This is a genomic window from Succinivibrio dextrinosolvens DSM 3072 (assembly GCF_900167015.1).
Taxonomy (GTDB): Bacteria; Pseudomonadota; Gammaproteobacteria; order Enterobacterales; family Succinivibrionaceae; genus Succinivibrio; species Succinivibrio dextrinosolvens.
Window position 1 is genome coordinate 1 of record NZ_FUXX01000019.1, and the last position, 47,996, is coordinate 47,996.

Consider the following 47,996-nt stretch of genomic DNA (forward strand, 5'->3'; position numbering starts at 1 on the left):
ATGATAACTGGTAGTGCCACCACCTTTGTAATCTTTAAGAATATTGGAGATATCAAGTTTATCAACAATTGTACTTACGAGTCTGACGGGATCTGAAGGGGAGATAAAATCACCAATACAAGGAGGAAGTAAGGCTAAATCATCTTGAATATAGGGTTTGAAAAGATCTTCTTTATCCATAACGATATTACCAATAATATAACTCTTTATATTATTAAGTATAGTATATTAACTTTGTATATCAAGGAAATAGATAAAGTTTTAATATAAAAATATTATCAATAATGTTAATAAAACCACAAAATTTAGGTAAAAATAGAGGGCGACCTTTTTAGTCACCCTCTTTTCTATGTTAAAATTGTCATAAATAAAGAAGTAATAATCAGCATCTATTTATGGCAGAAAAAGAAGTAAGTTTTATAACAGATCTTCATGGCAAAAAAACACACGCTATTTTGCCAATCAACGTATATAACCAGCTGATTGCCTTACGTGAGCTTATAAAAAATACCGCTCCTTTAGGTGCTCACGAGATTTATACATTCAGTATCAGAAACATAAGTGCAAAAGGTTATCCCGAAGGAACTCGAAGCAAGCCTCATTTTGTAGTTTTAAAAGGTTCTCAGGCTGTTCTTCAGCCAGTCGATTCAGTACCACAAAACATCAGCAATATTAGAGAAGATTTGCTTTCTGACGGGACTTTAGAATTAGATCCGATAAATAACTGTTTTGTTTTCGCAAAAGATCTTAAGTTTCAAAGTGCAAGTGCTGCAGCTGCAATAGTAGCAGGCAATGTACGGAACGGACTTGATGTTTGGATAAACAGAGAAGGTTTTACGCTAAAGGAATCAGGTTACGGACTAAAAAAAACAAAGCGTGCTAAATAATTGAGAGGTCATTATGACATTTGAAAAGAAAGATAGCAGAAAACAGTCTGCACATTATAAAAATAAGAATAAACCAGTAGCACACTCAAATAACCAAAAGGATAATCAGACCGAATTTAAAAAAGACAGAAAATTCTCTGGTAAAAAAGATTTTTCAAGAAACAGCGATAACAAAAGAACAGCTTTCAAACCAAGAAATTCAGATAAATTCAAATTCAGAGAAGAAAGCAGACTGGCTGACACTCAGGCTCATACAGAACACGTAAAACGCAAAGGTTTTTCTGAGTTCCAGCTAAGACTTGTAACCTCAATTCTTGAGGATGTTCTTGTAATGCACAACTCTCTGGACAGAGCATATGCATTCTGGTTCAACAAAGTAAAAATTGATCCTGTAGAACAGGGATTCCTGATTAAACAGATAAACTTCATGTTCTCAAGATTATCTCTGTTTGCATTCGTTTCTAACTTAAAGCGTCCTTCTGATTTTGAACGTCATGTTGGCAGATTAACATTCGCATACTGCGCGTACAAAGACTGGCCTCTTCCAGAACTTGAAGGTGAAGAGGGATTTGATCGCAGAGGCCTGAAAAAGCGCATCGCAGAAGCAAAAGACGATCCTCTATACAATGATGGATGTCCTCTATGGCTACAGGAACTTGGATACTCTGAACTGAAATCTAAATGGGACGAGGAACGTAAAGCATTAGGAGGAGAGTCACACAGATTCATCAGAACAAACACCATTAAGGGTACACGTGATGAACTAGCTCATAAACTATCTGATGAAGGTGTTGTTACCAAATCAGTCGGAGGCGTACCATTAGCATTGGAAGTAACCTCCAATTCTGCTTTATTCAGAACAAAAGCCTTTAAGGAAGGTTTATTCGAACAGCAGGATGCAGGTTCTCAGCTTATCGGTCAGTTTGTTGATGCAAAGAGCGGAGAAAGGGTTATCGATGCATGTGCCGGTTCAGGCGGCAAGACACTTCAGTTAGCAGCTTCAATGGAAGGCAAAGGCGTAATTATCGCAATGGATACTGAAGCCTGGAAGCTTGAAGATCTGAAAAAGAGAGCTAAGAGAGCAGGAGCATTTAATATTGAGCCTAGACTTATCGATTCAACAAAGGTTATCAAGAGAATGGTTGAATCTGCAGATAAGGTTCTAATCGATGCACCTTGTTCTGGAACCGGTGTAATCAGAAGAATGCCAGATTCAAAGTGGAGAGATGGAAGAGAGCATCTAAAAGAGCTTAGAGATGTTCAGGCAGACATTCTTGAAAGATACAGCAAGATGGCAAAGGTTGGTGGTTATGTTATTTACTCAACATGCTCAATCATGCCATCTGAAAATGAAAAGCAAATCGAGAAATTCCTTGAGAACAATCAGGGGAAATTTGAACTTGTCGAAGACAAGCATATTATGCCATCATCAGGCTTTGATGGTTTCTACATGGCAAAACTAAAGAGAATCGGCTAATAAAAAAGGCCTTACGGCCTTTTCTTAAGAATTCATAAATCCCACTTACGTGGGATTTTTTATTGCTTTAGAAACCTTCTCTTCTACCAGAGAATGAAGATCTAAAGCCTGACTTAGAGCCTTTATCGCCACGCTTTAAACGGCCTCTATCAGAACCGAAATCCAAGCGTTCTCTTCTATCAGAACGAGAGCCTCTTGAGCCACCTTCAAATTTTCTAAAATCCTTTCCTGAATGACGGCCCTGACGATCAAACTTGTCATCACCAAAACGATCATTCTTTCTGTTTCTATCTCTGTTACCACGAGAACGAGGTGGTTCTGCAGTATATAAACGGAGATCTAAAGGTCTGCCGCAAACTCTTGCCTGAGCAAGAATATGCATTGTATCTTTTGGCATTCCATCAGGAAGATCAACAGTAGTAAAGGTGTCGAAAATTGAGATTTCACCGATAAACTTAGACTCGATGTTACCCTCATTAGCAATTGCACCAACAATCTGACCAGGTTTTACACCATCCTTTCTACCAACAGCAACTCTAAAACGAACCATTGCCATATCAGGATACTCACGTAATGGAGCAGCTTCAGCTGATGGAAGACCTCTTCTCTGACCTCTTTCAGAATAATTATCATCATCAAAGGTTCTCATGCGAGGTTCTGGCTTTGAATCATCTAATAACAGGGTTCCATCTTTCTGAACCATCTTGGCAAGTGCAGCACATAGAGTTTCAACTTCGATAGAATCATCAGACAGAAGTTCAGAGATAACCTCTTCGTACATCTCAAGATTACCCTCTGCAATTGTCTCCATAACCTGATTTTTGAAGTTCTCAAGACGAGCCTTATTAACATCTGCAACAGAAGGCATCTGCATTGGCTCAATCTTCTGACCGGTTACGCGTTCAATTAGACGTAGAGCTCTTCTCTCACGGGGTGAAACGAACAGAATTGCTTCACCAGTTCTGCCGGCACGACCTGTTCTACCGATACGATGAACATATGACTCTGCATCATAAGGAATATCATAGTTGAATACGTGGGTAATTCTATCAACATCAAGACCACGTGCAGCAACGTCTGTTGCAATAATGATATCTAGATGACCTGCCTTCAATCTGTCAATAATCTTCTCACGCTGACGCTGAGGAATATCTCCATGAAGAGCTGCACAGGCAAGACCACGAGCCATAAGCTTGTTAGAAACATCTTCTGCATCAGTCTTGGTTCTTACGAAAACAATAACTGCATCGTAATTCTCAACCTCAAGAATACGAGTCATTGCATCAATCTTATGTGCACCTGATGCAATCCAGTATCTCTGGTGAACTGTAGTAGCAGTAGTTGTCTTTGACTCAATTCTTACGTCAACAGGCTCTGTTAAGTGATTCTTTGCAATCTTCGCAATAACAGGAGGCATTGTTGCTGAAAAAAGAACGGTCTGTCTTGAATCAGGAGTATTGCTCAAAATCCAGTCAACATCGTCAATAAAGCCCATTCTTAACATTTCGTCAGCTTCATCGATAACCATGAATGAAAGGCTAGATAAATCAACCTTACCTCTCTCAATCAGATCGATAAGTCTACCAGGGGTAGCAACAACAACCTGAGCACCGTGTCTTAGTGTTCTGATCTGGTTTTCATATGAAGCTCCACCGTAGATAGGTGCAACTCTAAAATCTTTAATATACTTTGAAAAACTCTGACAAGCTTCTGCTGACTGAATTGCAAGCTCACGGGTTGGCTCTAAAATTAAAGCCTGAATACAGCTTTTCTTGCAGTCGATTCTTGAAAGAATAGGTAATGAGAATGCAGCTGTCTTACCAGTACCAGTCTGTGCCTGTCCAATCATATCCTTACCGGATAAAACAACTGGAATTGATCTTTCCTGAATAGGAGTAGGAGATTCAAATCCTAAATCATGTACAGCACGAAGAACTTCTTTGCTTAAACCTAAATCATCGAAAGTAACGATAGATTCTTCTGACTGTGAAACCAATAAACTCTCGTCGCCGCCAACAGTGGTAGCGATATTTTTTTCAATTAACTCTGACATTTTTGCTCCGATAAAAGAGGAGCGTCCCTTCTTAACGATATGATCTATATGACCTATAGATTAACAAATCTGAAAATACTATACAGATACACGCAAATGAGCCAAAAACCCGCGGCTCAAGAAAAGAAAAATAGACACGCCTCAAAACTAATCGTGCAATTATACTTAAAATGTGAGCTGTGTTGCAATATTTTATTCATTTAATTATACGCAAAAATCTAACATATTGATTAATAGATTTATTATTTATCCATTCGGTTTCAATTGCAAAATCATCATATTTTGTAAAAGAATAAAATATACATTTTCCTTATTGAAGTTTTACAAAAAACATATATTTTGCAAACATAACCATGCACTAAAATATTACATAATAAATCAATATTGCAATTCTTTTTCGTTATATTTCAGTATATTAATATTTTTAATAATTAAATTTTGTGAAAACTTATTGAATTGCAATATTACGGTGTTATGATGTCAAAAATACGATACAGCGTTTAATCTAATTTTTTTCAAAATTATCAAGTTTTGCAAAATAAGGAACGGTAATATGGGAATATCAGACAAAAACCGAGTCATTATTTTTGACACCACACTAAGAGATGGAGAGCAGGCACTTCAGCAATCACTGACAGCGAAACAGAAACTCCAGATAGCACTCTGTCTTGAGCAGCTTGGTGTAGACGTTATTGAAGCAGGATTCCCAATTTCATCCCCAGGTGATCTTCAGTCTGTAAGAGAAATCGGAAGAACTATCAAGAATTCAACAATCTGTGGTCTTTCACGAGCTTTAGATAAGGACATTGATGCCTGTCGAGATGCTCTGCACGAAACAGATCATTATAGAATCCATACCTTTATCGCAACTTCAGATGTCCATGTAAAAGACAAACTGAAAAAAGGATTTGATGATGTCGTTGAAATGGCTGTAAGAGCTGTTAAACGCGCAAGAAACTATACAGATGATGTTGAATTCTCATGTGAAGATGCCGGTAGAACTCCGATAGATCATCTATGCAGAATGGTTGAAAATGCTATCAAGGCAGGAGCAACAACTATTAATATTCCTGATACTGTGGGCTACACCCTTCCATATGAATTTGGTTCAATCATAAAAACACTGTTCAACAGAGTTCCAAACATTGATCAGGCTGTGATATCAGTACACTGCCACAACGATTTGGGCATGGCTACTGCAAATTCTCTTTCTGCCGTAATGGAAGGTGCAAGACAGATTGAATGTACTGTTAACGGTTTAGGTGAAAGAGCTGGTAATACCTCTTTAGAAGAAGTTGTAATGGCAATGAAACTGCGCGAGCAGTATATGCATGGGGTATACACCAATATTGTTACAGAAAATATCGCCAGAGCATCTCAGGTTGTATCTGGAATTACTAATGAACCAGTTCCTAGTCACAAGGCAATCGTGGGTTCAAATGCATTTGCCCACAGTTCAGGAATCCATCAGGACGGTGTACTGAAGAACAAGAGCACCTATGAAATCTTAACTCCTCAGAGCGTAGGCTTTAAAGAAAACAACATGCATATGACTGCAAGATCTGGCAGACATATGATCAAGGCTGTATTAGAAAAACTTGGTTACAGAGAAAACTCATACAATCTTGATGATGTCTATTCAAGATTCTTAAAGCTGGCAGACAGAAAAGGCCAGGTATTTGACTACGATCTTGAAGCTCTACTGTTCCTTTCTCACGAACAGGAAGAGGAATCACAGTTTGAACTGGATAATCTGACAGTGCTATCTGGCGGAAAAAATATTATTCCTACAGCAACTGTAAGATTGAAAATCGGTAAAAGAACCAGAACAGATTCTGGAACAGGTAACGGACCTATTGATGCAGTGTTCAACTGTATTGCAAGACTGACAGGAATCAAACTTCAGCTTGATAATTTTGTAATCTCAGCAAAAGGCTCAGGAATGAATGCTCAGGGTCAGGTTGACGTCGATGTTATTTACGATGGATGTCACTATCATGGAAAGGGACTATCAACCGACGTAATTGAATCCTCAGCATTGGCATTGATTTCAGCATGTAACAGTATTTACAGAGCTCAGCTGGTAAAAGAAGAGAAGAACGAAAAGGAGAACGTATAAAAATGGCTAACAATTATAAGATTGCAGTTTTAGCAGGAGATGGAATTGGCCCGGAGGTCATGGCAGAAGCACTGAAAGTTCTTGATGCAGTTCAGAAGAAGTATGGATTCACTCTTGAGTACAAAAAAGAACTAGTTGGTGGCTGCGCTATTGACGAATGCGGAACTCCTCTTCCTGAACAAACAATGGCAGCATGTAAATGGGCAGACGCAATCTTATTCGGTTCAGTTGGTGGTCCTAAGTGGAATCACCTTCCAAATTCACAGAGACCAGAGGCAGGAGCACTACTTCCTTTAAGAAAGGAATTCTCTTTATTCTGTAATTTCAGACCAGCAAAGATTTATCAGGGCTTAGGTTCTCTTTCTCCATTAAGAGCAGATATTGCAATGCGTGGTTTTGACATGCTCTGCGTAAGAGAGCTAACTGGCGGCATCTATTTTGGTCAGCCTAAAGGCCGCGAAGGAACAGGTCCTCAGGAAAAAGCGTTTGATACTGAGATCTATCACCGTTTCGAGATTGAAAGAATTGCAAAAATTGCATTTGAAGCAGCTCGTTTAAGAAGAAAGAAAGTTACCTCTGTAGATAAGTCAAATGTACTTCAGAGTTCAGTTCTATGGAGAGAGATTGTAAACGAGATTGCAAAGGACTACCCTGATGTTGAGCTTGAGCATATCTATGTTGATAACGCAACAATGCAGCTTGTCAAAGCTCCATCCCAGTTTGACGTAATGCTATGCTCAAATATGTTTGGCGATATTCTATCAGATGAATGCGCAATGATTACCGGTTCAATGGGAATGCTGCCATCAGCATCCTTAGGCGAAGGCGGATTTGGTCTATATGAACCAGCCGGCGGCTCTGCTCCTGATATCGCAGGAAAAAATATTGCCAACCCTGTTGCCCAGATTCTTTCTGCAGCACTGATGCTTCGTTACTCATTAAAGGAATATGATGCTGCACAGTGTATCGAAGATGCTGTAGCAAAGGTTCTTAAGAACGGCTATCTAACATCTGATCTAATGGAAAGTGGAGCATCTCCTTTCCCAGCACAGTCAACATCAGATATGGGTAGCAGAATCGCCGAAGAGATAAACAAATAATATCTGACTACAGTTATTAGAACACATAGGTTTCATAAAATGGGAAAAACACTTTATCAGAAGGTTTACGACAGCCACATAGTCTTTGAACAGGAAGGAGAGCTGCCAACCTTATATATAGACAGACAGCTTGTCCATGAAGTAACTTCACCTCAGGCATTCTCAGGAATAGAAAACTCCGGAAGAAAGCTTCACAGACCAGATCTGCATCTTGCAACCATGGATCATGATATCTCCACAAAAGAGCAGACTATAGAGGCCTGTTCTCCAATGGCTCAGGAACAGATCCGAGCTCTTATGAGAAACACAGAGAAATTCGGAGTTAAATTCTTCGGTTTTGGAGATGATAATCAGGGGGTGGTTCATATTATTGGGCCTCAGACTGGATTTACCCTTCCAGGAACAACCTTAGTTTGCGGTGACTCTCACACAGCAACCCACGGAGCATTTGGTGCACTTGCATTTGGTATAGGAACATCAGAAGTTGAGCATGTTATGGCAACTCAGACTCTAAAGCAGGGGCGCCTGAAAACCATGAAGATCAACTGCACCGGTACACTGAAAAAAGGTGTTTATGCAAAGGATCTGATTCTGGCTATTATTGCAAAGCTTACTACTGCAGGAGGAACCGGTTATGCAGTTGAATTCTGCGGTGAAGCTGTAAGAGCTCTGTCCATGGAAGGTAGAATGACTCTGTCTAATATGGCAATTGAATTCGGAGCTAAAGCAGGAATGATTGCTCCGGATGAAACAACCTTTGAATACCTTAAGGGCAGAATGTTTTCTCCTAAGGGAGAGGAATTTGATAAAGCAGTTGAGTACTGGAAGACCTTAAAGTCAGATGATGATGCTATCTTTGATAAAGAAGTTACTCTGGATGCATCGGCACTAGAACCATTTGTTACCTGGGGAACCAATCCTGGTCAGGGTGCTGCAATTACATCAACTGTACCATCACCTTCAGATTACTCTGATCCTGTTGTAGCTAAATCATGCAGCAGTGCTCTTGAGTATATCGGACTTAAGAGTGGAGATAAGCTGATTGGTACACCTGTTGACTACGTCTTCATCGGTTCATGTACAAATGGAAGACTTGAAGACTTCAGAGAAGCTGCCAAGATTCTGAAAGGCCACAAGATCGCTCCAAACATCCAGCTTGCTATTGCGGTTCCAGGCTCAGGATGGGTAAAGAGACAGGCAGAAGCAGAAGGTCTTGATAAAATCTTTATTGAGGCTGGTTTCGAATGGAGACAGCCTGGCTGCTCAATGTGTCTTGCTATGAATGATGATAAGGCTCCTTCTGGAATTAGAGTTGCTTCAACTTCAAACAGAAACTTTGTAGGCAGACAGGGAAAAGGATCAAGAACACACCTTATGAGTCCGGCAACAGCTGCAGCTTGTGCTATCAAAGGTGCATTAGCTGACGTAAGAGAGTTCATCTAGGAGACAGTAAGAATGCAGAAATTTACGGTTCACACAGGTGTTGCAGTTCCATTAGACTCAGCAAACATCGATACAGATCAGATTATCCCTAAACAGTTTCTTCTTGCTGTGGACAGAAATGGCTTCGGAGCACATCTTTTCCATGACTGGAGATATCTGGATGATGCAGAAAAACAGCCAAATCCAGACTTTAATTTGAATAAGCCTGAATTTAAAGGAGCAAGTATTCTTGTTGCCCGTGACAATTTTGGAAATGGCTCCTCAAGAGAGCATGCTCCTTGGGCATTGATGGGTTATGGTTTCAGAGCTGTAATAGCACCATCTTTTGCAGATATTTTCTACAATAATTCCTTGGGAAACGGACTACTTCCAGTTAAGCTTACAGCTGATGAAGTAGATGAAATCTTTAAGGTTCTGGATAAGAAACCAGGAACAGAGATTACAATTTCACTTGAAGATATGACAGTAACCTGTGATAACTTGAACTTTACATTCGATTTGGATCCGTTCCGCAGACACTGTATGCTTGAAGGTCTGGATGCAATTTCCCTGACTTTACAGCATCAGAAGGAAATCAGTGAATATGAGTCAAAGATGCCGGCATGGATGGCTCACGGAACTGAATAGTTGAAATCTGAATCAGCACCATTTTACGGTGCTGATTTTATTTATTTACGAGATAAAATCCCAGCAAAGCTTAGCTTCAAATAGAACTATCACCAGTAACATTATCAGCTTAGTTCCTTTCATTCCTTTTCTAACAAAGAATGAACAGCCTACATAGTTTCCTGCAATATTAAATAATCCAGCAATAAATCCCATATAGATAATTACTGAACCATGACTCAGAAACACAGATAGTGCAGCTATATTTGTGGTCAGATTAATGGCCTTTGTTAAACCATTTGCGTTCTGAACAGAGTATTTAGCAAAAACACAGAACCCAAGTAACAGGAACGTTCCGGTTCCCGGACCATAAAGACCATCATATATTCCCACAGAAAAGGCAATCAAGGCACAGGTTGAAAGAACATATAACCTGCTGTACTTTGTCTGATCAGGTTCACCGACTTTTCTGTATTTGAGAAGATAAATTGCGGTTAAAGGAAGAACAATCATAATTGTTATTTTCAGCTGAGTATCAGGGATCCATAGAGCTAACTTTGCCCCCAGATATGAACCTGAAACCGCGAAAATAACAGCAACAGCTGCGTCTTTATAACGAATATAACCTAGTTTTGCATATCTTAACGTTGCAAGGAAGGTTCCCATTGTACTTGACAGCTTATTCGTACCCAAAGCTGTATGAGGAGGGAGTCCAGATAAAAGATACGCAGGAAGAGAAATAAATCCGCCACCACCGCCCACAGCATCAATAAAACCTGCAAGAAAAACAAGTGGACAGACGATTATGAAGAAATATATGTCCAAAACCATTTTTTTTACCTCTGATTTGGACACACATTTTACAGGATCCTTTGGTTGAAATGGATCCTGTATTGATATTTATTAGTTAAATTTATAAACAATTGTTTTAACCAGAGGCTTTTCTGGTGTAACAATTGGGTTTAAGTCAGCAAACTGTGGTAAATGAGGGCAATCTGGATAGAATTCAGGCTCAATACATACAGCACACTGATCCTTATAGATTTCACCATTATCTCTTGCAGGAATAGCACTATCTCCCTGATTTACATAGTTTCCAGTGTACATCTGGAATGCAGGATAATCAGTATACATCTCCATTGAAAGCTTTCTGTCATCTGAAGTCAGCTTAATGAAAGGCTTTGTGATATCTCCCTTGATTAGGAATGGGTGATCATATCCTAAAGCAGCAGTCATCTGATCATCCTTTCTAAAATCGCGAGCTAATGTTTTCTCTGAAGTAAAATCAAAAGCACCACCAGCAACCTTTCTCACCTCTCCTGTAGGAATAGAGGTATCATCTAAAGGAAGGAATTCTGTTGAATCCATCTTTACAGTATGGTTCATAACAGAACTGTTAAAACCGTTCAGATTAAAGTATGAATGATTGGTGATACATGCATAACACTTAGCATCACACTTACCAACGTACTCTATCTTTAACTCATTTTCCTCTGATACAGTGTAAACGACAGTTAAATCAAAGTTTCCTGGGAAGCCCATATCTCCATCAGGAGAATGTAAAGTGTAGGTTAAAGAATTAGCTGATTTTGACTGTAAGGTGAAACGTCTCTTGTCAAAACCGTCAACACCGCCATGAAGACAGTGTTTAGCGCCAGAATTTAACTTGTATTTCTTTCCATCAATTTCAAATTCTGAATTTGCAATTCTATTTGCAAATCTGCCAATAGTTGCATTGAAAAAGCAGCTCTGCTTTGACCAGTCTGCAGGATCCTTTAAGCCTAAAACAACTTCACGGGAAGTTTCATTCTTAACAGGTACCTTGCAGGAAATAACTGTTGCGCCCCAGTCCATAATAGTTACAGACATGCCCTTAGTATTTGATATTGTTTCCAGTTTTGGATTAACTGAATACTGCTCGCTCATTTTGTATTCCTTATATTATTTTTCTCGTACACTATATTTTTTTACTTATTACATACAAAGCAGAGTCATTATAAACAGAATCAGATCAATTTATGAAAACGTTTACAGTAAATAGTGATATTCCTCAAAAAAACTAATAATTTGTGTCATTGCATTCTAAAAATTCTGAATAAATTTGTAATAAAATATCAAAAATTATTGCTATTATTTTCACCAAATATTGGAGATTAAAATGGATTTTCTTGATATATCAAAGCAACGCTACACAACAAAACACTATAATCCAACAAGAAAAATTTCAGATAGAGATATAAATGAATTACTGGAAGTAGTTAGACTAGCCCCTTCAGCCGTAAATATTCAGCCTTGGCACTTCTATGTAGGCTCTTCACAAAGCGCAAAGGAAAAAATTCTAAAGGCAATTCCTGATTTCAATATTCCTAGAATTCAGGATTGCTCTCACTTTGTTGTTCTTTGTTCAAAAACAAAAATGACTGACCAGGAGCTAAGTGCAATTACACAAAAAGAAGATGCAGATGGAAGATATCCTAAAGCAGAAATCAGAGATGCTGTTGATTCACACAGAAAAATCTTTGCTCGTATGCACGAGGATCTAGGAGATTTCACTCAGTGGACAGCAAAGCAGACTTACATTGCAATGACTGCCCTACTATATGCTGCAGCATCAAAAGGAATTGATAGCACTCCTATTGAAGGAATGGACTTCGATAAAACAGATGAAATTCTAAATCTAAAGAATAAGAATTTAAAATCTGTTATGATCGTTGCCCTTGGTTATCGTGCAGAAAATGATTCTAATGCCGATAGACCTAAATCTCGATTAAATTATGAAGAAGTCATTACATCAATTGACTAGGAAACTAAATGTTTGAATATATAACTCACGGCACCTGCTGTAAGAAAATCTTCGTTCAGCTAAAGGAAAATACCATTGAAGATGTGAATTTCCTTGGAGGTTGCGACGGTAATCTTAAAGCAATCCGCAAACTTGTTCTTGGAAAGGATGCGAAAGAAATCATTGAATTATTAAGAGGCAATGAATGCAGAAACAAGGGGACCTCATGTGCAGATCAGCTGACATATGCCCTTGAAGAAGCTCTTAGAGCGAACAAAATCTAATTCAAAAGAAAAAAAGCTGAATTATGGACGATGTGGACAAAAGCACCTATCGTCCTACATCCCGCAAAGAAAACATTTAACTTATTGATTTTAAATAAGATTCTGGTGCCGAAGATGGGACTCGAACCCATACGCTTTTAAGGGCGGCGGATTTTGAATCCGCTGCGTCTACCAATTCCGCCACTTCGGCTTGAAAGAAATGAGAATTGTGTTTGGTAGTAAAACAACTCGTTAATATTACATGAAAAGATCAGCCTTTTCAATATGATTTTACTAAGAAAAAAAGCAGAAAAGGCTGCCAGTATATTTAATTTGTAGTTACGACTTTCTTTTTAGCAGATAAATAGCTAATCCAAGAAAAACAACTGTAGCAAAAGTTGCTCCTAAAATTGGAGGAACACCATATACAATTGAAAAAGGAGCAACAATCTGATTTAAAACATAATATCCAAAACCCAATGCAATACCAGACAGTATTCTGGTACCCATATTCATGGATCTCAGAGGGCCAAAGATTGTAGATAAAGCCAGTAAAAGCATTACAAGCATAATAATAGGAGAAAGAAGCTTGTTATAGAAAGAAAGTCTGTATCTTGAGGAATCAACGCCGTTCTGTTCTATATAGTTTATATAGTCATGAAGCTGAACCACAGAAAGCTTATCAGAGATTTCATTAAGAATTTCAATACGCTCCAGATTAACACTTAAAGGCCATACCTGAGTCTTATATTTATTATAAGTAACGCCATCTTCGTTGATAACCTGCTCAACAACATCATTCATAACCCACTGGTTATCAATATAGTTACCTGTAGCGGCACGAGAAAAAGACTTAAGCTTTGTTCCTTCATATTCATACTTGGCAACACCTGCAATTGTCTTTCTGTTAATCATGGCACAGATACCGATAAACATATTTCCTTCTTTTATCCAGGCGCCACTTGAAGTTACGGAAACACCTGTTGAAGCAGAGGCACGTCGATAGTATTCATCCTCCGCATGTTTATCCAGTTTTGGAACAGCCATCTCTGAGACAGCTATTACAACCATAATTACGGGAATCAGACTTTTAACACATGAAATACCAATATTAAGTTTTGAAAGACCTATCGACTGGAGAATGATAATTTCAGAATTTCGAGCCATCATTCCAAGACCGATAACACCGCCGATCAGAATTGATACAGGGAAAAACTGAACAAAAACAATAGGAAGTCTGTAACAGACATAAATTAGAACAAAACCAAAATCAATGTCACCTCGACCTATATATCTAAGGGCATCAATCAGATTAATCAGACCTGCAAAAAGAGTAAGACAGACTGAAACCAAGATTACAGATAAAACAATATTTTTTCCGACGTATCTATCTAATATTCCGTACATAAATCATTTCCAGTAAAAATCTGCTGTAATTTTATCATATTAGGCTGATCATGTAGTTGAACAAATTTGATTAAATATAATTTTACAATATTCACTTTTATATAAATGAGTGTAATTTTTTTATAAAATAACCATACAAAAAATGTTATTTTGTACAATAAAAATATAAAAAAAGTAAGACAAAATCAGAGAGGCTTTCAGATTTGATATTTATATCATAGAAATATATAGCCTAAAAAATGCCATTTAATAATGGATTACCAATATAATATACAAAAAATGCGACAAAATTCATAATAATGAATATAAAAAAACACCTTTTGTAAAAAATTCTAAAAAACTAACTTTCATTGTTTTATAATTTCTCACATTATTAGACAAATATTATTAAGAATATAAAAATGACACTAAAATTACCTATTGCAGTAAAAGAACGCACAATTGATACACCATTTACATATTTCAAATATGACAGTGATGAAGATGATTTTGTTGTTCCATTTCACTACCATGAAGGTCAACAGTTATTCCGTGTTATAGAAGGAAGTGTAAGTATTTCCATAAACTCAAATCCTTTTGTGCTAAAAAAAGGTGATTGCTCAATTGTTCCAGAAAACTGTGTTCATGCTCTTTATCCTCTTGAAAAAGGAACAAAATTCGAATCCGTAGCTTTTAGTCTTCGCGAACTGTTTGATTTAAGTCAGAGTCATTATTCCCTTATAAAAAAGATTATGACTCATCAGATCGAAATCAGCCTTTACTACAACAACAAAGACAACAAATCTATAACCGAAGTTGCAGAACAGCTGACCAGAGTCGTTAACTCAAATGATATGTGCGCAAGCATAATGGCAACAGCAAAAGTACTCGAGTTATTCGGTGAAGCAACAAAATTAGATAACTGTAAAATCTACGACCGAGATCAGGTTAACAGATACTACAAGTACTATATTAAATCTACAGTCATCTATAAATATATCTGCGATAACTACCGCAGAGAAGTCACTTTAGAGGAACTGGCAAATGCAGTTGAGCTTTCAGAAAAGTATTTCTGCAAGTTCTTCAAAGAACTTACAGATCTGAGACCAATGGAATTTGTAAATATGTTCAGAATTGAAGCTGCAGCCATTGAACTGGCAATATCAACAGACAGTATCAACGAAGTTGCTTCAAGATGTGGTTTTAAGGATCCTTGTTACTTTACCAAGCTATTCCGCAGATTCAAGGGGGCTTCACCAAGAGACTTCAGAGAAAGCATCCCTAATCATTTCACAAAATAAGATAATAAATAACGTTAACTTTTTGAACGGCAACTATGTTGCCGTTCTTTTTATTTTTTCTTAAATGATTTCAGAAAATTCTTATCTACATTCAAAGGGATCAACACAAAAATAAGGAAAATCACGGGAACTATATACATTCCAGGGAATAATGGTATTTTTCCAGAATTGAGAAGATTTCTGATTGATAGAATAGCCAAGTAATAACAAACAAACAGAATAATAGCAGGTCCTAGACGAGCAAACTTACCCTGTCTTGGGTTAATCATGGATAGCGGAACTGCCATAATGGCAAAAATGAAGCAGGCAAAAACCGGAGCAACTCTCCACTGAAGCTCTATTTGTGCTGCTAGATTATTGGATTTATACAAATCTGCAGATGAGATACTCTGTAAGGAATTATCCTTAGAATCCTCTTCATCAGAATAAGGAACAGGGATTGACAATGTATTAAAATCAACCTTCTCAAGTTCAGGAGAAACACCATCGGACTTGTACAGAGAGCCATTCTCAAGAACCACCCACTGAGTTCCGGTTTTATCTTTTGACATATGACCTGATAAAGCAGTCAGGAACTCATACTCTGTAGAGTTAATGGCTCTAGCCTTTACAGTTTTGATTACAAAAACCTGACCTAGTTGTTTGTTACCTTTCTCATCATTAACTTCTTGAATATACAGTGAATAATCACCAAAATCAGTGAATTTTCCACTCTCAATAGGTAAATATTTAGGATTGTTTTGAGAAGAATCTGTAAGAGCATTCTTCGCCTGATTTGCTGTAGGCATAAAATACAAACAGTTCAAACAGGTAGCAATTGCAGTAATCAAAGCCAGAATCAGACAGATTTTCATGAATGAAACACCTGACAATCCGGATGAACGCATAACAACCATCTCAGAATCGGATGACATTCTAGAAAGAGAAACAATAATACCTACATAAAGACTCATTGGAAGAAGAATAAAGCCAATAGAAGGTAGAGAGTACACGATTAACTCTGACACAACATCAATAGGAATATTTCCAACAGAAGCCTTACCAAGGATCTTAATGATTGTCTGGCATAAAAAGACAGAAAGCAGTACAACCAATGTAACAATCTGGACTTTAAAGATATCTTTAAATATGTATTTATTTAAAATCAAAGTATATTCCTATATCTTTCTTAACGAATTTATCCATGCACTAATCAATGAAACTGGAGCTCTACTATTCAACATAGGAGAATCTGCCTTTATATACTTCATTTCATTATACGCATCAAGTAAATGAGATGCTGGAATTTTTACAAGTTTATCTAAGGAAATCCCCTTTAATAAAGGAAGACTGTCCTTATCAATTCTAGCCTTGCATTTTAACAGCTCTAAAATAAACTCCTGCAGAATAAGATGTCTGTGTTCATTTGACAGCTCCATAAGAAGAGATACTGTTTTTGTAGATGCCGATGAGGAAACATCCTCGGTTAAAGCCTGTATAAGTTCAACGGCTCTAATATCTAGCTCTTCCCTGTAATATTTAATTGCACCACGAGGCGAATTAAAGGACAAGGCCAAAGCAATCTTTGCCCTATCCACTGAAAAATCATTTCCCAAACGAGATTTAAGATAATCTAAACCAGTTTCCACTGAAACTCTTGGGATCTGAATCTTAAATGCACGAGAAAGAATTGTTGCTGGAAGAAGTTCCAGACTCTTTGTAAGAAGAATAATAAGAGTATTTGCAGTTGGCTCTTCAAAAGTCTTTAATAAAGCATTTGCCGCACCTTCTCCCATAAGATGAGCATTTGAAATTACAGCAACCTTGCCTTTTCCCAGGACAGAGCCCTGTGCAATCCACTCGTTTAAACTTCTGATACCATCGATTCTTACAGATTTAGTTCCTTTAGAAGTATTCTCTGACTCAATAAACTCATCGTTAAGAGGAGTCCCCATATCATTGAGTAATTTGGAAAAACTGTGGGTGAGATCCTCCTGACGATCAGATTCATCCTGAGTTGATGATAATAGGGAAATAAAATCCGGATGAGAGCCTGACTCAAGATCATCAAATAAATGACAAGACTTGCATGTACCGCAAGATTCCTTCGGCTTTCTATCTGCGCATAAGTAAAGCTTAGCAAATTCTAAAGCAAGAAATGCTCCTCCAAGATCAGGAGCCCCCGCAAGAATCACAGATGAAGGAACTCTTCCACTTTCAATGGAATTTCTAAAAGTCTCAAGAGGTGGAATCAACCAGGGATCAAACATCTAATTTTTCCAGGCATGCAATAACATTAGCGCTAACTTTATCTAAGGGTAATGAACCATCAATAAGAACAATATGTTCAGGATCTTCCTTTGCACACTCAATATAGGTGTTTCTAACTCGAATGAAGAAATCAATTTTTGACTGTTCAAATCGATCAAGTTTCCCTCTCTGTCTTGCCCTTTTCATTCCTTCTTCAGGATCAATATCAAGCAAAAAGGTTAAATCAGGACGAAAATTCCCTAACACGATTTGTCTTACAGCATTTATATGATTCATATCCATGCCTCGACCGCCACCCTGATAGGCAACAGTAGAAAGATCATGTCTATCACAGATAATATCAAATCCTTCCTGAAGCTTTGGCTTAATAAAACTGTTTACAAGCTGAGCTCTTGCAGCGTACATAAGGAGTAACTCTGTTGTATCACACATTGAATCGTCTTCTCTAGGATTCTTTAACAATGCGCGAATATCCTCAGCAATAGGAGTCCCTCCAGGTTCTCTAACACAGATTACCTTTCTTCCTTTTCCTTTAAGGTAATTGCTTATAACCTCAATCTGAGTTGATTTACCTGCGCCTTCAGAGCCTTCAAGAGTAATAAATAAGCCTTTTGACATTTTCACTATTAAATAATTATAAAAAACAAAACTGACGGTAATTATACCATCAGCTCTTACTCGAAATGGTAATGAAATTAAAGATGTTGAATTTTACTTCACTTGTTATTTGACGATTTTGTGGAAGGTGTCTTTTTGCTTTCTTTAGGACTATCTGCTTTAGCAGCTTTACTCTCTGATTCAGGAATTTCAGCTTTTGATGACTCAACAGAAGAAGAGTTATCATCTTTTAACTCAGGGGTAGTCTTATTATTGCTGGTTATCTTTTCAGATTCTGAATCAGATTCAGCTGCTGATTCAGAAACAGTATCATCACCATTAGAGTCAGCCACGGAGCTCTCTGAATTATCGCTACCCTTTTCGTCAAACAGCTTATAGTTTTTAACTTTTTTTCTGTATTCAAATACAGCTTTATTATGGTCATTTAAATTATTGGTAAAAACATGACCTTCTGTTGGAGAAATTCCCTTTGCAACAAAATATAATGCCTTAGTATTTTCAGGATGTAAGGCTGCACGAATCGATTTTGCCTGAGGCATACATATTGGAGTTGGAGGAAGACCGTCTCTTGTATACGTATTATATGGGCTATCTGCTTTAAGCTGAGACTTCTTCAGAGTTCCAGAAAAATCACGACTTACTCCATACATAACCGCAGGATCAGTCTGGAGACGCATCCCCTTTGAAAGTCTATTTTCAAAAACTGCAGCGATAAGAGTTCGTTCCTCATCTAAAAAGGTTTCCTTCTCAATAAGAGAGGCAAGAATCAGTGCTTCATATGGAGTTTTGATGTTATTACTTTCATCTCTGTTTTCCCACTCAGACTTTAAAAGCTTCAGCTGAGAAATAATCCCCTGCCTGAAAATTGAGTAAAAAGGATCCTTCTCGTACAGAGGATAGGTCGCAGGTGAAATAAGCCCCTCAAGAGAAGCAATGTCTTCGCCGATAAACTCAAGCAGGTTAGGATTGTCTTTCAAAATCTCCCTGATAAAAGACGCTTCCATGGAAACAGATGAAAAGAACTTGTCATCAGTAAGCTTATTCTTAAATCTTTCAGCCTTTTTAATAATTTTTGAAAGATTAGTTCCCTCAACAATAGTAAAAGTAGGATATGTTTTAACAATAACATTTCCTTCAGACATGTCCTTTAGAACAGAAATAAAGCTTTTATTTGGTCCGACCAGATACTCGCCCTTCTGAATTGATGAAACAGGATTTGAAAAGCGAAGATAAACTCTTGCCACAAGACGATCCCATGGATTATCCAGAAGATCATTGATAACAGTCTTGGTGGTAGCTCCTTTTTTTAGTTCATATACCTGAGTTTTACCTGTAATTTCACTATTTCTCAGCTTCTCTATAGACTCATAGGCAAAATAGGAAGCTGTTAGCACTGAAACCAGAATAATAATAAAAAATGCAAGATAAAATTTTTTTGATTTAGTCATGCAGAAATCACTTATTTAAGTTCAAAAGGATATCCATCGATTATAGTTGAAAAATTTTTGTTAATGAAACAATAATCGGAAAATCGATCGTTAGCGACCAAAATACATGACATTATTTAGTAGAAAAATAGGAACAGAAATTTAATAACAAAAAACGATCTTAACTAATGGTTCAGATCTGATTCTCTTGAGTAGAACTTCATAGATCTCTTAGTTTCAAGAATTGACTCAGAAATCTCATTCATAATCTCATAATAATCTCTTCCTTTTGAAATAGTACTTGAAGAACCGATGACCACTTTGAGATTAATACAAACATTAGCTACATTGAAGGCTTTTTCCATTTCATCATACAGTTCAGCCTGGACTCTATCAACATCTATATTTGAACGAATATTCTTCATAAAGATAATAAATTCAGAGCCAATACGACAAACCACATCATTGTAGCTGATAACGGATTTTATCCTTTTGGTTACCTCACACAGCAAAGCATCTCCGACTTTAAAATCATAACAGGAGTTGATCTGATTAAAATGAATCAGTTCCAGAACAACTATACCGTGATCAGAGGAACCTCTGATACGCGACTTAACATAGGCTAAAAATTTGTCGTGACCTATGGTTGCTGTTATAGGATCGATTTCCTGGGCCTTTTTCAAATCGGAATGAACCTTAACAAGGTAATAGGATAAAGCCAGTGTAAACAGGTAAAGAATAAACAGCACAAAGTAAATCTTATTTCCCAGAAGAGCTGGCTTTCCTACATTTTTTTCCTTTAGGGCGAAATCCCAGTGCTGTTTGCCAAACACAATTGTTCTCTGGCGATAGACAACATTCTTATGATTGAACAAGGAACTATCGCCCCATATAAAATCTCGATCTGCCTTATATATTGGGGACTTTATAGAATATATAAACATGCTGTCTTCTGCGTTTAGTTTCATGCAGTCAAGTAATTTATAAAAGTCAACAACTACGCCTATATAGCCCCAGTATTTGCCATCAACATATATAGCTTTTCTGTTGTAAACGTTTATTTCATGAGTTCTTGGAGAAATAATTGGCCCCTGAACTACGACCTCACCAGGATTTCTTTTTGTAAGATCCAGATAGTATTCAGTACTTTTATCAAGATCATTTAATTGAAAAGAGGTTTGAGTATCATCTTTGGATATGACAAGAGGAGAGTCCCCCAGTGCAATGATATATCCGTTTATAAAGTCATTGTTTACGGCATTAAAGAAAGAAGACAGATCTTTTGGAAGAAGATTCAGTTCGACAAAAGACTTTAATTCCGACTGCTTTGATTCAGGATTATTTTCAATAAAAAAACTTAATTTTTCGGCATGATCTCTGACCATATTGAAGTTAGACAGAAGATCATTTTCAACATTCTCCATTCTCTCAGAAGCAAGTTCGCTATTCTGCTGCTCTAAAGCTTCATTCAGACTCACATCAAGATATATCCCTGCAATAAAAAACAGGAATGTTATAACGAAGAAAGCGAAAGTATATATGTAAATACGAAAAGCATTAAATAACACGTATACACCTTAAGTTCATTGAAATTACTCTTGATCTTATCATCAGGCAAAGAAGCATCAAAAGAAGATAGGATGATAGTAGTATCCAGTTCAAATTTTTTCTTAGAGATCTGCAGCTAGAATGTATTTTATCCAATATTGAAGATGCAGATTTTTGTGTGAGTTTGGTCAAAAAGTGGTAGAATAACGCATATTTTTTTTGCGCAAAAATAATTAACAATTAAGGCTGTTAATAATATGGATATGGAAAAAACCTATACCCCGGAAAATTTTGAAAGCGATACCTACCAAAAATGGGAAAAAGAAGGTTATTTTAAACCAAATTACGATGAGTCAAAGGAATCCTTCTCTATCGCTTTACCTCCACCAAATGTAACAGGTTCTCTTCACATGGGTCATGCTTTCCAGCAGACTATCATGGATACACTGATCCGCTACCACAGAATGAAAGGTGACAACACACTATGGCAGTGCGGAACCGACCATGCTGGTATTGCAACTCAGATGGTTGTAGAAAGAAAACTTGCAAAAGAAGAAAACCTGACAAGACACGATCTTGGTAGAGAAAAATTCATTCAGAGAATCTGGGACTGGAAAGAGCAGTCTGGTGGTACCATTACCCGTCAGATGCGCAGACTAGGCACATCTGTAGACTGGTCACGTGAAAGATTCACCATGGACGAAGGTCTATCTAAAGCAGTTCTTGAAGTTTTTGTTCGTCTATATGATGAAGACCTGATTTACAGAGGAAAGAGACTTGTAAACTGGGATCCAAAACTGCGTACTGCAATTTCTGACCTTGAGGTTGAGAACAAGGATGTTAAGGGCTTCATGTGGTACGTTAAGTACAAGCTGGCCGATGGTGTAACAACTTCTGACGGCAAGGATTATGTACTTATTGCTACTACTCGTCCTGAGACTCTTTTAGGTGATACTGCAGTTGCTGTTAACCCTGCTGATGAAAGATTCAAGTCAATTGTTGGTAAATTCCTAGAATTACCTCTGGTTGGAAGAAAGATTCCTGTTGTAGCAGATATTCATGCAGATATGGAAACAGGTACCGGATGCGTGAAGATTACCCCTGCTCATGACTTTAATGACTATGCAGTTGGTAAGCGCAACAAACTTCCAATGATCAACGTTCTTACCGAAGATGCTCACATCAGAGATGAGGGTGAGGTATTTGATACCAACGGTGAAGCTTCAACAGAAGTAAGCGGCTACATTCCTGAAGCATATCGCGGATTAGACAGATTTGAAGCAAGAGACAGAATTGTTGAAGATCTGAAGTCACAGGGGCTTCTGGTTAAGATTGAAGACCACTCTCTATCTCAGCCTTTTGGCGATCGTGGCGGTGTACCAATCGAGCCAATGCTGACCGATCAATGGTATGTTCGTGCAAGTGTTCTAGGCAAACCAGCTGTAGAGGCTGTTAAAGACGGCAGAATCAAGTTTGTTCCAGCTCAGTACACCAATATGTACTATTCATGGATGAACGACCTTCAGGACTGGTGTATTTCACGTCAGCTATGGTGGGGTCACAGAATTCCTGCATGGTATGACCAGAATGGCAAGGTTTACGTTGCAAGAAACGAAGAAGAAGTTAGAGAAAAGTATAAGCTTGGTTCAGACATTGAGCTTACCCGTGATCCAGACGTTCTAGACACATGGTTCTCTTCAGCTCTTTGGACTTTCTCAACCTTAGGCTGGCCAGATAATACCAAAGAACTAAAGATGTTCCACCCAACATCTGCTCTTGTAACCGGATTCGACATTATCTTCTTCTGGGTTGCACGTATGATCATGATGACCATGCACTTTATGAAGAATGAAGATGGTACTCCTCAGGTTCCATTTAAGACTGTATACGTAACAGGTCTTATCCGTGATGAGGAAGGCAACAAGATGTCAAAATCTAAGGGAAATGTTCTAGATCCTTTAGATATGATCGATGGTATCGACAAAGACAGCCTGATCACCAAGCGTACTGCTAACATGATGCAGCCTCAGATGGCAGAGAAGATTGCAAAGCGTACTGCAAAACAGTTCCCAGAAGGAATTGCTGCTCACGGTACCGATGCATTGAGATTCACTCTTTGTGCACTTGCATCTAACGGTAGAGATATCAACTGGGATATGAAGCGTCTTGACGGTTACAGAAACTTCTGTAACAAGATCTGGAATGCATCAAGATTCGTACTTATGAACGTAAGTGAAATGAATCTGACTAAGCCAAATCCTGAAGATCTATCTGTTGCTGACAAGTGGATCAGATCAAAGATGCGTAAGGCAATTGAGAATGTAACTTCTTCAATCAACGCATTCAGATTCGATCAGGTAGCAAACAATATCTACGAGTTTATCTGGAATGAGTACTGCGACTGGTATCTGGAGTTTACTAAGGCAATTCTAAAGTCTCCAGAAGCATCCGATTCACAGAAGAATGCTACTGCATACACTCTTGTAGAAATTCTTGAAGCTGTAATGAGATTAGCTCACCCTGTAATGCCATTCCTGACTGAGACAATCTGGCAGCAGACCGCTCCTATGATTGGCAAGTTAAACTCAGACAAGACCATTATCACTGCAAAATTCCCTGTTGCAGAGGATTTTGATAATGATGATAAGGCAGAAGCTGATATTTCATTCATTCAGGAAGTTTCAACAATTATCCGTAACCTAAGAGCGGAAATGAAGGTTGCTCCTTCAGTAACTCTTGCTCCTATGATGCGCGGTGCAAATGAGACAGAGAAGAAGTGTGCTATAGATAACTTCATCTTCATGCAGAACCTTGCAAACATCGAAATGATTAAGTTTGTTGAGGCTAATGAAGAAATTCAGCCTTGTACTTCTAAGCCAATCGGTAATGCTGAAATTCTGATTGCAATGAAAGATCTGATTAACAAGGATGAAGAGATAAAACGTCTGAAAGGCATGATCCAGAAGCTTGAAGCAAATATCAAGTCAGGCGAAAGCAAGATTTCAAATGAAGCATTCGTTTCAAAGGCTCCTGCAAAGATTATCGAAGGTGCTAAAGCTCAGTTAGAGCTGAACAAGACTCAGCTTGAAAAAGTTGTTGCTCAGCTTCACGAGATCGAGAATCTATAACTGTAAAAAGCACAGAGAATAATCAAAAACTCTCCGCTATGATTTATACTCACATAGACGGAGAGTTTTTTTATGTTTATACACTGTTTTATATGAAAAGAATAATATTGTTCATCTCCATACTACTATTTTCGGTAAATGTTTTTGCCTACACCGATCCATATCTATGTTCTAAGTACTATAAACTTAGAATCAGAAATGTTGAAAAGGTCTTAGCTGTAGGTATCAGAAAAGTTAACAATACCTCAGTGGAAACATATGTACTAGGTTTTGGCACACCTATTCATGCCACTATTAACGGTGCAAAACTAACCGATGCATACATATCAAAAAGAAGGACTCTACAGTGTAGTGGTGTAACCATTGGCCACGTAAGAATCTATGAGATGGCAGGATTGGGTATTAAAACAGGAGAGTTTGTAATCACAAGTGGAGACAAGAGAGCCTCCACTTATCTTGAAATAGATTAGATCTTATCTAATGCCTGCTGAATATCGGCAATGATATCCTCAACGTCCTCAAGACCAACAGAAAGTCTTACAAGACCAGGAGTAATACCACATTCCTTTAGCTGCTCATCTGAAAGCTGACGATGAGTAGCTGTTGCAGGATGAAGCAGACATGTCTTGATATCTGCAACATGAACCTCTGGAGAGGCAAGCTTCACATTATCAATGAACTTAGCGCCTGCTTCTCTTCCGCCCTTTAATTCAATAGACATGACTCCTGAACATAGACCATCAGTCATATACTTCTGACCAAGAGCATAGTATGGATCGGATTTTAGACCAGGATAGATAACTCTAGAGATCTTCTCATTCTTTGAAAGGTATTCTGCTACCTTTAAAGCATTCTCTGAATGTTTGCGAATACGTAATGGCAGAGTTTCAATACCAAGATTGATATAGAACGCAGCCTGAGCTGTCTGACACACACCTAAATCACGCATAATCTGAGCTCTGGCTTTTACAATGAAAGCTGCTTTTCCAAATGCCTGAGTATATATCAGTCCGTGATAAGACTCGTCTGGTGTAGTGAACTCAGGGAATTTTGAAGATTTTGCCCAATCAAAATTACCGCTATCAACGACAGCACCACCAACCTGTATAGCGTGACCATCAAGGTACTTGGTTGTTGAATGTACAACAATATCTGCACCAAATTTAAATGGCTTACAAAGAATTGGGGTTGCAAAGGTATTATCAATAATCAGCGGAATTTCATGTTTATGTGCAATAGCAGCATAACGTTCAATATCGAACACGGCAAGAGCTGGATTTGCAAGTGTCTCGCCAAAAATAGCCTTGGTCTGAGGCTTAATCTTAGCTTCAACCTGCTCATCTGTTTCTTCAGGCTCGAAGAATGTTACATCAATTCCCATTCTCTTGAAGGTAACAGCCATAAGATTGAAAGTACCGCCATATACGGTAGAAGAGCACAGAATATGATCACCTGCTTTTGCAATTGTCAGAACAGCAGTTAGTGTTGCCGCCTGACCAGAAGAAGTCAGCATTGCGCCAACACCGCCTTCAAGTTTAGCTAAACGCTCTTCAACAAAGCCACAGGTAGGATTTGCCAGACGAGAATAGAAATATCCATTACTCTTTAAATCAAACAGATCTGCAATTGCTTGTGTACTCTCGTATCTGAAGGTTGTACTCTGAACAATTGGCATTGCGCTTGGTTCACCATTTTTAGGAGAATAGCCAGCATGAATACACAAAGTTGAATCTTTCATTTAAACTCCAAAAACAAAATTTAGCCATAAAATACGACTAACTGTTTTATCTTGCCTGTTATAAATGAACTTCCTTAGGTAATGGAAAACTTTTCTCTTTTAAATCACTACCTACTTCTTCAACAGAGGAAGCTCCATTTTGTTTTAAATAATCAACGATCTCATCTACAACATACTGAGGAGCAGATGCGCCAGCACTTAGGCCAACAGTCGTTACATTATTAAACCATGAAATTTCAATTTGTGAACTATCATCGATTAAATAGGCTAAAGCTCCCTCATTTAGGGCAACTTCCTTTAATCGATTAGAATTTGAAGAGTTTGCAGAGCCTGCAATCAGAACTAAATCACAGGAACGAGCCAATTCTTTTACAGCATTCTGTCTTACCTGAGTTGCCCTACAGGTATCATCTGCTTTTGGTCCCTGAATATTTGGGTACTTCTTCTTTAAAGCTTCAACAGTAAGTCTTGTTTCATCAATACTTAAAGTAGTCTGGGTTGCAAACATTGCATTATCACCATCAATATTAAGTAATGAAACATCATCTGCACTGATGATTATATGAACCTTTGAGGCATCTCCCGTATACTGGCCAATTGTACCGACAACCTCCTGATGACCTTTATGTCCTATCACAACAGCATCCATACCTTTTAAACCAGCCTTATTCATCTTTTTATGAATAACGCTGACAACAGGACAGGTAGCATCAACAATTGTAAGGTCTCTTGCCTTAGCAGCTTCGAAAGTGCTGATACCAACACCATGGGCAGAGAAGATCAGAACAGAATTATCAGGAACTTCTTCCAAAGAATCAACGAAGTGAGCACCTTCAGAACGTAAGTCATCCACAACATGTTTATTGTGGACAACTTCATGAAGAACGTAAACGTTCTTTTGAGGAAATTTCAGAATAGCATTCTTAACAGTTTGAATTGCTCTCTCAACGCCCGCACACATGCCACGGGATTTAGCAATTTTTACAGAAAAAGACATATTTAGTTCCTATTTTTTTATAGGATCTTCTTTTCCTAAAAATCCTATAATGACGAGCAATCCTGCGCCACAGCATACAGCAATATCGGCCACATTGAATGCTGGATATGCGTAGAAAAATGAATCAGTTTTTATATAAAACAGTAAGAAATCAATAACATGTGACCATAGAATTCTATCTATAAGATTTCCAAGAGCACCACCAATAACAAGAGAAATCGCAAGACAGGTCCACTTTTTCTCTTTGGAGGTTCTTAAAAGACAGAATAAAAGTACAGCACAGATTACTACCGCTATTCCCATAAAGAAATAACGCTGCCAACCGCCCATAGATGCAAGAAAACTAAATGCAGCGCCTTCATTCCAGACATGAACAATGCTGAAAAAAGAAGCTACTCTGTATCCAACTGTATCTACAGGGATTGATGAACTGATCCAGTACTTGGTTAGCTGATCAAGAACAATAACAAGCAAGCTCCATAAAAGGAACTTGCTTCCGTTTTCTTTAGAAAATAATGAAGTCATACTTTATGCGAAACGTCTTACTTCACCATTTGACTTGATGTTCTCGATACATCTTGGGCATAAGCCAGGATACTCAGGATCAGCGTCCACAGCATCCTCATAGTGCCAGCATCTCTCACACTTCTTAGCAGTAGACTTGGTAACTGTAAATGCACAGTCAAGAACCTCAGACTTGAAAGCCTCTGAAGGAGCCTCTTCGTCAGAGATTACAGCCTTTGAAGTAATCAGAACGAAACATAGTTCTTTTTCTAGTTTCTTCAGATCCTCGTATAACTGTCCCTTTGTGAAGATCTTAACATCAGCTTCAAGAGAACCACCAATTACGCCATTGTTTCTAGCTGTTTCAATAGCCTTATTAGCTTCATTTCTGAAGTTCAGCATTCTGTTCCAGTACTCAGAATTAAACTCTGAGGACTCATCTAACTCTTCTAGCTTATCAAACCAGGTTGATGTGAATACGAATTCATCTCTCTTACCAGGCATTGCTTCCCAGGCTTCCTGAGCTGTAAATGACAGGATAGGAGCAATCCAGCGAATCAGTGATTCAGCAATCAGATACAGAGCAGTCTGACATGAACGACGAGCAGCACTGTTGGCTTTAGCTGTATACTGACGATCCTTAATGATATCCAGATAGAATGAACCTAACTCAATAGAGCAGAAATTCATCAGAATCTGAACAACCTTATGGAAGTCGTACTCATCATAGCAGGCAACAACCTCTTTCTGAGTCTTAGATGCTAATGATACAGCCCACTTATCTAGCTCAACCATTGAGTTAAATGGAACCATATCAGTCTCTGGGTTAAATCCGTTCAGGTTTGCAAGTAAGAAACGAACAGTATTTCTTACACGACGATATGCATCAGAAGATCTCTTGAAGATTTCATGAGAAACAGCCATATCACCGGTGTAATCATTAGATGCGATCCATAAACGAAGAACGTCAGCACCTAGTTTGTCGATAACTTCCTGAGGTGCAATTACGTTACCTAATGACTTTGACATCTTTCTGCCCTGACCATCAACTGTGAAGCCATGAGTCAGAACTTCCTTGTATGGAGCCTTATCCTTGGTTGCAACTGAAAGCATCAGAGAAGACATGAACCAGCCACGATGCTGATCTGAACCTTCTAGATATAAATCTGCACTGTGTCCCTTGAATTCTTCACGCTGGTCAACAACGCTGAACTGAGTTGAACCAGAGTCAAACCATACGTCCAGAGTATTAGGATCTTTATGATAAAGTTTGGCCTCTTCTGGACCGATCAAATCTTCAACCTTCAGATCCCACCATGCCTGAATACCGTCCTTTTCAACAGCCTTGGCAACCTTTTCAATAATAGCAGGTGTATCTGGATGAATTTCGTTAGTCTCATTATTAATTAGAACTGCACATGGCATACCCCATGTTCTCTGGCGTGAAATACACCAGTCAGTACGCTGTTTAACCATTGCCTCGATACGGTTCTGGCCCCATGCAGGGATCCACTTGGTCTTAGCAATCTCTTCTAAAGCTCTGCTTCTCAGGCCCTTTCCATCCATTGAAATGAACCACTGAGGAGTTGCACGGAAGATTACTGGAGTCTTATGACGCCAGCAGTGAGGATAGCTATGAGTAATAGAAATAGCCTTTACTAAAGCGCCCTTTTCCTTTAGAACCTCGATAACCTTAGGATTTGCCTTTAATACATTTAAACCGGCAAAGAACTCTACATCCTCTTTAAAGCAGCCATCAGGGCCAACAGGGTTGTAAATTTCGATTCCATATTTTGTACTTACATTGTAATCGTCAAGACCATGACCACCAGCAGTGTGAACACATCCGGTACCAGCATCTAAGGTAACATGAGCACCTAAAATAACAGTTGATTCAATGTTTAGGAATGGATGCTTAAACTTCATAAGCTCAAGAGCCTTTCCTGAAACCTCATCACCGATCTGCTCATACTTTTCAATACCGCAACTGTTCATCACGGTTTCAACAAGATCTGATGCCATGATAAAACGCTCTGCACCACGATCTGTTTCTACCTGAACCAGGCTATACTTTAACTGCTCATTTAGACAGATTGCTCTGTTAGCAGGAAGAGTCCATGGAGTTGTGGTCCAGATTACACAGTAGATTGGTCCCTGACCTTTACCCTGAGCATTAAAGGTATTCAGAATCTTGTCATCATCTGTTGAAGCAAAACGTACATAGATTGAATCTGACTTAACATCAGCGTACTCAACTTCAGCCTCAGCCAATGCTGACTGACAATCCATACACCAGTAAACAGGCTTTAAACCTCTTACAAAGTGACCATTGGCAATAACCTTACCTAAAGCTCTTAGAGTGTCAGCTTCGGTTTTGTAATTCATTGTCAGATAAGGATTATCCCAGTCACCTAATACACCAAGACGCTTAAAGTCTTTTTTCTGACCTTCAACCTGACTTGCAGCATATTTTCTGCACTCTTTTCTGAAGGTTGCGGCATCAACCTTTGCGCCTGGCTTTCCGATTAGGCTTTCAACCTTTACTTCAATTGGCAAACCGTGACAGTCCCAACCAGGAATATAAGGAGAATCAAATCCTGATAAGGTCTTTGACTTGATAATAATGTCCTTTAAAACCTTATTAATTGAGTGTCCAATATGAATATTGCCGTTAGCGTATGGAGGACCATCATGAAGAATGAACATGTTGGCGCCAGCACGTGCTGTGCGAATTTTCTTATAAAGACAACGCTTTTCCCAATCCATAAGCATTCCAGGCTCTCTCTGAGCAAGATTGCCTCGCATAGGAAAGTCTGTATTTGGAAGGTTTAAAGTATTTTTATAATCAGCCATTTTCCTGTCTACCAAAAACAAAAATTAAAATTCGTTAACATTGTGATTTAAGAGAAATTCCTGAGCAAAAGTTTTATCTTTCTTAAGCTGCTCTTTTAGAATCTCTATATCATCAAATTTCATCTCATCTCTGATTTTCTTTATGAAAAAAACCCTGATACTCTGACCATACAGGTCCTTATCGAAATCAAAGATATTTACTTCCAGAATTGCCTTAGTCTGATTTGGCACAACAGTAGGACGAACACCTACATTAGCCATTCCATCTTTTAAACCAAATCTGGTTGAAACTTTCACCGCATAAACACCTTTTAAAGGGCTTATTCTGCGGTTTACATTCATATTTGCAGTTGGAAATCCTAAATTTCTGCCTATACGATTTCCATGAACCACAATCCCTGACATTGAATAATATCTGCCAAGGGCTTCTTTTGCCTGATCCAGCTGACCTTTAAACAAATACTCTCTGATTTTAGTACTTGAAATGCGTTCCCCATTCAGGTCCACACCGTCTATTGCACTTGCTTCCATTCCAATTGATGCTCCAATTTTTTTTAAATCATCAATTGTGGATTTTCCACCTTGACCAAAATTGAACAAGGTGCCTACGGTTACGCTTTTAACTCCAAGTTTTTTTCCTAGAAGTTCAATAACATAATCATGGGCGCTCATAGCAGCGAAATCAGCATTGAATTTCATACAAAAAACAAGTTGTACACCTGCAGATTTGAGTGCAAGAAGTTTATCCCTAAGTGATGAGATTCTAGCTGGAGATTTGTCCTTGGAAAAATATTCCAAAGGCTGAGGTTCAAAAATCATGACAGCAGGCACGAGGTTCATTCTCTCTGCCTTTTCTTTCATACACTCAATTACAGCCTGATGCCCCTTATGAAAACCGTCAAAATTTCCAATTGCAATAGCAACACCGTTAGGAGTTCCTTTAAAATCAGAAAGACAACGAATAAGACGCATCAAAAAAACCGTTAATTGTAGTTATAATAAAAATGTTACAAAACACTTATAAAGTGTTAATTATATATTAAAACTGAGTGTACATCACGGTTTTTTCGTTATTACAAAAATATATTATTTTTCATTCAGTTATAAAATTGTCCATATATATGTTGGATCTGTACAGAAAAAGTATTGTAGAATATGGGACAATTTTTGGTGTTCTACTTTAAATTTGAAAAAAAAATTGATAGAATACTGCGATTATTCACCACTATAAAGATTTGGTGGTAATTTTTTAAGATTTCAGGAGCTATCTGTGCCAAATATTAAATCTGCAAAGAAGCGCGTTTTAATTTCTGAGAAGGCTCGTCAGCACAATGTTGCTGCACGTTCTAAGATGCGCACTTTAGTAAAGAACGTACTTAAGGCTGTTATGGCTGGTAACAAGGACGAGGCTAAGGCTGCATTTGCATTAGCTGAGCCTGTTCTAGACCGTGCTGCAGGCAAGGGTCTTATTCACAAGAATAAGGCAGCTCGTCATAAGAGCAAGTTAGCAGCTAAGATTAAGGCAATGAACTAATATACAGTTTTACTGTTAATAGTTTATGAAAAGAAGGGAGATTTAAAAATCTCCCTTTTGTTTTGTCTGAAACTTTTAATTAACCTTAAATGCCGCAGGTGTAACTCCAAAATAACGTTTAAATTCACGGCTAAACTGAGACACACTCTCGTATCCCACCTCAAAAGCTGCAACATAAGCTTTTACATTCTTTGAGACAATTAAGTCTTTTGCCCTGTTCAAACGAAGCTTCTTAATATACTGGATAGGTGTATCTGAAGTAATCTGTCTAAAGATACGATAGAATGAAGACACACTTAAATGAGCATCTTCAGCGAGCTTGTTAATATCCAGATCCTTATTGTAGTTATTCTGGATAATTCCAATAATATTGGAAACTAAAGCCAATGGACCTGAGTTCAAAGCTATCTTATATAAAAGCTCTGATTGTTCGCCAGTTAATGCTCTATATAAAACCTCTCTCTTGAGAGTTTCACCTAATATGCGAGCATCCTGCTCATTTCTCAGACACTCTAAAAATCTAAGAATAGCTCCCCTGAATGAATCTGACATAACAGAAGGTCCAAATGGCTGAGGAACAACCTTTAGATCCATTTTCTGGAATGAATCGATAAGGCCCATTTCTTCAACTAAATCTCGAATCTCTGAAATTGTAAAACCAATGAATATACCTTTTACTGGTTCTTCATCATTTGCGCAGATTTCACAGTTAAGAGGCATTGTCATAGAACAGACAACATATTCACCACCAGTATATTGGAATGAAATATCATCCATTGACAAAATCTTTGCACCACTGAACATTATGCATAATCCTGCAGGATAAACGCTTGGTTCAGCATTTCTGTGGAATGACTCCTGAAAATAATGTACGCCTTTAACAGGACAGTAAGTTATTCCGTCTGGAATGTCTGGAAAATATTTTAAAGCTTCCTCAAAAACAGCCATTTATTTCACCAATTATCACACTTTATTAAAAAAATTTTGCACATTATACTATAAGTGTAGGATCATGAATGATGATTTTAGGCAATATTTTTACAAAAAAATGCAATTTTTTATTATTAAGAATTAATTGCATTAAAAAAGAAAAGGTTACATTTATCCCGTCAAATAGAAATTTCTGATAGTTTATTAAAAATTAGACTTGAGTACTGATTTGCAGCTGAATACGACTAGCCTGGATTTCATCTAGAACGTCAAAGCCATCGCCTGTCTCATGAATTTCTTCATAAGATAAAGCCTTGCCTTCATATTCCTTTCTCAGTTTTTCCTGTTTTAAAGGAGGAAGTTCACCGAATACTTCCGGAGCTAACTCTCTCTGGAACGGAGTTAAAGGTTCTCTTCTGATGCACTGAGCCAGAAATACCTGAGTAATGCCTTCTGATGAGAAAGACTCTGTCAAAAACTGAGCTCTGTCAAAATCATCAGATTGAGCGTATTTCTTCTGCTCAGGTAAAAGATGAAATTTCTTTCTTAAATTAACATCTTTTTCTTCAGTAACTTTAGGATTGTATAAAGGATGATCTGTTAAATCATGTGAAAGCATAGCTAGCATAAGAGAAAAATCTGCATGATTGCCCGCGTGAACATCTTTGTTAAGACGCTCACCAAGCTGCATTTCATCTACAAGATACTGATTTCTTATATTAGAAGTTAACACGACTATATTCCCAGCATTGCCCTTATATATATGTTTACGGCAGAAATGGGATTTTATTAAGAAGAAAATAAACAAGTCGTTTCTATTAGTTATTATCCAGATATTCCTTTATAGAAAGCCAATCTTCCTCCATTAATTCCAATCCTGTATTTTGAGTACCTCTATTGCGATTTAAAACACCAAAACTACCAGCATGATACACAGGGAAAATGGCGATATTTTTATTTTCCGTATGGTAAATTATTGAGGGATTTCTATTGTCTTCGACAATTTTTCTGAACTTTCCCTTAATCCTTGGCAAATCAAAGGATTTTAATACAAGTTCAAAAGTAATACGTCCCAAACAAATAATGACAGTTGGTTTGAGTATATGCACCAGCTCTTTAAAGGCATGAAGATCTTCTTCATTACAATCAGACTTTTTAAATCCACCAGATTCATTTCCTTTCCTGTACATTAGGCATATATTTGTAAAGAAGAGATCTGCGTATCTGTTTTTGCGTATATCCTCATAATCTATTGATTTAAAAAGATGGCGAAGATTATCGTCAGTTTTAGAAATATCGTTTCCATAAAATCTGAAAAAATAGTCTACATCTGTATTATTTTTATCGAATTCCGCATAAGGATCTGGATTTTCATTCTCAAATTCATCACAAGACTTATCGTAATAACCAAATTTGGAGGAAGGAATATTTCAAAAATCCTGTCCCACCAGAAGTATTTTGGGATTATAACAGCCTCTACCCTGCCAATATGTCCACAGTTTTATCTGATCGCAATAATCACACCATTCAAAAGAAGAGTTCTCTTCATTTTTTTTGTTATTATTTTTTTTTTCTAATCCGTTTTACTAGTGATTCATACATTTTTTTCTTTTCTATTGTTTCTATCACTTCTATATAGCTCCTTTTTTTCACTTTTAAATAATTGAAAAATAGCGGGATCAACCCCGAGAATATCTCCAAGTTATTCGTAGCGTTTATCAAAATATTGCAGAAGCACATCTTGTCTTGTTAGTTTTAGGTAAAAGTTTCTGTATGTATCAATGGAGCCTCACAGTGAGGCATGTCTCTTCCAATCTTGTCACCATTAAAATGCTTACGGTGGTCCCCCAAAACATAATCAGGCAAGTGAATAAACAATTCATCACATTCCTTTACAAAATCAATTGAAAGATAAACTATCAATCTATACACAGGCAAACAGTCAGAAAAATTCTTTTTTAACACTGAAGCATTAAATATTTCTATAAGCATTGTTTGTAATGAAGATTCAATCATTTCCTTGCAAAACTTTTCATCTGGATTTGAACTTGCATTCAAGAATTGTGAAAGTTCACTAATTCTTGTATATAGCTCTTGTCTTGCTTCAATAGGTAGTAATTGCTCTAGTTTCGTTATTACAATACTGCATATATTAGAGAACTCCTCATATGAAATAATTTTTTTGATTCTCTCTCTAGGAAAATTTATAGGCCTGCTCTTTTTTTCAAAAAGAAAATCCCTGATTTTTTTCTTATCTAGGACCATTTTGTTCTGAAAAAGGTTATCAAGATCTCTAGAATATATAGGGTTCGTGTTCTCTATCAATGAACCATCCGAACAATTCACAACCTGAATACGCATGTCCTCATTATTAAATTGCTTGATTATGTTAGTGATGCTCTCCATAGACATTCTATAGTAGGAATTTGTTAAACACTCCCCCCCGAAATTTCCTGGCACAATATCAGACAGTTTATATGAATCTCTTTTTTCTATAGACTCATTATTCTTAAAAAAAGAAGCATACTTAGAATGAATTGGATCCGTTCCGCACTTTTTACCGTTATCAAATCCAAAAAGATAAAGATTTTTAAATCCAAGAAATAAAGATGCAGCCACGCCCATATTTCCAACAAGAGGATTCATGTAGTTAATAGGCTGAACATCTTTGAATTCCTCCTCAATTATCCTTAAGTAATTAAAGAAAGGCTCGTTAATTTTTCCAAAAAATAAAGTTTTGCTAAAAATGTCCTGAACAATTGGGTGACACACGTCAGAACAAAGCAGAATAACATCATCAAGATAATTCTTATCAGGTAATGATTTTAGTAAAGTCGCGATTTCTGAAATTCGTTCAGTATTTGCAAAAAAATCGGGTTTAATACCAGTATGATACAGAGAGTCAATAGAAGTTCCACAAGCAATTACAAGAGCTTTATTTTCATGCTGTTTTATAAATTGAATATCTTTATCGAGTGAAGGACCTGAACCGATTAAAAAAACAGGATATTCAGCATACTCTTCTATACTGGACGACGAAATTACAAAATGTTTTCCCGTGCCAAGAGCATAACAACAGTGGCTTACTCCAAATAAATAATCATCATAAAACCCCAATAGATTGGGAATGAACTCATACTTAGTTTGTGACAGTTTAGAAAATTCGTTAATAAACTCATTTTTATAATGAATAATTGAAAGAAGAGAACAAGACAAATAACAACCTTTCTTTCTGATTATTTCGGAGAGTATATTAAAACAGTTGATAGGAGAGGAATCTATAACAATATCTATAGATAAATGTTCTGAAAAAATGTAATTCAGAAAATGAGCCCAGTCAAAGGTATGAAGACTTGCAAAAAACACGTCCGGATCGTGCTCAACTATAACTAATGTTGATACAGAAATCCTTTCATATAATTCTCCAAGAATATAACCTAGCCCAATACCGGTCACTACACACAAAGGAATAGTATCTAGCTCTGAAAATGTTATCTTGTCCCTTGCAGAACTATCGATATGTTTTAGACATTCATTTAAGTACTTATCAGAAATCTGACCTATACTATCGACCAAAGGATTATAATTTGAAACTTTAAATGGTAATTTTAAATAATTATTAACAAAATCTTTACAGTAAAGGATCGGATCCTGTGTGTTATAGAAAAACTCATTTGTATCTGAAAAGAAAAGGTTAGGAATGCCGTTTTGTCCACAGACAAATTCCATTTTTTTTGAAGGAGTGTAAGTTTCAAAAAAAGAAAATATCTCAGGAAAAAAGTCTTTAAAGAAACTTAAATTCTTTTTAAAACGAGCCTCTAAGAAGGATTTCATTTCACATTGTAAGGTTGCAAATCTATCAACCTCTTCATCTGATATATTACTATTATTAAAAACTGTCATAAAAGAATCCACTAACCACAAGCAGAAAAAAAATAGGATGCCATTGATGCAAATGGAGATTCTGATCTCTTAACTTATTGATTACGTTTAATAAATTTCTGATGTAAACCGTTTTTATTCTTTGTAAGAATCAGTTCTTCTGGGAATAAAGGGGCTTTGCAGTGAGGCATATCCTTTCCTACTTTACCGTCTGAATAGTATTTTCTATGATCACCAAGAATATAATCATCGATCTTTTCTATAACGGAACTAGCCTCGATCAGAAATTCTTTAATAATTGATAAAAGAAATTTAACTTCTTCAATGCAATTAGACTCATCAGCTTTCGAATATAACGCAAATATAACGGCGATGAACATATACTGTAAAGAACCATTTATAGCATTTGGATAAAATCTATTTTTTCCTACTAACTGTAAGTCAGCAAGTTTCTCAGAAACTAATTCAATTTTATCGATAAAATCAATTCTTGTTTCACACTTAGAATCTAATATCACAATGATTTCTGATACTAATTGTTTAAAATCGCTGACACTAAAGAGCCTATTAATGTCAATTGATGATAGGTTAAAAGATTTTGTTATATTCTCTGATACATATTTTTTTATATCATTTTTATTAATTGCTTCTTTTTTATCAAAATAATCGCATAAATCACGTTCTCTTTTTGCAACTGTATTCTTAATAATTATGCCATCAGAACAATTTATACATTGAACAGAACTGTCTTTCGCCATAAAATCATCCAAAACCAAACTGCATCTATAGGCACTTTCACGGTAAAGATTATTGGTTTCACATTTACCTCCAAAATTGCCCTCAGCAACTGTTGTCATTTTGTATGAATCACGCTCCTCTATGAACTTGTTATCTTTGAAAAAAGATACATACTTGGAATGGATAGAATCTGTTCCAATCTTTTTTCCATTATCATAACCAAAAAGGAACAGTTTCTTAAATCCTAAATGAAGCGCTCCGGATATCCCCATATTGCCAACAAGAGGATTTGCACCATCCAAACGGATAATATCTTTTAAATCAGAGAAGAATAAACTTAACTGTTCAATTTGATTTTCATTCGCCTTAGAAAAAATTGCCGTATTTTTAAAACATGCTACGGTTTTAGGATTACAGATATTGATTGTCAAAAGGAAGACACTATCAAGGAATTCTGGATCAGGAATAGCCATAAGTGTCTCACAAACCTCTGGAGTACGCTCTGTATTAGCATAAAAGTCCGGCTGTATACCGGCATGGTATAGGGAATCAATAGCCGTGCCACAAGCAATAATAATCGCTTTATCCTGATTTGCTCTTAAAAAAGGGATACTATTATCAAGAGAAGGCCCTGAACCAATAATAAAAACAGGCAATTCGGCATAATCCGTATTCTCGAGAGACTTTACAACAAACCTTTTTTTATTCACCAGATTTGTAATTGTATGGGACATACCAAATACGGCATCATCAAAAAAGCCAGGACTAAAAAGAAATGGATAAACATTTCTTATGCTTTGTTCAATAGATGACATCGATTTAGAATTATAGTGTTTAAAACAAACAAGAGATGATGAAAGACTAACTCCATGATGAGTAAAAAAATGCTTTAAATATAAGGAGATATATTCTGTTTTATCACCAATTACAAAACGTAATCTTAAATTGTTTGTCTCTGCAAAAGAAAGAAAATTTTCCCAATCAAAAACAAAAAGTGATGCATAAAAAAGGTCAATATCAGGTTCGACAATAATAATATTCTTACATTCAATTCGTTCAAGAAATTCGGCTAAAGGATAACCTAACCCCAAACCAAGAAACATAATCGAAGGAATAGATTTTAATGAAGCCAAAGACGCAGATTCAAAAACAGAAGCATTTATTTTAGAAGCCAGTGCATTTTTATACTTAAAATGAAATTGACCAAAAGGATCTTTCTCATTACCCAAAATATTTACATTCAGAGAAGTATGTTCTAAAAAATGAATAATCTGCTTTCGTGAAAAGTCAATTGCATCCCTTGCTTCATTGTATAGGCATGAATCGTAATTTTTAAAATATACATTCGCCACTCCATCAGAGTTACAAAATAGTTCATACTGTTGTTTTGGGGAGTATGTGTCAATAAGAGAAAAAACGTTCTCAAATTTTTCTTTAAACTGACAACAATTCTTTTTAAATCTTGCACAGCAAAAATCATTGAACCAACTCTGAAGATTTAAATCACGTATATAAGCTTTATAAATATCAACCTGAGAAACATCATTCTCGCTATCAGCATTCAACTCAATCATATAATCCAAAAACACAAAGAAACAATTTGTAATAGCAGCCAAGATAAGGATCAAAAAATATTTGATTTTCTTCTTATCTAATTTTATGAAACAATTGAATTGCCCCACAATTTTTTTTGAAAAAAACAGGTTAGAATACAAACACAGCTATCATTTTTTTAATTTTTTATCTTCTCTTTTTTCATAAAAACAAAGAGCAGAATACTTTTACAGGAAATAAATACTTTTCAATTGAACAGATATGAATATATTGGCAGTTATTCCGGCAAGAGCAGGATCCAAAGGGATTCCAAACAAAAACCTGAGACTAATTGGTGCAAAGCCACTGATTTATTACTCAATAAACAATGCCATCAAATCAAACTATATTACGGATATAGTTGTTTCGACAGACTCAACTGAAGTCGGGCTCATAGCAAAACAGATGGGAGTAAAGGTTCATAAAAGGAATCAAGAGCTATGTAAAGATAATGTAACCCTTGATCCTGTTATTTTTGATGCCATTGATAAAAAAGAAAACTGGGATTACATTGTCACCCTTCAGCCAACATCTCCAACCCTAAGTATTTCTACCTTAGACAAGGCCATACAATTTGCCATTGAAAAGAAACTGGATACTCTTATTTCTGCTGTAAATAAGCCGCATTTATCCTGGAAAGATAATCAGGGAAACAAAAGACCTAATTACGAAAAAAGATTAAATCGACAACAGCTTCCGGCAAACTATGTTGAGACAGGAGCTTTTGTCATCTCAAAGGCCGACATAGTAACCCCGAATACTAGAATAGGGAAAAAGATAGATATTTATGAGCTTCCGGAAAAAGAAGCCATTGATATAGACAGTTTTCCAGATCTTCTTGTTGCAGAGTATCTGCTTAACCTAAAAAAAGTGGCTATTTATGTAAACGGAAACAAACAGAGAGGATTGGGTCATGTATATAGAGCTTTAGAGATTGCTGATGAGTTTTACACTCCTCCTGATATCTATTTCGATATTAATCAGACTGATCCTTCTATTTTTGGACAGACAAAGCATTCACTGATTCCTGTGAATGGGATAACGGACCTTTTTAAGAGAGCTGAAAAAGAAAAGTATGATATTTTTATCAACGATATTCTTTCAACTTCTATAGATTACATGATTGCTTTAAGGAAGGTACTGCCAAAGGGCAAGATCATAAATTTTGAGGATATTGGAGAAGGAACAAATATAGCAGATTTAGTGATCAATGCATTATATGAAGACAACCTAATTAATTCACCTAAAATAAAAACTGGAGAAAATTACTATATCTGTGGAAAAACCTTCCTATTTTATCCTCCAATAAAAATAAAAAAGAGCGTAAAAAATGTATTTATATCTTTTGGAGGAGCAGATCCTCAGAACTATACAGATACTTTACTACAAATTATTTCCAAGGAAGATTATAGAAATTATAAGTTTACTGTAGTCCTGGGCAAGTCAAAACACAATGTTTGTGAACTGCTGTCATTTAACAGATTATCAAACATAAAAGTAATCTATGATGTAAATAATATGCCAGAGCTGATGAGTGAATGCGATATAGGGATTACCTCTAGGGGAAGGACAGCATTCGAAATGGCATTACTAGGAATTCCCATGATTGTTATAGCTCAGAATCAGAGAGAGGAAACACATAATTTCGAGAGAATAGAAAATGGATTCAACTACCTTGGACTACGGCCAGATCAAGATTTAATTGAAAGCAATTTAAAAATGTATTTATCATTATCATACGAAAGCAGATTATCTTTACAGAATAAGTTACTAAGCCATGATCTTAGAAACGGAAGAAAGAAAGTCATGAGTCTAATCAATTCCATTTAGAAATCTCAAAGGTACATGAATGATGAAGCAAAATAAACCTTATCTAATAGCAGAGATCGGTGTCAACTTTTACGATACCGCTAAAATCATGGAGATAAAACCTCTTGATGCGGCAAAACTTTACATAAAAAAAGCTGCAGATTCAGGAGTAGACTGTGTAAAGTTTCAATCTTACAAGGCAAATACTCTCGCATCCAAGAACTCACCTGCATACTGGGATACAACAAAAGAATCAACCAAAAGTCAATATGAGCTTTTTTCAAAATTTGATGGTTTTTATGAAGATGATTATTTAGAACTATCAAAATATGCTCATTCTCTAGATGTTGATTTTACTTCAACTCCATTTGACTATACTTCTGCGGATTATTTAGAGAAGATGGTAGATTTTTATAAAATATCATCTTCTGATCTTAGTAATCTTCCTTTTATATCTTACATAGGTGCAAAGGGAAAGCCTGTAGTATTATCCACAGGCGCATCCTATATTTCAGAGATAGATGAGGCTGTAAGAACCCTACAAGACTCAGGATGTGAAGATATTAGCCTGCTCCACTGCGTACTATCGTATCCAACATCCTCTCAGAATGCCAATCTAAATATTATAAAAGGCTTAAAGAAAATCTATCCTAAGCTGAAAATAGGATATAGCGATCACGTAATGCCAGATGAATGCATGACTACACTAACTACCGCTTATTTGCTTGGCGCTGAAATAATAGAAAAGCATTTCACACTTGATAAAAAATTAAAGGGAAACGATCATTACCATGCAGGAGATCCAAAAGATTTCAAAAGAGCTGTAGATAACTTCAAACTTGTAAATAAACTACTTGGTTCTGAAGATAAAACAGTATTAGATTGTGAAATAATTCCCAGAAAGGAAGCAAGAAGATCTCTGGTTCTTACAAGAAATATAAAGCAAGGAGAGACAATTGAAACAGATGATCTTATCGCAAAAAGACCTGGAACAGGAATTTCTCCTAAATACACAAATATTGTAATTGGAAGAAAGGCGTTAGTTCCTTTAAATGAAGATGAAATACTAACCTGGGATAAAGTCTAACTCTTCGCTTTAACATAATAAAAATATTTTATAAAAAAACCTCAGATAAACTGAGGTTCGGAAAACTAATCCCAATCCCCCGCAGGAGGATATGGGATTGGGACTAGAGCTTTAAGATTAGCCTAGTAAGCTTAGTGCAATCTGAGGTCTTGCATTAGCCTGTGTCAGCATAGAGGTTGCAGCCTGCTGAATAATTGACTGCTGTGACAGGTTAGCAGCTTCCTCAGCGTAATCAGTATCACGAATTCTTGAACGTGCATCTGACAGGTTCTCAGCAACATTTGCTCCATTTCTAACTGATGATTCAAGACGGTTCATCTGAGCACCTAATGTACCTCTAGCATTATCAACAGCCTGCAACTGACCATCAATAGTTGATATGAAAGTTTCTGCACTAGATCTAGTAGTAATAGCTGTAGTAGAATTTGTAGCACTTCCAACGGCTGCGACATTAGCTAAAGTTAAATCAACAGTATGACCACTACCTGAACCAACATGAATCTTTAATGTACCACTAGTACCAAGCTCTGAAGCTGAACCCATAAGAATCTTCTTTCCTGAGTAGGTTGTCTGGCAGGCAATTCGACTAATTTCTGCAGATAATTGAGAAACTTCAGCCTGCATTGATGCTCTATCAGTTGATGTATAGGTATCGTTAGATGCCTGAATTGCTAGTGTACGCATACGCTGCAACATGTTGGTAACTTCGTCCATTGCACCTTCTGCAGTCTGAGCAACAGCAATACCATCATTAGCATTACGAACACCCTGATTATAACCGTTAATGTGAGCTGTTAAACGGTCTGACACAGCTAAACCTGCAGCATCATCCTTTGCAGAGTTAATTCTCAGACCAGATGATAGTCTCTGATAGGTTGTATTTAAGCTGTTAGTAACATTGCTTAGACGTCTCTGAGCATTTAATGATGAAACGTTAGTATTTACATATGAAGCCATTTTGAGTTCCCCCTACGGAAAAGTTTATTAAGCTAAGGCAGTATTGCCTTGATACCTAATTAACGTCAGGTAGTATTTTTTATTTAATAAAAGTTTTAAATATTTTTTTAAATAATTGTTAACTTTATGATAATAAAAAGAATTAAATTAAAAAAATTTATTTTTTTTCCTTATTCAAGGAAAGGCATGACAATTTAAATCTAAATAAAGCCCATCTGATCAGTGAAGAAAAACTGCGCAAATATTTAGTGTTAAGATTTGTTTTATTAAATTGTGACTTTCTATTATAAGTTTTAGACAGCGATAACTATAAAATAAAAGTATGATTCAATCCGATGAGATATAAGGATACAATATGAATTCAGCAGATTTGGTTAGTAATTTGGACGCTGAAACACTAACAGTGTTAACAAATGTAAATATAAATGAATTTCTTGAAGAAAGATTCATAGCAAATATAAATGCATTTAAGCAATACCTTCCAGAGATTGCCAATCAATTCAAAGATTATGTCCCAACAAAAAAATTATCATTTTTCTGTTTAGAAAATGGTATTCCCAATATCCTACTTAACAGTAATACACCCTTTTACAAATCAGAAGATCCGATAGCCTTCTGCAAAAATAGACTTCTTTATCTGATGCAGAATATTACATTCAACCAATCTTGTTTTGAATATGAAAGAGATAAATACGGTCAAATCAATGATAAATACATAAATGAAGGATTAGAGAGCCAATCTAAACAGATAAAAGAAACTATAAAAATAAAAGACTTGGATACTCTCCCATTGGTCGTTGTATCTGGGATTGGACTAGGTTATATACTTGGAGAGCTGTACGAGAGAGTAACTGTTTCTAATCTGGTTATTATTGAACCTGATCCTGATATTTTCTTTGCATCAGTGTATACATTTGACTGGAAGAACCTTCTGGATTACATATTCGCATAACATCTATCAATAGATATTATTATCGATGATAATCCGCAATTATGCTTCGATACATTTGCATCGGTAATGCAAAGTAAAGGAGTATTCTTATCGACATCACCATTCTTGTTAGTTCACTATTCAACAGAATTTAACTCAGAATTTTCCAGCATTTTCATCAATCAGCCCCCAAAAATAACTAGCCTATTAGGATTTTTTGACGACTATGCCTTTGGAATTAGTCATGGTGCTTATGCATTCTCTAGAGAAAACAATCATTTTGTAAAAAAAGAAGAATATCTTGAAAAATATAAAGATATTCCTGTTTTTGTAATTGGTTCTGGACCTTCTTTAGATAGTGACATTTCATTTATTCAGCAAAATCAGGATAAAGCCATAATAATTCCATGTGGTACAGCTGCAGATTCCTTATTCCATACAGGAATCAAACCAGATTTTTTTGCAAATACAGAAAGAATTCCAGAAACATGTGATGTATTGGACTCTATACCAGATCCCCTTTTCTTTGAAGATGTAACATTAATCTGCTCTGAAGTATGTCATCCATTGGTTCAAAACAGGTTTAAAAAAGCCGTTGTTTTTGGAATAAAGACTGAGCCTTTTTTCTCATATATTCAAAAAATGAAGGAAGAAATCCTAAGGAACATCCAGGATATATCAAATATGAATCCTCTTGCAGGTAATATGGGAGTATCTTCAGCAGCAACTTTAGGTTTTAGAAAAATATATTTATTTGGAATGGATAATGGCATAAAAATAGAGAATACACAGATTCATTCAAATTTTGCATCTCTGTACAAAAAAAGAGGAGCTCCTGAGGTTTCAGAATTCAGATATGAGTGTGAAGGAAATTTCGGAAATAAATGTAAAACAAATCTAAGATATCTACAGGCTGTAAGCAACATCCGAAATGTTATCGTTTCGAATGCAACATTAGATCCAAATAATCCTTTATCCGTACATAACTGTTCAGATGGAGCACTAATTCCAAATACAAACTCTGTTCATTCACAAGAATTAAAAGATGAATTCAGTCGATTACCTATCATTAGAAAAAAAGAGATTTGCGATTACATTTATGAAGTTAAGTGTAAGCCTATTCATATTGACTACGAAGAATTGGAATCTTTATTGAAAAAGAAGGAATTCTTCACTGTAATTGATTCTGTTATTAGCGACTTATCCAATATGAATAAACTTAATAACAGAAATGATTGGTTAAAAGCTCTCTCTGAAATTGGCTCTAGCCTAAACATGGAACTAAATCCAACAGAGTTTTTTCACAAAGAAATGGTTGCACCATCTTTGCAATCAATGTTTATATTGATTATTAATGCAATGTATTTATGTAAAGACTTCGAAAGCTGTAGAAATATTTCTCAACGCTTTGTAAATATGTCAATGGATTTTTTAGAAGAATGTAAAGATATTTTCAGTCATCTTCCTGACTATGTCATGGGAGATCATAGAAAGTATTATGCAGATAATAAAGTCGGTAGAGACATGCCAAGTATTTCTGCACCATCAATGCCACCTGTTAGAAAACTTATCAGAGCAGAATACAAAGATCCTATAACCAAATTCGCCCGAAATGATAAAATACAGAAGGATACTTAAATTCAGTATGCCTATTCAGCTGAGCAGAATGGAAGAATAGTAGCTACGTCCTAAAGACAAAGCGCCAGCTAACAAGCATAGACTGGCGCCTTGAAAATATGAGGTTAAATTAATGGATTAACCAATAATCTGGCGAAGCATGCAGCGTAGAGGTTCTGCAGCGCCCCATAACAGCTGATCACCAACAGTGAAAGCTGAAACGAAGTTCTCGCCCATATTCATCTTTCTCATACGACCGATAGGTACATATAGAGAGCCTGATACCTTAGCAGGAGTTAACTCTGATAAAGTAATCTCCTTGTGATTTGGAATTACCTTAGCCCATGGATTCTGAGCTGAAATTAGCTCTTCAATATTAGCAATTGACAGATTCTCTTTTAGCTTAATGGTTAAAGCCTGGCTGTGACAACGCATTGAGCTGATTCTTACACAGTTACCGTCAATTGGAAGTGTGCCTGGAGCATAACCTAAAATCTTGTTAGCCTCAGCCTGGCTCTTCCACTCTTCACGGCTCTGACCGTTCTCTAGCTCTTTATCAATCCATGGTAAAACGCTACCTGCTAAAGGAGCACCAAAATTGTCAGTAGGGAATGAAGCATCGTTCATCTTAGCGCGAACCTTACGCTCAATATCTAGGATTGAGCTATGAGGATCTGCAAGCTCTGCATTAACACAGTCATATAATGCCCCCATCTGAGATAAAAGCTCACGCATATTCTTAGCACCGGCACCTGAAGCTGCCTGATAGGTCTGAGTTGAAATCCACTCAACCTTACCAGTCTTGATTAGACCAGCTAAAGCAATTAAAAGCAGACTTACGGTGCAGTTACCGCCAATGTATGACTTGATGCCAGCGTTTAAAGCGTCATCTAAAACATCGTGGTTAACTGGATCCAGAATGATTTTGGTTTCATCCTTCATTCTTAATGTTGAAGCTGCATCAATCCAGTAGCCATTCCAGCCGGTATCTCTTAAAGCCTGATACATTTTAGTGGTGTAATCACCGCCCTGAGCAGTGATAATAATATCCATAGCTTTTAATGCATCAAGGTTATATGCATCCTGAAGAACGCCATAATCCTTGCCATTAAATGAAGGTGCTTTCTGACCTGTCTGTGAGGTTGAAAAGAATACAGCATCGATTAAGTCAAAATCTTTCTCCTGCTGCATACGCTCCATAAGAACGGAGCCGACCATACCACGCCAACCAATCAAACCAACTTTCTGCATTTAATCCTCTCTTTATGTTAATGATTTATATCAGATCATTTTTCGCAGTGTTCAACAGTAAAGCTCTTTGAGAAACTGCCATCTTCAGCATTTAAAACTACTGATATTTTCTTTCCTGACTTAATCATATCGGAAAAAGTTTGAATTTTACAAAAATTGTCAGAAGTCTTCTTAATGTACAAATCTAGTGCATCATCTTTGTTTTCTGCATCAAAAAAAGCAGTTTTACTCAGAATAATATCCAGAAAAAATGATTTTTCGCTTAAAGCGATGTCATTTAGAGTTGCATGCTCATCTAATTTCATAGGAAGCTTGTTTTTTATGCCTCTGACAGCTAATGCATCATCATTTCTTGTGTAGACGGTGTATACAAAATAGCCGGCAAATAAAGCAGCAACAACTACAAATAATTTAAAATTTCGAGCAATTTTTCCTAAAATAACAGCGCGCTCACCGTTTATACGGTTAACATTCTGCATTGCCTTAGCGTAGAATCTGGCCTGAGGTTCATGAGATGCTATAGAAGCATCTGCATTATCTAACTTATCAGGCTGTACAGAGGATATTTCTTTAGATAAGGAAGAGTCTTCAGGATTTTCCGTTGATTCTGAATTTTCAAGTTTTTCCTTTTCAAATTCAGCTTCAAGATCCTTGATCTTATCAAGAATATCCTGCCTTATGTATTTTGGTTTTAAAGGATGTTTTTTCTCTTTTTCTCCCATTATCCGATGAATCATACTTACAGCTTTCTTTGCATTCATAGGACCTGCCATATTCATGATTACAGAACGGTCATAATCCATTCTGGTCAGATCTTCAATTTCATCATCAGAGACAAAACTGTCATCAGGATAATTAGAGGAAACAGGTGGATCAATCTCAGATTTTGTTTTATTCATACTGTTATGAAACGACCTTTGTCAAGCTAAATTTAGTGATTTAGCTGAGACGCTCTCCTCAGTGTAAGCACGGCCTTGGCCACTCTGTTATACATGGATTGGTTACCACAGGTCAATGGTCCGCCGCGAATCCTACTGTCTATTCTCGAGGATCACTTTGTGTGCCATCATAGTGTGAGCGTAGATAATTCAAACCTTCTTGATGGAAAACGTCTTACCTAAATCACTATTCCAGTTTTTTTTAATAAATCCCTTAATCTCTTTAATCTAAAGCACTTTCTTTCAATA

General features: G+C 36.7%; 38 protein-coding genes, 1 tRNA gene and 1 pseudogene. 16 read left to right on the plus strand and 24 right to left on the minus strand.

What is annotated here, in order from left to right; all coding sequences use genetic code 11:
- Positions 1–180 (minus strand): annotated as a pseudogene (locus tag B5D46_RS06370) (hypothetical protein); the annotation flags it as partial.
- 215 nt (positions 181–395) lie between these two features.
- Between B5D46_RS06370 and B5D46_RS06375 the strand changes: the two are divergent.
- A complete protein-coding gene (locus tag B5D46_RS06375) occupies positions 396–887 on the plus strand; it encodes a DUF4357 domain-containing protein (protein WP_031492371.1) in 492 nt (163 codons plus the stop codon).
- 13 nt (positions 888–900) lie between these two features.
- The gene (locus B5D46_RS06380) at positions 901–2,364 is read left to right on the plus strand and encodes an RsmB/NOP family class I SAM-dependent RNA methyltransferase (RefSeq protein WP_078928757.1); all 1,464 of its coding nucleotides are present in this window, start codon (positions 901–903) and stop codon (positions 2,362–2,364) included.
- A gap of 67 nt (positions 2,365–2,431) precedes the next feature.
- Here B5D46_RS06380 and B5D46_RS06385 read toward each other — a convergent pair whose 3' ends face one another.
- Complete coding sequence (locus B5D46_RS06385; RefSeq protein WP_078928758.1) at positions 2,432–4,417, minus strand: DEAD/DEAH box helicase; 1,986 nt, start codon at positions 4,415–4,417, stop codon at positions 2,432–2,434.
- A 553-nt stretch (positions 4,418–4,970) separates the two neighbouring features.
- Here B5D46_RS06385 and leuA point away from each other — a divergent pair.
- From leuA to leuD, 4 genes are read left to right on the plus strand one after another with little or no spacing between them, the layout of a single operon-like run.
- Positions 4,971–6,536, plus strand: coding sequence for a 2-isopropylmalate synthase (gene leuA / locus B5D46_RS06390; RefSeq protein ID WP_078928759.1), 1,566 nt, complete (start codon positions 4,971–4,973; stop codon positions 6,534–6,536).
- 2 nt (positions 6,537–6,538) lie between these two features.
- Positions 6,539–7,636, plus strand: a complete 1,098-nt coding sequence (gene leuB / locus B5D46_RS06395; RefSeq protein WP_078928760.1) for a 3-isopropylmalate dehydrogenase — start codon at positions 6,539–6,541, stop codon at positions 7,634–7,636.
- 39 nt (positions 7,637–7,675) lie between these two features.
- Positions 7,676–9,079: a 3-isopropylmalate dehydratase large subunit gene (leuC, locus tag B5D46_RS06400; protein WP_078928761.1), complete on the plus strand. Its 1,404-nt coding sequence runs from the start codon at positions 7,676–7,678 to the stop codon at positions 9,077–9,079.
- A 12-nt stretch (positions 9,080–9,091) separates the two neighbouring features.
- Positions 9,092–9,706, plus strand: coding sequence for a 3-isopropylmalate dehydratase small subunit (gene leuD / locus B5D46_RS06405; protein WP_078928762.1), 615 nt, complete (start codon positions 9,092–9,094; stop codon positions 9,704–9,706).
- Between the two features lie 45 nt (positions 9,707–9,751).
- Here leuD and B5D46_RS06410 read toward each other — a convergent pair whose 3' ends face one another.
- Positions 9,752–10,516, minus strand: a complete 765-nt coding sequence (locus B5D46_RS06410; protein WP_078928788.1) for a sulfite exporter TauE/SafE family protein — start codon at positions 10,514–10,516, stop codon at positions 9,752–9,754.
- 72 nt (positions 10,517–10,588) lie between these two features.
- Complete coding sequence (locus B5D46_RS06415; protein ID WP_051639572.1) at positions 10,589–11,611, minus strand: aldose epimerase family protein; 1,023 nt, start codon at positions 11,609–11,611, stop codon at positions 10,589–10,591.
- A 232-nt stretch (positions 11,612–11,843) separates the two neighbouring features.
- Here B5D46_RS06415 and nfsB point away from each other — a divergent pair, with 232 nt between their 5' ends.
- Both nfsB and B5D46_RS06425 read left to right on the plus strand, forming a co-directional pair.
- On the plus strand, positions 11,844–12,488 hold the full coding sequence (gene nfsB / locus B5D46_RS06420; protein ID WP_078928763.1) for an oxygen-insensitive NAD(P)H nitroreductase: 645 nt from the start codon (positions 11,844–11,846) through the stop codon (positions 12,486–12,488).
- 8 nt (positions 12,489–12,496) lie between these two features.
- Positions 12,497–12,751, plus strand: a complete 255-nt coding sequence (locus tag B5D46_RS06425) for a TIGR03905 family TSCPD domain-containing protein (protein ID WP_078928764.1) — start codon at positions 12,497–12,499, stop codon at positions 12,749–12,751.
- 103 nt (positions 12,752–12,854) lie between these two features.
- Here B5D46_RS06425 and B5D46_RS06430 read toward each other — a convergent pair.
- Both B5D46_RS06430 and lptG read right to left on the minus strand, forming a co-directional pair.
- Positions 12,855–12,941, minus strand: a tRNA-Leu gene (locus B5D46_RS06430).
- A gap of 128 nt (positions 12,942–13,069) precedes the next feature.
- A complete protein-coding gene (lptG, locus tag B5D46_RS06435; protein WP_078928765.1) occupies positions 13,070–14,137 on the minus strand; it encodes an LPS export ABC transporter permease LptG in 1,068 nt (355 codons plus the stop codon).
- A 401-nt stretch (positions 14,138–14,538) separates the two neighbouring features.
- Between lptG and B5D46_RS06440 the strand changes: the two genes are divergently transcribed.
- The gene (locus B5D46_RS06440; protein WP_078928766.1) at positions 14,539–15,417 is read left to right on the plus strand and encodes a helix-turn-helix domain-containing protein; all 879 of its coding nucleotides are present in this window, start codon (positions 14,539–14,541) and stop codon (positions 15,415–15,417) included.
- A 50-nt stretch (positions 15,418–15,467) separates the two neighbouring features.
- Here the strand turns inward: B5D46_RS06440 and lptF are convergent, their stop codons facing one another.
- The 5 genes from lptF to B5D46_RS06465 form a co-directional block, all read right to left on the minus strand.
- Positions 15,468–16,565: an LPS export ABC transporter permease LptF gene (lptF, locus tag B5D46_RS06445; RefSeq protein WP_078928767.1), complete on the minus strand. Its 1,098-nt coding sequence runs from the start codon at positions 16,563–16,565 to the stop codon at positions 15,468–15,470.
- 9 nt (positions 16,566–16,574) lie between these two features.
- A complete protein-coding gene (locus B5D46_RS06450; RefSeq protein ID WP_078928768.1) occupies positions 16,575–17,666 on the minus strand; it encodes a hypothetical protein in 1,092 nt (363 codons plus the stop codon).
- Positions 17,659–18,285 carry a dTMP kinase gene (tmk, locus tag B5D46_RS06455; protein WP_031492084.1) on the minus strand — a complete coding sequence of 209 codons (627 nt, stop codon included), beginning with the start codon at positions 18,283–18,285 and terminating at the stop codon, positions 17,659–17,661. The genes B5D46_RS06450 and tmk overlap by 8 nt, the downstream gene beginning before the upstream one ends.
- A 98-nt stretch (positions 18,286–18,383) precedes the next feature.
- Positions 18,384–19,733: an endolytic transglycosylase MltG gene (gene mltG / locus B5D46_RS06460; RefSeq protein ID WP_078928769.1), complete on the minus strand. Its 1,350-nt coding sequence runs from the start codon at positions 19,731–19,733 to the stop codon at positions 18,384–18,386.
- A 164-nt stretch (positions 19,734–19,897) separates the two neighbouring features.
- Entirely contained in the window at positions 19,898–21,190 is a 1,293-nt protein-coding gene (locus tag B5D46_RS06465; protein WP_143675617.1) for a diguanylate cyclase domain-containing protein, read from the minus strand.
- Positions 21,191–21,523: 333 nt separating this feature from the next.
- Between B5D46_RS06465 and B5D46_RS06470 the strand changes: the two genes are divergently transcribed.
- Entirely contained in the window at positions 21,524–24,388 is a 2,865-nt protein-coding gene (locus tag B5D46_RS06470) for a valine--tRNA ligase (protein WP_078928789.1), read from the plus strand.
- Positions 24,389–24,495: 107 nt separating this feature from the next.
- Positions 24,496–24,858: a hypothetical protein gene (locus tag B5D46_RS06475; RefSeq protein WP_078928771.1), complete on the plus strand. Its 363-nt coding sequence runs from the start codon at positions 24,496–24,498 to the stop codon at positions 24,856–24,858.
- Here B5D46_RS06475 and B5D46_RS06480 read toward each other — a convergent pair.
- From B5D46_RS06480 to ribF, 5 genes are read right to left on the minus strand one after another with little or no spacing between them, the layout of a single operon-like run.
- Positions 24,855–26,126 (minus strand): O-acetylhomoserine aminocarboxypropyltransferase/cysteine synthase family protein, encoded by a 1,272-nt coding sequence (locus B5D46_RS06480; protein ID WP_078928772.1) that lies wholly within the window; start codon positions 26,124–26,126, stop codon positions 24,855–24,857. The two genes, B5D46_RS06475 and B5D46_RS06480, sit on opposite strands and share 4 nt — an antisense overlap.
- Before the next feature lie 58 nt (positions 26,127–26,184).
- Positions 26,185–27,123, minus strand: a complete 939-nt coding sequence (gene ispH, locus B5D46_RS06485; RefSeq protein ID WP_078928773.1) for a 4-hydroxy-3-methylbut-2-enyl diphosphate reductase — start codon at positions 27,121–27,123, stop codon at positions 26,185–26,187.
- A gap of 9 nt (positions 27,124–27,132) precedes the next feature.
- Entirely contained in the window at positions 27,133–27,648 is a 516-nt protein-coding gene (gene lspA, locus B5D46_RS06490; protein ID WP_078928774.1) for a signal peptidase II, read from the minus strand.
- Positions 27,649–27,651: 3 nt separating this feature from the next.
- Complete coding sequence (gene ileS, locus B5D46_RS06495; protein ID WP_078928775.1) at positions 27,652–30,480, minus strand: isoleucine--tRNA ligase; 2,829 nt, start codon at positions 30,478–30,480, stop codon at positions 27,652–27,654.
- Between the two features lie 24 nt (positions 30,481–30,504).
- Entirely contained in the window at positions 30,505–31,452 is a 948-nt protein-coding gene (gene ribF / locus B5D46_RS06500) for a bifunctional riboflavin kinase/FAD synthetase (RefSeq protein ID WP_078928776.1), read from the minus strand.
- A gap of 298 nt (positions 31,453–31,750) precedes the next feature.
- Here ribF and rpsT point away from each other — a divergent pair, with 298 nt between their 5' ends.
- Positions 31,751–32,014, plus strand: coding sequence for a 30S ribosomal protein S20 (rpsT, locus tag B5D46_RS06505; protein WP_031492094.1), 264 nt, complete (start codon positions 31,751–31,753; stop codon positions 32,012–32,014).
- A 75-nt stretch (positions 32,015–32,089) separates the two neighbouring features.
- On the opposite strand, the gene B5D46_RS06510 is transcribed toward rpsT, so the two are convergent.
- From B5D46_RS06510 to B5D46_RS06530, 5 genes are all read right to left on the minus strand, one after another.
- A complete protein-coding gene (locus B5D46_RS06510) occupies positions 32,090–32,962 on the minus strand; it encodes an AraC family transcriptional regulator (protein WP_078928777.1) in 873 nt (290 codons plus the stop codon).
- Between the two features lie 193 nt (positions 32,963–33,155).
- Positions 33,156–33,677 (minus strand): VC2046/SO_2500 family protein, encoded by a 522-nt coding sequence (locus B5D46_RS06515; RefSeq protein ID WP_078928778.1) that lies wholly within the window; start codon positions 33,675–33,677, stop codon positions 33,156–33,158.
- An 85-nt stretch (positions 33,678–33,762) separates the two neighbouring features.
- A complete protein-coding gene (locus B5D46_RS12150; RefSeq protein WP_159443041.1) occupies positions 33,763–34,134 on the minus strand; it encodes a uracil-DNA glycosylase family protein in 372 nt (123 codons plus the stop codon).
- A 565-nt stretch (positions 34,135–34,699) separates the two neighbouring features.
- Positions 34,700–36,847 (minus strand): motility associated factor glycosyltransferase family protein, encoded by a 2,148-nt coding sequence (locus B5D46_RS06525; protein WP_078928780.1) that lies wholly within the window; start codon positions 36,845–36,847, stop codon positions 34,700–34,702.
- Between the two features lie 74 nt (positions 36,848–36,921).
- Entirely contained in the window at positions 36,922–39,138 is a 2,217-nt protein-coding gene (locus B5D46_RS06530) for a motility associated factor glycosyltransferase family protein (RefSeq protein WP_143675618.1), read from the minus strand.
- 241 nt (positions 39,139–39,379) lie between these two features.
- On the opposite strand from B5D46_RS06530, the gene B5D46_RS06535 reads away from it, so the two are divergent.
- A complete protein-coding gene (locus B5D46_RS06535; RefSeq protein WP_078928782.1) occupies positions 39,380–40,987 on the plus strand; it encodes a cytidylyltransferase domain-containing protein in 1,608 nt (535 codons plus the stop codon).
- Between the two features lie 19 nt (positions 40,988–41,006).
- Entirely contained in the window at positions 41,007–42,053 is a 1,047-nt protein-coding gene (locus tag B5D46_RS06540) for an N-acetylneuraminate synthase family protein (RefSeq protein ID WP_200805030.1), read from the plus strand.
- A gap of 117 nt (positions 42,054–42,170) precedes the next feature.
- Here B5D46_RS06540 and B5D46_RS06545 read toward each other — a convergent pair whose 3' ends face one another.
- Entirely contained in the window at positions 42,171–43,010 is an 840-nt protein-coding gene (locus tag B5D46_RS06545) for a flagellin N-terminal helical domain-containing protein (protein ID WP_078928783.1), read from the minus strand.
- Positions 43,011–43,365: 355 nt separating this feature from the next.
- On the opposite strand from B5D46_RS06545, the gene B5D46_RS06550 reads away from it, so the two are divergent.
- On the plus strand, positions 43,366–43,962 hold the full coding sequence (locus B5D46_RS06550; protein ID WP_078928784.1) for a hypothetical protein: 597 nt from the start codon (positions 43,366–43,368) through the stop codon (positions 43,960–43,962).
- A gap of 66 nt (positions 43,963–44,028) precedes the next feature.
- Positions 44,029–45,579: a 6-hydroxymethylpterin diphosphokinase MptE-like protein gene (locus B5D46_RS06555; RefSeq protein WP_078928785.1), complete on the plus strand. Its 1,551-nt coding sequence runs from the start codon at positions 44,029–44,031 to the stop codon at positions 45,577–45,579.
- A 117-nt stretch (positions 45,580–45,696) separates the two neighbouring features.
- Here B5D46_RS06555 and asd read toward each other — a convergent pair whose 3' ends face one another.
- Complete coding sequence (gene asd, locus B5D46_RS06560; protein WP_078928786.1) at positions 45,697–46,809, minus strand: aspartate-semialdehyde dehydrogenase; 1,113 nt, start codon at positions 46,807–46,809, stop codon at positions 45,697–45,699.
- Between the two features lie 35 nt (positions 46,810–46,844).
- On the minus strand, positions 46,845–47,708 hold the full coding sequence (locus B5D46_RS06565) for a hypothetical protein (RefSeq protein WP_078928787.1): 864 nt from the start codon (positions 47,706–47,708) through the stop codon (positions 46,845–46,847).
- Positions 47,709–47,996: the final 288 nt, after the last annotated feature.

Excerpts from the sequence above, each read along its gene's own strand:
- B5D46_RS06415 (WP_051639572.1), bottom strand. The coding sequence starts at position 11,611 with ATGAGCGAGCAGTATTCAGTTAATCCAAAACTGGAAACAATATCAAAT.
- B5D46_RS06565 (WP_078928787.1), bottom strand. The coding sequence starts at position 47,708 with ATGAATAAAACAAAATCTGAGATTGATCCACCTGTTTCCTCTAATTAT.
- ispH (WP_078928773.1), bottom strand. The coding sequence starts at position 27,123 with ATGTCTTTTTCTGTAAAAATTGCTAAATCCCGTGGCATGTGTGCGGGC.
- B5D46_RS06380 (WP_078928757.1), top strand. The coding sequence starts at position 901 with ATGACATTTGAAAAGAAAGATAGCAGAAAACAGTCTGCACATTATAAA.
- B5D46_RS12150 (WP_159443041.1), bottom strand. The coding sequence starts at position 34,134 with ATGTACAGGAAAGGAAATGAATCTGGTGGATTTAAAAAGTCTGATTGT.
- B5D46_RS06375 (WP_031492371.1), top strand. The coding sequence starts at position 396 with ATGGCAGAAAAAGAAGTAAGTTTTATAACAGATCTTCATGGCAAAAAA.
- nfsB (WP_078928763.1), top strand. The coding sequence starts at position 11,844 with ATGGATTTTCTTGATATATCAAAGCAACGCTACACAACAAAACACTAT.
- B5D46_RS06470 (WP_078928789.1), top strand. The coding sequence starts at position 21,524 with ATGGAAAAAACCTATACCCCGGAAAATTTTGAAAGCGATACCTACCAA.
- mltG (WP_078928769.1), bottom strand. The coding sequence starts at position 19,733 with ATGACTAAATCAAAAAAATTTTATCTTGCATTTTTTATTATTATTCTG.
- B5D46_RS06545 (WP_078928783.1), bottom strand. The coding sequence starts at position 43,010 with ATGGCTTCATATGTAAATACTAACGTTTCATCATTAAATGCTCAGAGA.
- B5D46_RS06385 (WP_078928758.1), bottom strand. The coding sequence starts at position 4,417 with ATGTCAGAGTTAATTGAAAAAAATATCGCTACCACTGTTGGCGGCGAC.
- B5D46_RS06555 (WP_078928785.1), top strand. The coding sequence starts at position 44,029 with ATGCAAAGTAAAGGAGTATTCTTATCGACATCACCATTCTTGTTAGTT.
- B5D46_RS06550 (WP_078928784.1), top strand. The coding sequence starts at position 43,366 with ATGAATTCAGCAGATTTGGTTAGTAATTTGGACGCTGAAACACTAACA.
- leuA (WP_078928759.1), top strand. The coding sequence starts at position 4,971 with ATGGGAATATCAGACAAAAACCGAGTCATTATTTTTGACACCACACTA.
- leuD (WP_078928762.1), top strand. The coding sequence starts at position 9,092 with ATGCAGAAATTTACGGTTCACACAGGTGTTGCAGTTCCATTAGACTCA.
- B5D46_RS06540 (WP_200805030.1), top strand. The coding sequence starts at position 41,007 with ATGATGAAGCAAAATAAACCTTATCTAATAGCAGAGATCGGTGTCAAC.
- B5D46_RS06510 (WP_078928777.1), bottom strand. The coding sequence starts at position 32,962 with ATGGCTGTTTTTGAGGAAGCTTTAAAATATTTTCCAGACATTCCAGAC.
- B5D46_RS06425 (WP_078928764.1), top strand. The coding sequence starts at position 12,497 with ATGTTTGAATATATAACTCACGGCACCTGCTGTAAGAAAATCTTCGTT.
- lspA (WP_078928774.1), bottom strand. The coding sequence starts at position 27,648 with ATGACTTCATTATTTTCTAAAGAAAACGGAAGCAAGTTCCTTTTATGG.
- asd (WP_078928786.1), bottom strand. The coding sequence starts at position 46,809 with ATGCAGAAAGTTGGTTTGATTGGTTGGCGTGGTATGGTCGGCTCCGTT.
- B5D46_RS06525 (WP_078928780.1), bottom strand. The coding sequence starts at position 36,847 with ATGACAGTTTTTAATAATAGTAATATATCAGATGAAGAGGTTGATAGA.
- leuC (WP_078928761.1), top strand. The coding sequence starts at position 7,676 with ATGGGAAAAACACTTTATCAGAAGGTTTACGACAGCCACATAGTCTTT.
- B5D46_RS06440 (WP_078928766.1), top strand. The coding sequence starts at position 14,539 with ATGACACTAAAATTACCTATTGCAGTAAAAGAACGCACAATTGATACA.
- B5D46_RS06450 (WP_078928768.1), bottom strand. The coding sequence starts at position 17,666 with ATGTTTGATCCCTGGTTGATTCCACCTCTTGAGACTTTTAGAAATTCC.
- B5D46_RS06530 (WP_143675618.1), bottom strand. The coding sequence starts at position 39,138 with ATGATTGAGTTGAATGCTGATAGCGAGAATGATGTTTCTCAGGTTGAT.
- ribF (WP_078928776.1), bottom strand. The coding sequence starts at position 31,452 with ATGCGTCTTATTCGTTGTCTTTCTGATTTTAAAGGAACTCCTAACGGT.
- B5D46_RS06480 (WP_078928772.1), bottom strand. The coding sequence starts at position 26,126 with ATGAAAGATTCAACTTTGTGTATTCATGCTGGCTATTCTCCTAAAAAT.
- B5D46_RS06535 (WP_078928782.1), top strand. The coding sequence starts at position 39,380 with ATGAATATATTGGCAGTTATTCCGGCAAGAGCAGGATCCAAAGGGATT.
- ileS (WP_078928775.1), bottom strand. The coding sequence starts at position 30,480 with ATGGCTGATTATAAAAATACTTTAAACCTTCCAAATACAGACTTTCCT.
- tmk (WP_031492084.1), bottom strand. The coding sequence starts at position 18,285 with ATGTCAAAAGGCTTATTTATTACTCTTGAAGGCTCTGAAGGCGCAGGT.
- B5D46_RS06410 (WP_078928788.1), bottom strand. The coding sequence starts at position 10,516 with ATGGTTTTGGACATATATTTCTTCATAATCGTCTGTCCACTTGTTTTT.
- leuB (WP_078928760.1), top strand. The coding sequence starts at position 6,539 with ATGGCTAACAATTATAAGATTGCAGTTTTAGCAGGAGATGGAATTGGC.
- lptG (WP_078928765.1), bottom strand. The coding sequence starts at position 14,137 with ATGTACGGAATATTAGATAGATACGTCGGAAAAAATATTGTTTTATCT.